The 54950-nt window shown below is 54.6% G+C and carries 64 protein-coding genes, 2 pseudogenes and 1 riboswitch (1 of these 67 cut by a window edge); of the genes and pseudogenes, 52 read left to right on the forward strand and 14 right to left on the reverse strand.

Annotated elements, in window-relative coordinates; genetic code table 11:
• Positions 1-21: 21 nt before the first annotated feature.
• On the reverse strand, positions 22-900 hold the full coding sequence (locus tag CD000_RS00065) for an IS982 family transposase (protein ID WP_011230510.1): 879 nt from the start codon (positions 898-900) through the stop codon (positions 22-24).
• 280 nt (positions 901-1180) lie between these two features.
• Between CD000_RS00065 and CD000_RS18605 the strand changes: the two genes are divergently transcribed.
• Complete coding sequence (locus CD000_RS18605) at positions 1181-1336, forward strand: hypothetical protein (protein WP_162839636.1); 156 nt, start codon at positions 1181-1183, stop codon at positions 1334-1336.
• A gap of 99 nt (positions 1337-1435) precedes the next feature.
• Positions 1436-1606 carry a hypothetical protein gene (locus CD000_RS18610; protein ID WP_198962469.1) on the forward strand — a complete coding sequence of 57 codons (171 nt, stop codon included), beginning with the start codon at positions 1436-1438 and terminating at the stop codon, positions 1604-1606.
• A 215-nt stretch (positions 1607-1821) separates the two neighbouring features.
• On the opposite strand, the gene CD000_RS00070 is transcribed toward CD000_RS18610, so the two are convergent.
• Both CD000_RS00070 and CD000_RS00075 read right to left on the reverse strand, forming a co-directional pair.
• A complete protein-coding gene (locus tag CD000_RS00070) occupies positions 1822-2157 on the reverse strand; it encodes a spore coat protein (protein WP_096224617.1) in 336 nt (111 codons plus the stop codon).
• A 15-nt stretch (positions 2158-2172) separates the two neighbouring features.
• On the reverse strand, positions 2173-2430 hold the full coding sequence (locus tag CD000_RS00075; RefSeq protein ID WP_096224618.1) for a hypothetical protein: 258 nt from the start codon (positions 2428-2430) through the stop codon (positions 2173-2175).
• A gap of 164 nt (positions 2431-2594) precedes the next feature.
• Here CD000_RS00075 and CD000_RS00080 point away from each other — a divergent pair, with 164 nt between their 5' ends.
• Positions 2595-3512, forward strand: coding sequence for a proline dehydrogenase family protein (locus CD000_RS00080; RefSeq protein ID WP_096224616.1), 918 nt, complete (start codon positions 2595-2597; stop codon positions 3510-3512).
• Between the two features lie 217 nt (positions 3513-3729).
• Here CD000_RS00080 and CD000_RS00085 read toward each other — a convergent pair whose 3' ends face one another.
• Positions 3730-3879, reverse strand: a complete 150-nt coding sequence (locus tag CD000_RS00085; RefSeq protein ID WP_011232479.1) for a YuzL family protein — start codon at positions 3877-3879, stop codon at positions 3730-3732.
• A 187-nt stretch (positions 3880-4066) separates the two neighbouring features.
• On the opposite strand from CD000_RS00085, the gene CD000_RS00090 reads away from it, so the two are divergent.
• The 18 genes and pseudogenes from CD000_RS00090 to sufB all read left to right on the forward strand — a co-directional run bounded on the left by CD000_RS00090 (position 4067) and on the right by sufB (position 20522).
• Positions 4067-6454 carry a 3-hydroxyacyl-CoA dehydrogenase/enoyl-CoA hydratase family protein gene (locus CD000_RS00090; RefSeq protein WP_033026183.1) on the forward strand — a complete coding sequence of 796 codons (2388 nt, stop codon included), beginning with the start codon at positions 4067-4069 and terminating at the stop codon, positions 6452-6454.
• A gap of 27 nt (positions 6455-6481) precedes the next feature.
• Entirely contained in the window at positions 6482-7654 is a 1173-nt protein-coding gene (locus tag CD000_RS00095) for an acetyl-CoA C-acetyltransferase (RefSeq protein WP_011232477.1), read from the forward strand.
• A gap of 137 nt (positions 7655-7791) precedes the next feature.
• The gene (locus tag CD000_RS00100) at positions 7792-9576 is read left to right on the forward strand and encodes an acyl-CoA dehydrogenase family protein (RefSeq protein ID WP_096224619.1); all 1785 of its coding nucleotides are present in this window, start codon (positions 7792-7794) and stop codon (positions 9574-9576) included.
• 77 nt (positions 9577-9653) lie between these two features.
• Positions 9654-10019 (forward strand): arsenate reductase family protein, encoded by a 366-nt coding sequence (locus CD000_RS00105; protein WP_011232475.1) that lies wholly within the window; start codon positions 9654-9656, stop codon positions 10017-10019.
• 96 nt (positions 10020-10115) lie between these two features.
• On the forward strand, positions 10116-10499 hold the full coding sequence (gcvH, locus tag CD000_RS00110) for a glycine cleavage system protein GcvH (protein WP_011232474.1): 384 nt from the start codon (positions 10116-10118) through the stop codon (positions 10497-10499).
• Between the two features lie 75 nt (positions 10500-10574).
• Positions 10575-10811, forward strand: a complete 237-nt coding sequence (locus CD000_RS00115) for a YusG family protein (protein ID WP_011232473.1) — start codon at positions 10575-10577, stop codon at positions 10809-10811.
• 98 nt (positions 10812-10909) lie between these two features.
• Positions 10910-11269 (forward strand): toprim domain-containing protein, encoded by a 360-nt coding sequence (locus CD000_RS00120; RefSeq protein WP_096224620.1) that lies wholly within the window; start codon positions 10910-10912, stop codon positions 11267-11269.
• A complete protein-coding gene (locus CD000_RS00125) occupies positions 11266-11583 on the forward strand; it encodes a thioredoxin family protein (RefSeq protein WP_011232471.1) in 318 nt (105 codons plus the stop codon). The genes CD000_RS00120 and CD000_RS00125 overlap by 4 nt, the downstream gene beginning before the upstream one ends.
• 146 nt (positions 11584-11729) lie before the next feature.
• Positions 11730-12077: a sterol-binding protein gene (locus CD000_RS00130; protein ID WP_096224621.1), complete on the forward strand. Its 348-nt coding sequence runs from the start codon at positions 11730-11732 to the stop codon at positions 12075-12077.
• A 73-nt stretch (positions 12078-12150) separates the two neighbouring features.
• Positions 12151-12260: riboswitch (SAM riboswitch) on the forward strand.
• 87 nt (positions 12261-12347) lie between these two features.
• A complete protein-coding gene (locus CD000_RS00135) occupies positions 12348-13376 on the forward strand; it encodes a methionine ABC transporter ATP-binding protein (protein ID WP_096224622.1) in 1029 nt (342 codons plus the stop codon).
• Positions 13366-14034: a methionine ABC transporter permease gene (locus CD000_RS00140; protein ID WP_011232468.1), complete on the forward strand. Its 669-nt coding sequence runs from the start codon at positions 13366-13368 to the stop codon at positions 14032-14034. The genes CD000_RS00135 and CD000_RS00140 overlap by 11 nt, the downstream gene beginning before the upstream one ends.
• A 15-nt stretch (positions 14035-14049) precedes the next feature.
• Positions 14050-14901, forward strand: a complete 852-nt coding sequence (locus tag CD000_RS00145; RefSeq protein WP_096224623.1) for a MetQ/NlpA family ABC transporter substrate-binding protein — start codon at positions 14050-14052, stop codon at positions 14899-14901.
• Positions 14902-15031: 130 nt separating this feature from the next.
• Positions 15032-15121 (forward strand): annotated as a pseudogene (locus CD000_RS00150) (carboxymuconolactone decarboxylase family protein); the annotation flags it as partial.
• 233 nt (positions 15122-15354) lie between these two features.
• Positions 15355-16134: a Fe-S cluster assembly ATPase SufC gene (gene sufC, locus CD000_RS00155; RefSeq protein WP_011232465.1), complete on the forward strand. Its 780-nt coding sequence runs from the start codon at positions 15355-15357 to the stop codon at positions 16132-16134.
• Between the two features lie 17 nt (positions 16135-16151).
• Positions 16152-17462 (forward strand): Fe-S cluster assembly protein SufD, encoded by a 1311-nt coding sequence (gene sufD / locus CD000_RS00160; RefSeq protein ID WP_011232464.1) that lies wholly within the window; start codon positions 16152-16154, stop codon positions 17460-17462.
• On the forward strand, positions 17459-18679 hold the full coding sequence (locus CD000_RS00165) for a cysteine desulfurase (protein WP_096224624.1): 1221 nt from the start codon (positions 17459-17461) through the stop codon (positions 18677-18679). The genes sufD and CD000_RS00165 overlap by 4 nt, the downstream gene beginning before the upstream one ends.
• Positions 18669-19118 (forward strand): Fe-S cluster assembly sulfur transfer protein SufU, encoded by a 450-nt coding sequence (gene sufU, locus CD000_RS00170; protein WP_013144310.1) that lies wholly within the window; start codon positions 18669-18671, stop codon positions 19116-19118. Before CD000_RS00165 ends, sufU begins: the two co-directional genes overlap by 11 nt.
• A gap of 6 nt (positions 19119-19124) precedes the next feature.
• The gene (gene sufB, locus CD000_RS00175; protein WP_011232461.1) at positions 19125-20522 is read left to right on the forward strand and encodes a Fe-S cluster assembly protein SufB; all 1398 of its coding nucleotides are present in this window, start codon (positions 19125-19127) and stop codon (positions 20520-20522) included.
• Between the two features lie 259 nt (positions 20523-20781).
• Here the strand turns inward: sufB and CD000_RS00180 are convergent, their stop codons facing one another.
• A complete protein-coding gene (locus CD000_RS00180; protein ID WP_063164842.1) occupies positions 20782-21414 on the reverse strand; it encodes a LysE family translocator in 633 nt (210 codons plus the stop codon).
• 195 nt (positions 21415-21609) lie between these two features.
• Between CD000_RS00180 and CD000_RS00185 the strand changes: the two genes are divergently transcribed.
• The 10 genes from CD000_RS00185 (at position 21610) to CD000_RS00230 (ending at position 31440) form a co-directional block, all read left to right on the forward strand.
• Positions 21610-22458: a DUF72 domain-containing protein gene (locus CD000_RS00185; protein WP_011232455.1), complete on the forward strand. Its 849-nt coding sequence runs from the start codon at positions 21610-21612 to the stop codon at positions 22456-22458.
• A 23-nt stretch (positions 22459-22481) separates the two neighbouring features.
• Positions 22482-23384, forward strand: coding sequence for a sulfite exporter TauE/SafE family protein (locus CD000_RS00190; RefSeq protein WP_014196670.1), 903 nt, complete (start codon positions 22482-22484; stop codon positions 23382-23384).
• A 17-nt stretch (positions 23385-23401) separates the two neighbouring features.
• Positions 23402-24784 (forward strand): bifunctional metallophosphatase/5'-nucleotidase, encoded by a 1383-nt coding sequence (locus tag CD000_RS00195; RefSeq protein WP_011232453.1) that lies wholly within the window; start codon positions 23402-23404, stop codon positions 24782-24784.
• Between the two features lie 61 nt (positions 24785-24845).
• Entirely contained in the window at positions 24846-25148 is a 303-nt protein-coding gene (locus CD000_RS00200; RefSeq protein WP_011232452.1) for a YunC family protein, read from the forward strand.
• 53 nt (positions 25149-25201) lie between these two features.
• Positions 25202-25948 carry a sporulation protein YunB gene (yunB, locus tag CD000_RS00205; RefSeq protein WP_096224625.1) on the forward strand — a complete coding sequence of 249 codons (747 nt, stop codon included), beginning with the start codon at positions 25202-25204 and terminating at the stop codon, positions 25946-25948.
• Positions 25949-26804: 856 nt separating this feature from the next.
• Positions 26805-28001: an ABC transporter substrate-binding protein gene (locus tag CD000_RS00210; protein WP_096226204.1), complete on the forward strand. Its 1197-nt coding sequence runs from the start codon at positions 26805-26807 to the stop codon at positions 27999-28001.
• 105 nt (positions 28002-28106) lie between these two features.
• The gene (locus tag CD000_RS00215) at positions 28107-28985 is read left to right on the forward strand and encodes a branched-chain amino acid ABC transporter permease (RefSeq protein ID WP_096224626.1); all 879 of its coding nucleotides are present in this window, start codon (positions 28107-28109) and stop codon (positions 28983-28985) included.
• Positions 28986-29001: 16 nt separating this feature from the next.
• Positions 29002-29937, forward strand: a complete 936-nt coding sequence (locus tag CD000_RS00220) for a branched-chain amino acid ABC transporter permease (RefSeq protein WP_096224627.1) — start codon at positions 29002-29004, stop codon at positions 29935-29937.
• Positions 29938-29950: 13 nt separating this feature from the next.
• Positions 29951-30730, forward strand: a complete 780-nt coding sequence (locus CD000_RS00225) for an ABC transporter ATP-binding protein (RefSeq protein ID WP_011232447.1) — start codon at positions 29951-29953, stop codon at positions 30728-30730.
• A gap of 2 nt (positions 30731-30732) precedes the next feature.
• Positions 30733-31440, forward strand: a complete 708-nt coding sequence (locus CD000_RS00230; protein WP_011232446.1) for an ABC transporter ATP-binding protein — start codon at positions 30733-30735, stop codon at positions 31438-31440.
• 248 nt (positions 31441-31688) lie between these two features.
• On the opposite strand, the gene CD000_RS00235 is transcribed toward CD000_RS00230, so the two are convergent.
• On the reverse strand, positions 31689-32678 hold the full coding sequence (locus CD000_RS00235) for a M23 family metallopeptidase (RefSeq protein ID WP_096224628.1): 990 nt from the start codon (positions 32676-32678) through the stop codon (positions 31689-31691).
• Between the two features lie 166 nt (positions 32679-32844).
• Here CD000_RS00235 and lipA point away from each other — a divergent pair, with 166 nt between their 5' ends.
• Entirely contained in the window at positions 32845-33741 is an 897-nt protein-coding gene (gene lipA, locus CD000_RS00240; protein WP_013144325.1) for a lipoyl synthase, read from the forward strand.
• 122 nt (positions 33742-33863) lie between these two features.
• Here lipA and CD000_RS00245 read toward each other — a convergent pair whose 3' ends face one another.
• Entirely contained in the window at positions 33864-34550 is a 687-nt protein-coding gene (locus CD000_RS00245; RefSeq protein WP_096224629.1) for a YhcN/YlaJ family sporulation lipoprotein, read from the reverse strand.
• Positions 34551-34662: 112 nt separating this feature from the next.
• Here CD000_RS00245 and CD000_RS00250 point away from each other — a divergent pair, with 112 nt between their 5' ends.
• Positions 34663-34938: a YutD family protein gene (locus tag CD000_RS00250; RefSeq protein WP_013144326.1), complete on the forward strand. Its 276-nt coding sequence runs from the start codon at positions 34663-34665 to the stop codon at positions 34936-34938.
• A 204-nt stretch (positions 34939-35142) separates the two neighbouring features.
• On the opposite strand, the gene CD000_RS00255 is transcribed toward CD000_RS00250, so the two are convergent.
• Positions 35143-35436, reverse strand: a complete 294-nt coding sequence (locus CD000_RS00255; protein WP_011232441.1) for a hypothetical protein — start codon at positions 35434-35436, stop codon at positions 35143-35145.
• 58 nt (positions 35437-35494) lie between these two features.
• The gene (locus tag CD000_RS00260; protein WP_011232440.1) at positions 35495-35767 is read right to left on the reverse strand and encodes a DUF3055 domain-containing protein; all 273 of its coding nucleotides are present in this window, start codon (positions 35765-35767) and stop codon (positions 35495-35497) included.
• Between the two features lie 98 nt (positions 35768-35865).
• Here CD000_RS00260 and hepT point away from each other — a divergent pair, with 98 nt between their 5' ends.
• The gene (gene hepT / locus CD000_RS00265; protein WP_011232439.1) at positions 35866-36303 is read left to right on the forward strand and encodes a type VII toxin-antitoxin system HepT family RNase toxin; all 438 of its coding nucleotides are present in this window, start codon (positions 35866-35868) and stop codon (positions 36301-36303) included.
• Positions 36304-36327: 24 nt separating this feature from the next.
• Positions 36328-37098, forward strand: a complete 771-nt coding sequence (locus CD000_RS00270) for a TIGR01457 family HAD-type hydrolase (protein WP_020753752.1) — start codon at positions 36328-36330, stop codon at positions 37096-37098.
• A gap of 83 nt (positions 37099-37181) precedes the next feature.
• Here the strand turns inward: CD000_RS00270 and CD000_RS00275 are convergent, their stop codons facing one another.
• The gene (locus CD000_RS00275) at positions 37182-37679 is read right to left on the reverse strand and encodes a phosphatidylglycerophosphatase A family protein (protein ID WP_096224630.1); all 498 of its coding nucleotides are present in this window, start codon (positions 37677-37679) and stop codon (positions 37182-37184) included.
• A gap of 289 nt (positions 37680-37968) precedes the next feature.
• Between CD000_RS00275 and yutH the strand changes: the two genes are divergently transcribed.
• The 5 genes from yutH (at position 37969) to thrB (ending at position 43454) form a co-directional block, all read left to right on the forward strand.
• Complete coding sequence (gene yutH / locus CD000_RS00280; RefSeq protein WP_096224631.1) at positions 37969-38970, forward strand: spore coat putative kinase YutH; 1002 nt, start codon at positions 37969-37971, stop codon at positions 38968-38970.
• Between the two features lie 146 nt (positions 38971-39116).
• The gene (locus tag CD000_RS00285; protein WP_011232435.1) at positions 39117-40091 is read left to right on the forward strand and encodes a 2-hydroxyacid dehydrogenase; all 975 of its coding nucleotides are present in this window, start codon (positions 39117-39119) and stop codon (positions 40089-40091) included.
• A 92-nt stretch (positions 40092-40183) separates the two neighbouring features.
• Positions 40184-41482, forward strand: a complete 1299-nt coding sequence (locus CD000_RS00290; protein ID WP_096224632.1) for a homoserine dehydrogenase — start codon at positions 40184-40186, stop codon at positions 41480-41482.
• Positions 41482-42543 carry a threonine synthase gene (gene thrC / locus CD000_RS00295; protein WP_096224633.1) on the forward strand — a complete coding sequence of 354 codons (1062 nt, stop codon included), beginning with the start codon at positions 41482-41484 and terminating at the stop codon, positions 42541-42543. Before CD000_RS00290 ends, thrC begins: the two co-directional genes overlap by 1 nt.
• Entirely contained in the window at positions 42540-43454 is a 915-nt protein-coding gene (gene thrB / locus CD000_RS00300) for a homoserine kinase (RefSeq protein WP_096224634.1), read from the forward strand. The genes thrC and thrB overlap by 4 nt, the downstream gene beginning before the upstream one ends.
• Positions 43455-43690: 236 nt before the next feature.
• On the opposite strand, the gene CD000_RS00310 is transcribed toward thrB, so the two are convergent.
• Positions 43691-43933 (reverse strand): NifU family protein, encoded by a 243-nt coding sequence (locus tag CD000_RS00310; RefSeq protein WP_011232431.1) that lies wholly within the window; start codon positions 43931-43933, stop codon positions 43691-43693.
• A 93-nt stretch (positions 43934-44026) separates the two neighbouring features.
• On the opposite strand from CD000_RS00310, the gene CD000_RS00315 reads away from it, so the two are divergent.
• Positions 44027-44380, forward strand: coding sequence for a YuzD family protein (locus CD000_RS00315; RefSeq protein WP_011232430.1), 354 nt, complete (start codon positions 44027-44029; stop codon positions 44378-44380).
• Between the two features lie 38 nt (positions 44381-44418).
• Here the strand turns inward: CD000_RS00315 and CD000_RS00320 are convergent, their stop codons facing one another.
• Positions 44419-45489, reverse strand: coding sequence for an NAD(P)/FAD-dependent oxidoreductase (locus CD000_RS00320; protein ID WP_011232429.1), 1071 nt, complete (start codon positions 45487-45489; stop codon positions 44419-44421).
• 171 nt (positions 45490-45660) lie between these two features.
• Here CD000_RS00320 and CD000_RS00325 point away from each other — a divergent pair, with 171 nt between their 5' ends.
• The 4 genes from CD000_RS00325 to CD000_RS00340 all read left to right on the forward strand — a co-directional run bounded on the left by CD000_RS00325 (position 45661) and on the right by CD000_RS00340 (position 47952).
• Positions 45661-45900, forward strand: coding sequence for a YuzB family protein (locus tag CD000_RS00325; RefSeq protein WP_011232428.1), 240 nt, complete (start codon positions 45661-45663; stop codon positions 45898-45900).
• 133 nt (positions 45901-46033) lie between these two features.
• Complete coding sequence (gene dapF / locus CD000_RS00330) at positions 46034-46912, forward strand: diaminopimelate epimerase (RefSeq protein WP_096224635.1); 879 nt, start codon at positions 46034-46036, stop codon at positions 46910-46912.
• A 151-nt stretch (positions 46913-47063) separates the two neighbouring features.
• Positions 47064-47429 carry a HesB/IscA family protein gene (locus CD000_RS00335; RefSeq protein ID WP_011232426.1) on the forward strand — a complete coding sequence of 122 codons (366 nt, stop codon included), beginning with the start codon at positions 47064-47066 and terminating at the stop codon, positions 47427-47429.
• Positions 47430-47649: 220 nt separating this feature from the next.
• On the forward strand, positions 47650-47952 hold the full coding sequence (locus CD000_RS00340) for a LapA family protein (protein WP_011232425.1): 303 nt from the start codon (positions 47650-47652) through the stop codon (positions 47950-47952).
• Between the two features lie 161 nt (positions 47953-48113).
• Here the strand turns inward: CD000_RS00340 and CD000_RS00345 are convergent, their stop codons facing one another.
• On the reverse strand, positions 48114-49112 hold the full coding sequence (locus tag CD000_RS00345) for an NAD(P)/FAD-dependent oxidoreductase (RefSeq protein WP_011232424.1): 999 nt from the start codon (positions 49110-49112) through the stop codon (positions 48114-48116).
• Positions 49113-49388: 276 nt separating this feature from the next.
• Here CD000_RS00345 and CD000_RS00350 point away from each other — a divergent pair, with 276 nt between their 5' ends.
• From CD000_RS00350 to CD000_RS00365, 5 genes are all read left to right on the forward strand, one after another.
• Positions 49389-50612, forward strand: coding sequence for an NAD(P)/FAD-dependent oxidoreductase (locus CD000_RS00350; protein ID WP_096226205.1), 1224 nt, complete (start codon positions 49389-49391; stop codon positions 50610-50612).
• A 119-nt stretch (positions 50613-50731) separates the two neighbouring features.
• Entirely contained in the window at positions 50732-51235 is a 504-nt protein-coding gene (locus CD000_RS00355; protein WP_011232422.1) for an NUDIX domain-containing protein, read from the forward strand.
• A gap of 124 nt (positions 51236-51359) precedes the next feature.
• The gene (locus tag CD000_RS18360; RefSeq protein WP_011232421.1) at positions 51360-51497 is read left to right on the forward strand and encodes a YuiA family protein; all 138 of its coding nucleotides are present in this window, start codon (positions 51360-51362) and stop codon (positions 51495-51497) included.
• Positions 51498-51623: 126 nt separating this feature from the next.
• Positions 51624-51947, forward strand: coding sequence for a YuiB family protein (locus tag CD000_RS00360; protein WP_013144344.1), 324 nt, complete (start codon positions 51624-51626; stop codon positions 51945-51947).
• 212 nt (positions 51948-52159) lie between these two features.
• Positions 52160-52798 (forward strand): 3D domain-containing protein, encoded by a 639-nt coding sequence (locus CD000_RS00365; protein WP_096224636.1) that lies wholly within the window; start codon positions 52160-52162, stop codon positions 52796-52798.
• Positions 52799-52815: 17 nt separating this feature from the next.
• On the opposite strand, the gene CD000_RS00370 is transcribed toward CD000_RS00365, so the two are convergent.
• Entirely contained in the window at positions 52816-53625 is an 810-nt protein-coding gene (locus tag CD000_RS00370; RefSeq protein WP_096224637.1) for a cobalamin-binding protein, read from the reverse strand.
• A gap of 184 nt (positions 53626-53809) precedes the next feature.
• Here CD000_RS00370 and CD000_RS19505 point away from each other — a divergent pair.
• Together CD000_RS19505 and CD000_RS00380 are read left to right on the forward strand one after the other, a co-directional pair.
• A pseudogene (locus CD000_RS19505) lies at positions 53810-54520 on the forward strand (M17 family peptidase N-terminal domain-containing protein).
• 285 nt (positions 54521-54805) lie between these two features.
• A protein-coding gene (locus CD000_RS00380; protein ID WP_011232416.1) for a DUF47 domain-containing protein crosses the window boundary here: on the forward strand, positions 54806-54950 show its start. 476 nt of this gene lie beyond the right edge of the window; only the first 145 of its 621 coding nucleotides appear in the window; it begins with the start codon at positions 54806-54808; its stop codon lies off the right edge, out of view.

Raw genomic sequence — 54950 nt, forward strand, 5'->3', positions numbered from 1 at the left:
ACCCGTGGTGCTAGTTGAGCTTTAGCGCTCAACTAGCCCAAGTGTAACCAGGGAATAAGCTAACAATATACCGTCTAGTGCCACTTCAAATCCGATAATCGAATTGGCTCGGATCCCCGTGATGCGATAGTGGTCAACCAGAACCGAGAACACCGTCTCGATCACTTTGCGTTTTTGTTGGATCCACTGCTCCCATGTCTCAGACGCACGATGTTTCTGGTTTTTTCGAGACGGAGTCCAAAGCGCCATTTGGTATTCTTCGTACAGCCTTTTTTGCAAGTCACGGCTAATGAATCCTTTGTCCCCAAAGTTATACGGGTGGGGAATTTGGGTCATCACGCTTTCGGCTGCGATTCGATCGTGGCAAGATGCTTCCGTCACCACATACCCCATTGGCAGCCCTTGATCGGTCACTTGAAGGTGCAGCTTCAACCCATAGTACCATTGCTTTTTTGAAGCGCAATACCCGATGTCTGCGATCTCTTGAAACCGTTTGACGCGATGCATTCTTGCGGTATGGCACAACGGGAGCGGCAAGCTGTCGACGACGGCATAGGCATGATGTTGGCCGCGTTTTGCCAGCTCATGGCGGATCCATTTGATAGCGAAGCCAAGCGCCCGGCAGCGGCGGTTATACCGGGAACGTTCGAGAAACGAGCCGTTTGTGAACAAATTTCCCGTGACAAAACGATGCCACGCCCGTTCAGAAGTAAAACCGAGCAGCTTTCCTAAAAGATGAATGGCGATGATGACAGCGTCCTCTTGCTTGACCAAATGGCGATTTCGACGATGAAGATGCACCTGAATGCATGAAAGTTGAGCAGAAACAAAAACGAAAATGGCGGCATATTGCTTTTGAATCTTGGCCCGATCTGTAGTAAAATGAAAGTGCTCTTGCATAGGGATCCTCCTTTTTAATGGTTGGTTGCACTTTCATTTTAAGGGGATCCTCATGCAAGGGCTATTTTTATGCTTGTTTGAGTTTATCTAGCACCACGGGTAAAAGAAAATAATTTCCTTTAATGAGAATATCTTATAGAAAGAGACCTTCCTTTGCATTCACGGATCGATGATTTGGGAGAAATCGCCGTTTTTCACCAGCCTTCTAGGTACTGGCCTAAGCAGCGGGCGTTTTTTCTGCATACAGTGGGACTAAAGCAAGCGGAAGGAGGAAAGCAAGATGAGCCATCTCCAAGCAGCGGATGAACGCATTTGGCGGCCGCACCCGTTTTTCTTCGGCGCTCCGTTTTTTGGCGGCTTTTTAGGCGGTTTGCTCGGGAGCGCATTAGTTCCGCTGTTTTTCTATCCGTTGTGGTATGTCCCCATTTGGTGGTGAGAAACCGGCAAGGGTTGGGCGGACGACCCACCCTCTTTTCTTGTTTGTTGCATATGAATACAGTGTAGCATTCTAGCTTTGGGGAAAGGAGAAGGAACGATGCCATTTCCAGGATTGTTGTTTGGCGCCCCATTTGTCGGCGGCTTCTTAGGCGGATTGCTCGGCGGCGCGTTAGCTCCGCGTCCGTTTTACCCGTACCCGCCGTATCCGCCGTATCCGCCGTATCTGCCGTATCCGCCGTATCCGCCGTATCCAGACTGGTGGGATTGATCGTCTATTCATGAAAGAATAAGCATCCCTGTGGAACAAGAAGGGGTGCTTATTCAATGATCTCGGTGTCGCGGATGCGGACGTCGGCTGTTTGCAGCATGTTCCACACGGATTCGGATGGCGCTGCCATCCCTTTCTCCCTTTTCTGCACCCGGTCTTCTTAACGGATTGAGAAAGAGGATGTCCTTTTGCTGTTCGGACATCCTCTTGCTTTGTTATTGCATGACATTCCCTTGATAAGGGAGCTGATTCGTATACCCTTGGAACTGCTGGTACATTTGCTGAAGCTTTTGCGGATCGGCGACTTCAAGTTTGTACCAGCCTTTTTTGAACATCAAGTTATACAGTTCGCGCTGGCAGTTTTGTGTTTCTGTGAAAATGTTCATCATTTCTTGATATAACGGTTGGTTGCTCGCCTCATGCAAGTACACGCTGTATGCCGACGTCATGTATTTTTCTGTTGTCAACATGTCGTTCAAAAAATCGCGTTCGTTCATTTGCGGTGTTTTCGGCACTTGCGTTTCCGGGTTTTGCACTTGTCTTGTGTTCATGCGGCTTTCCTCCTTTTACATGACCGGCGGTTGCGGCGGGTTTTGCAAATGGCGCAAAATCATGTCGTAATGGCGCTGATGCATCTGTCCAGCGCGCTCGATCGCCTGCACCACTTCAGGGTCTCGGCATTGCGCGGCGAAAAAGTGCGCCTTTTTCGCCGCGAGCAAGTTCCACGACATCATATCGGAAAAATACATGGCGTCTTTTGATGACACCATTTGCGGCGGTTCGGGCATCGCGGTCTGCGGGTTCATTTGCGGTTGTTGCTGCATCGCGTTTCGCTCCTTTCATGGTTTGTTCGCTTGTAGATTGTGCAGTGAGTGGAAAATTATTCACATATAAAAGATAAAACGTGCGGAAAAAACATATTCAATCGGGCGGAAACATGGTACAATAAGGATTATGAATGCGTTTCCGTACAAGGGGGCTTGCAACAGTGGAACAGCTGATGCGCGACTTTTTTTTGTTCTTGTCCAAAAATAAGACGTTGACCCGGTTGGCGAAGCGATACGGCCTCCGCTTCGGCGCGTCAAGGTTTGTCGCCGGCGAAACGATCGAGGAAGCGGTGCGCGTCATCCGCCAGCTGAACGAAAAAGGATTGGCGGTCACGGTCGACTATTTGGGTGAGTTTGTCGACAATGAGCAGGAAGCGAATGAGATGGCGCGCCATTGCTTGGAGGCGATTGAGGCGATCAGCCGGGAGAAATTGAACTCGCAGCTGTCGCTGAAAATGACATCGATGGGGCTTGATATTTCCGATGAGCTTGTCATGCGCAACATGCGCCGCATTTTGGATGCGGCGAAAGAGCGCGGCGTGTTCGTGACGATCGACATGGAAGACTATTCACGCTGCCAAAAGACGCTGGACATTTTTAAAACGTTGAAAAAAGAATACGACAACGTCGGCACGGTGCTGCAGGCGTATTTGTACCGGACGGAACAAGACATTGAAGACTTAAAGCCGTACCGCCCGAACTTGCGTCTCGTCAAAGGAGCGTACAAAGAACCGCCCGAAGTGGCGTTTCCGGATAAAAAAGATGTCGATGAGAACTTTAAGAAGATCATCAAAATGCATTTGCTAAACGGCAACTATACGGCGGTGGCGACGCATGACGACGCCATCATCGAATATACGAAGCAGCTCGTCAAAGAATACAACATTCCCAACAGCCAGTTTGAATTTCAAATGCTGTACGGCATCCGCCCGGAGCGCCAAGTGCAGCTGGCGCGCGAAGGATATACGATGCGCGTGTACGTTCCGTACGGCACGGACTGGTATGGCTATTTTATGCGCCGGCTCGCCGAACGGCCGGCCAACGTGGCGTTTGTTTTAAAAGGCATCCTCCGCAAGTAGGGGCGCAAAACAGAGGAAAACGCCGGCGGACGCCGAGCGTTCGGGCGCAGAAGGGGACAGGCATCCAGCGGCAACGGCCATCAAGCCTTTTTGGATTTCAGACAAACGCCGTTGCATGTCACGGGGCGTCGGGCGGTCATTTGAGGTAAACGCCGTTCAGATCGTGCGGCCTCTCTTTATTTGCAGCTATGACAGGCGGGAGCTGACGCCATGGGCGTCAGTCCCCTTGCATGTTGTGTTTTTTGTACTGCTGGTTTTGGCTTGTCCGCTTGCCGCCGCCGTCGGCTTCGACCGTCGGGCCGGCGTTTCCTTTGACGCTTGCGGCGCTGACGCCGCGTTCAGATGGATTTTTTTTCAACCGGGCCATCGGTGGTTCACCTCCTGATCGTTAGTATGAGCAACATTTCGGAGTGCGATGTCGGGAAAAATATGCACAAATATATTGCGAAAATTATCAACATACTATATATTTAGTTATAGAGAGCGGTTTCAACGATATTTTTTTCATCAAAAAATGAATGATCATTCATTCAATGGTGTGAGGGGGAACCGAAATGGTAAAACGCATTCGGCGCGCCGCGGTGCTCGGGTCCGGCGTCATGGGTTCGGGCATTGCCGCCCATTTGGCGAACGTCGGCATTCCGACGCTGCTGTTGGATATCGTGCCGCGGGAATTGACGAAAGAGGAAGAAGCAAAAGGTTGGACGCTCGAGCATAAACAAGTGCGCAACCGCCTCGCCAATCAGGCGCTCGAGCGGCTGCTCAAGCAAAAACCGGCGCCGCTCATGTCCAAAGACAACATCGCTTTGATTGAAACGGGCAACTTCGAGGATGACTTCCACCGGCTCGCGGAAGTCGATTGGATCATTGAAGCGGTCGTTGAAAAGCTGGAAGTGAAAAAAGAAGTCTTCGCTCGCGTCGACGAGGTGCGGACGCCGGGGACGATCGTCAGCTCGAACACATCCGGCATCTCGATCGCCGCAATGGCGGAGGGGCGTTCCGACGATTTCAAAAAACACTTTTTAGGCACGCATTTCTTCAACCCGCCGCGCTATTTGAAGCTGCTTGAGATCATCCCGACGGAGCATACGGATCCGGATGTGGTCGCCTATATGAAATCGTTCGGCGAAGACGTGCTCGGCAAAGGCGTCGTCATGGCGAAAGATACGCCGAACTTCATCGCCAACCGGATCGGCACGTATGGCTTGCTCGTCACCGTCCGCGAGATGATGCAAGGCGGCTACAGCGTCGGCGAGGTCGATTCGGTGACGGGGCCGCTCATCGGCCGGCCGAAAAGCGCGACGTTCCGCACGCTTGACGTCGTCGGGCTCGATACGTTCGTGCATGTCGCCAACAACGTGTATGAAAACGTCGAAGGGGAAGAAAAAGAGGCGTTCCGCGTGCCGGAGTTTATGAAAACGATGCTTGAAAACGGCTGGCTCGGCAGCAAATCCGGACAAGGCTTTTTTGTCAAGCAAGGAAAAGACATTCTCGAGCTGAACTACGTCACGATGCAATACGAGCCGCGCAAAAAGCTTGTCACCCCGGCGGTGGAGATGGCGAAGCAGGCGAAAGGAGCGGCTGCCAAGCTGCAAACGCTCGTGTATGCCGATGGCGACCGCGCGGGAACGCTCCTTTGGAACATCATCGCACCGACATTGCTGTACACTGCCCGCCTTGTCGGGGAGATCGCCGACGACATCGTAGCGATCGATCAGGCGATGAAGTGGGGGTTCGGCTGGGAGCAAGGTCCGTTTGAACTGTGGGATGCGATCGGCCTCGAGAAGTCGGTGCGTAAAATGCAGTCAGAAGGGCGCGACATCCCGTCGTGGATCACGGACATGCTCGACGACGGAGCCACATCGTTCTATAAAACGGAAAACGGCCGGCTGTTCTATTATGCGCCGGGCGGGTATAAAACAGTAGAAGAAAACGAAAAAGTCATCCACATCCGCCGGCTGAAAGAGGCGCGCGGCGTCATCAAGAAAAATGCCGGCGCCAGCCTCATTGACCTCGGCGACGACGTGGCGCTTCTGGAGTTCCATTCGCCGAACAACGCGATTGGCGCCGATATTGTCCAAATGATCAACGAGGCGCTTGAGGAAGTCAACCGCAACTACAAAGGGCTCGTCATCGGCAACCAAGGGAAAAACTTCTGCGTCGGCGCGAACTTGGCGATGATGCTCATGGAGGCGCAAGACGAAAACTTTTTTGAATTGGAACTTGCCGTTCGCCAGTTCCAGCAAGCGCTTCTCAAAATGAAATACAACCCGAAGCCGGTCGTCGTCGCGCCGTTTGCCATGACGTTAGGCGGCGGGGCGGAAGTGAGCTTGGCGGCTTCACGCATCCAAGCGGCGGCCGAGACGTACATCGGGCTCGTCGAAGTCGGCGTCGGCTTGATTCCGGGCGGCGGCGGCAACAAGGAGCTGTACATCAAACGGTTGAACAGCCTGCCGCGCGGCGTGGACGTCGACTACGTCAAAATCGCGGCCAGCGTATTTGAAACGATCGCCATGGCGAAAGTGTCGACGTCAGCGGCGGAAGCGCGCGAGCTTGGCTTCTTGAATCACCGCGACGGCATCACGATGAACGGCGACCATCTGCTGTATGAAGCGAAACAGGCGGTGCTCTCGATGTATGAGGAAGGGTACCGGCCTCCTGTAAGGAAGAAAGTGCCGGTGGCCGGCGAAAGCGGCTATGCCGCCATGCTGCTTGGGGCGCAGTCGATGTTCCATTCCGGCTACATCAGCGAGCACGATTTGAAAATCGCGAAAAAATTGGCGTATGTTCTAGCCGGCGGCAAAGTGCCGTACGGAACGGAAGTCGACGAGCAATATTTGCTCGATCTCGAGCGCGAGGCGTTTTTGAGCCTCATCGGCGAGCCGAAGACGCAAGCGCGCATGCAGCATATGCTTGTGAAAGGAAAACCGCTCCGCAACTAAAGCGGAGGAGATCAAGGGGGGATTGGCGTGAGAGAAGCGGTCATTGTCGCAGGTGCGCGCACACCGGTCGGCAAAGCGAAAAAAGGAACGCTCGCCCACGTGCGGCCGGATGATTTAGGGGCGCTCGTCGTCAAAGAAACGATCAAGCGCGCGGGGAACTATGAAGGAAACATTGACGACTTGATTATCGGGTGCGCCATGCCGGAGGCGGAGCAAGGATTGAACATCGCCCGCAACATCGGCGCGCTCGCCGGGCTGCCATATACCGTGCCGGCGATCACGATCAACCGGTATTGCTCGTCCGGTTTGCAGGCGATCGCCTATGCGGCGGAACGGGTGATGCTCGGCCATTCCGACACGGTCATCGCCGGCGGGGTCGAATCGATGAGCATGGTGCCGATGATGGGGCATGTCGTCCGCCCGAACGCCCGCTTGGCGGAAGAAGCGCCGGAATACTACATGTCGATGGGGCACACTGCCGAGCAAGTGGCGAAAAAATACGGCGTCAGCCGCGAGGACCAAGACGCATTCGCGGTGCGCAGCCACCAGCGCGCCGCCAAGGCGATTGCCGAAGGAAAATTCAATGAAGAAATCGTGCCGGTCGAGGTGACGGTGCGCAAAGTAGAAGGCAACAAACTCGTTGAGGAGAAAGTCGTCTTTACACAAGATGAAGGCGTGCGCCCGGACACGAATATGGAAACGCTCGCGAAACTCCGGCCGGCGTTTGCGGTAAACGGCACCGTCACCGCCGGCAACGCGTCGCAAATGAGCGACGGGGCGGCGGCGGTCATGGTGATGGACCGCGAAAAAGCGGAGTCGCTCGGCTTGAAGCCGCTCGGCAAGTTTCGTTCGTTCGCGGTTGCCGGCGTGCCGCCGGAAGTGATGGGGATCGGCCCGGTCGCTGCGGTGCCGAAAGCGTTGAAGCTGGCCGGCCTTGAGCTGTCCGACATCGGTTTGATCGAGCTGAACGAAGCGTTCGCCTCGCAATCGATCCAAGTCATCCGCGAACTTGGGTTGGATGAAGACATTGTCAACGTCAACGGCGGGGCGATTGCTCTAGGCCACCCGCTCGGCTGCACGGGCGCGAAGCTGACCTTGTCTTTGCTTTACGAAATGCGGCGCCGCAACGTGCAGTTCGGCATCGTCACGATGTGCATCGGCGGCGGCATGGGAGCGGCCGGCGTGTTTGAGCTGCTGTAGCGGCAGCTGACAGCGAGCGGGCTTCATCAGCTCGCGCGAGGCATGCATCCGCATTTGCCCGGCTGCATGGAACGTCTATTTCCCGGGCGGCGTTGCCGCCCGGATCATCAATCATCTTTCGGGGGAGGAAATCAACGATGGCCAAAACGATGGAAGAAGCGATCAAAGGCGGCAGCTTTTTGATTGAAGACATTCCGGCGGAGCGCGTGTTTACGCCGGAAGATTTCACCGACGAACATCATATGATTGCCAAAACGACGGAAGAGTATGTCAACAATGAAGTGCTCCCGCAGCTCGAGCATTTGGAAAACCACGAGTTTGACCGTTCCGTGAAATTGCTTCGCAAAGCGGGCGAGCTCGGCTTGTTAAGCGCTGACATTCCGGAAGAATACGGCGGTTTGGACCTAGATAAAGTCAGTTCGGCCATCATTGCGGAAAAAATGGCGCCGGCCGGCGGTTTTGCCATTTCGCACGGGGCGCACGTCGGAATTGGCTCGCTGCCGATTGTGTTGTTTGGCACGGAAGAACAAAAACAAAAATATTTGCCGTATTTAGCGACCGGCGAAAAAATCGCCGCCTACGCCTTGACGGAGCCTGGCTCGGGTTCGGACGCCCTCGGCGCGAAAACGACGGCGAGATTAAACGCGGAAGGCACGCATTACATTTTAAACGGCGAAAAACAATGGATCACCAACTCCGGTTTTGCTGATGTGTTTGTCGTCTATGCAAAAGTCGACGGCGAACATTTCACCGCGTTCATCGTGGAACGCGACTTCCCGGGCGTTTCAACTGGTCCGGAAGAAAAGAAAATGGGGATTAAAAGCTCGTCGACAAGAACGCTCATTTTGCAAGATGTGCCGGTGCCGAAAGAAAACGTGCTCGGTGAAATCGGAAAAGGCCATGTCATCGCCTTCAACATTTTGAACATCGGCCGCTACAAGCTTGGGTTAGGGGCGGTCGGCGGCGCGAAGCGGGCGCTTGAAATCACGCTCAAATACGCCAATCAGCGCCAGCAATTCAAACGGCCGATTTCGCAGTTTACGTTGACGCAGGAAAAATTCGCGACGATGGCGTCGCGCCTGTATGCCGCCGAAAGCTCGGTTTACCGCACGGTCGGCTTGTTCGATGAACGGATGAGCCTGCTTGATGCGGAAAAGGCGAAAGATGGCAAAGAAGTGGCGAAATCGATCGCCGAATATGCGATCGAATGCTCATTGAACAAGTTTTTTGCCACGGAAGTGCTCGATTACATCGTGGATGAAGGCGTGCAAATCCACGGCGGGTACGGCTTTATGCAGGAATACGAAATTGAGCGCGCCTACCGCGATTCGCGCATCAACCGCATTTTCGAGGGGACGAACGAAATCAACCGCCTTCTCGTGCCGGGCATGTATTTGAAAAAGGCGTTAAAAGGCGAGCTGCCGCTCTTCCAAAAAGCGCAGCAGCTTCAGGAAGAACTGATGATGATGGCCGCCGAAGAGCCGGGGACGGGCGCGCTGGAACAAGAGAAATACTTGGTGCGCAACGCGAAAAAAATCGCCTTGATGGTCGCCGGTTTAGCGGCGCAAAAATACGGCCAGCGCATTGAAGAAGAGCAAGAAGTGCTCGTCAACATCGCCGACATCGTCTCGAACATTTATGCGATGGAATCAGCGCTTTTGCGCACGGAAAAAGCGATTCAGGCGAGCGGTGAGGAGAAAAACAAACAAAAATTGCTGTACACGCAAATTTTCTGCCAAGAGGCGTTCAATGAAATTGAAGCCCATGCGAAAGAAACGCTCGTCGCCGTCGAACAAGGAGACACGCTGCGGATGATGCTCGCCGCTCTCCGACGGCTGACGCGCCATACGCCGATCAACGTGATCGCGAAAAAACGCGAAGCGGCCGCCGCGCTCATTGAAGCCGAACGGTATATTGTGTGATAATGGGAAGCACCAGGCGTTTGCCTGGTGCTTCTTATTTGTTTGCCACACAGCGGAAATGAAAGGGAGGAGTGAAGATGGCGCTCACGCTCTATTGGTATCCAAAATGCGGAACGTGCCGGAAGGCGAAAAAATGGTTGGATGAACACGGCATTGAGGTGCAAACGGTGCATTTGGTCGACGAGCCGCTGACGAAAGAGCAGCTCGCCCGTTTGCACCGTCAAAGCGGGCTGCCGCTCAAAAAATTTTTCAACACGAGCGGGATGAAATACCGCGAGCTTGGCTTGAAGGACAAGCTCGACCGCGCATCGGAAGACGAGATGCTCGATTGGCTCGCCTCGGACGGGATGTTGGTCAAACGGCCGATTTTGACGGACGGCGAGCGGGTCGTCGTGGGCTTTCGCGAACAAGAATACGAGGCGTTTTTCGCGGCGGGGACATAAAAAATTTTTTGCAAAATCGGGTGAATTCAGTGAGTTTTTGCGGAAAATCGGTTATGATGAAAAGGAATATACATTTTGTCGCAATGGAGGGATACGATGAACACGCCGAAAGAACTTCGCTATACAAAGGAGCATGAGTGGGTGCGCGTGGAAGGAGAGAACGTGCGCATCGGCATTACGGATTACGCCCAATCAGAGCTTGGCGACATCGTCTTTGTCGAGCTGCCGGAAGTCGGCGCAGAGGTTACGGCGAACGAGCCGTTCGGCAGCGTTGAATCGGTGAAAACGGTCTCGGAATTGTATGCGCCGATCAGCGGCACGGTCGTTGAAGTGAATGAGGCGTTAAATGACCATCCGGAGTACGTGAACGAATCGCCGTATGACAAAGCGTGGATGATCGTCGTCAAACCGAATGATTTGAGCGAAATCGACAATTTGTTGACGGCGGAACAATACGAGGCGATGATCAACGAAGGATAAACGTTCCTGCAATCTTCGCTTCGATTCGGGCACTCTATACATACCGGAATTTGATTGAAAAAAGGGGTGCTCGCGATGGCGCTGCAAACGACGCGCATAGATGTCACGGACCGGATCATCGGCAAACTGAACGGCCGCTCGCTGGAGTTGTACGAGGAAGGAGAGCTCATCGGGCGCCTTCCGCTTCCGGCGGCCGTCCCGTTGAAAAAGGGGTATACCGAACAAAACGGAAGAATTTACAAACAGGTGACCGCTACCGTTGAGCCGGACCAAAAATATGTCGATTGCGACGGGGAAGCGGGCTGGTGTTGAAAGGCAACGGTGGATGGCTGTTGCTTTTCATTTTCAACATTTGGCCGGCGCAAGACATACAATAATAGTATCCTCATTTGAAGTTAGGTGGGTCGGACATGCGACGCGTGGAAAAAGTGATCATCGTCGAAGGGCGATCAGACAAGCAAAAAGTGGCGGCGGTGCTGAACGAACCAGTCGTCATCGTCTGCACAAACGGCACGATCAGTGATGCGCGCCTTGAGGAGCTGGCCGATGAGCTGGAAGGATGCGGTGTATACGTCTTGGCCGATGCCGATGAGGCGGGAGAAAAATTGCGCCGGCAGTTTCGCCGCATGTTTCCAGAGGCGGAGCATCTTTACATTGACCGGGCGTATCGCGAAGTGGCGGCCGCTCCGCCTTGGCACTTGGCGCAAGTGCTGTTGCGCGCTCGTTTCGACGTCCGCATCGAATCGCTCATGAGGGGAAGAGGCGAGTGAAAGCGATCGACCGAAACGATGTCATGCGAGTGGTGGAAGTCGAGCCGCTTCTGGCCCTTTACTTGTATACCCCGCTGTGCGGCACGTGCCAGCTGGCGCGGCGGATGCTCACGGTGGTGGAGCAGTTGTTTCCGGCGCTGCCGTTTTACGAAACGGACATCAACTATATCCCTGAGCAGGCCGTTGCGTGGAAAATTGAAAGCGTTCCTTGCCTGCTTCTTTTTAGGGACGGAACGGTCGCAGGCAAGTGGTATGCCTTTCATTCCGTTCCGTATTTGTACGAAGTGATTCAAGCCTGCTTGCCGTCCCGATGATTCGCCTTTTTTTGACGCTGTTTGACACATTTCTTGGGAAATGACAAAAACGGCGCTCGTTCGTCAACGGGTTGTCGAGATTTTTGTAAAGGATTTCTCCTCTTCAGGTGGAAGTGAAAAAAATAAAAATGGGGGAGGGGATATCCATGGAAATGCGTGAATTAGTTGGGCAGTTCGTGGAACGGATGCAAGTGTTGCACCATTTGGTGCCGATTTTGCCGGATGAGCAGCTGTATGTTCGGTTTGAAAGCGATGACGAAACCGCCTTGCTGTTGATCGGCAAGGAATCAGCCGCTAGAGGGATGGAAAACGATGAACGGAAAACATTGACGGTGCGCGGTTCCAAAGAGGCGCTCGCGTCCCTGCTGAACGGCGAACTGAAGCTGCAGCAGCTCGTCCGGCTGCGCGAAGTGCATGTATCGGGAAGCTTTCGTCATCTGTTGCTGCTTGAGTCGCTCCTCCATTTGGCTAAGCCGTATCGGCATGTTGGGTGAAATTTTTATTGACAATGTTCGACACAAGGTGATACAATCACAGCTGTAGTCAATCGAATAGGTGATTGTTGCGCTCTTATCAAGAGAGGTGGAGGGATGTGCCCAATGAAGCCCGGCAACCGTCAGCGCATGTGCTGAAATGGTGCCAATTCACACAAAGCGGCCTGCTTTGAGAGATAAGAGACAGAATGGTGCACAATACCTTTCTGTTCTCTGCGGGCAGAAAGGTTTTCTTTTTGCGCTCCGCCGCTTGGGGAGGAAGGTGAAACGATGATTACACTCGAACAAGTGACGAAAATCTATCAAGCGGCCAACGGCTCGGTCACGGCTGTCGACAATGTGTCGCTTGAGATTCGCGAAGGGGAAATTTTCGGCATTATCGGCTACAGCGGCGCGGGGAAAAGCACGCTCATCCGCTTGCTCAATGGGCTCGAGAAGCCGACGAGCGGCAAGGTGATCGTCGCCGGCCGCGACATGGGGCGCATCAAAGGGCGGGAGCTGCGCAAGGCGCGTCAAGAAATCGGGATGATTTTCCAGCATTTCAACTTGCTTTGGTCTCGCACAGTCAGGGAAAACATTGCCTTTCCGCTTGAAATTGCCGGCGTCCCGAAAGAGGAGCGGAACAAGCGGGTGGATGAATTGATCGAGCTTGTCGGCCTTTCCGGGCGCGAGGATGCCTACCCGTCGCAGCTGAGCGGCGGGCAAAAGCAGCGGGTCGGCATCGCCCGGGCGCTCGCCAACAACCCGAAAGTCTTGCTGTGCGACGAGGCGACATCGGCGCTCGACCCGCAGACGACCGATGCGATTTTGGACTTGCTCGTTGACATCAACAAGCGGCTCGGGCTGACGATTGTGCTGATCACCCATGAAATGCACGTCATCCGCAAAATTTGCGACCGCGTTGCGGTGATGGAAAGCGGCCGAATCGTCGAGCAAGGCGAAGTGTTGCATGTGTTCCGCAACCCGCAGCAGCCGATCACGAAACGGTTCGTCAAGCAGCTGATCGAGCCCGAGGAGACGGAAGAGGCGATTTCTCATTTGTTTGGCCAATACCCGAGCGGGCTGATCGCGCAGCTGACGTTTGTCGGCGCGGCAGCCGGAAAGCCGCTCACCACCGAAGTGGTGCGTCAGTTTGCCGTCGATGTCAACATTTTGCAAGGGAAAATTTCGCAAACCCATCAAGGCGCCTATGGGGTGCTGTTCGTGCACCTCGACGGGGCGAGGGATGAAATCGACCGGGCGCTTGACTACATTCAAAGCCAGCAGGTGGCGGTGGAGGTGATTCACGATGCTCGCTAACCTCCTGCCGAACGTGCAATGGGAGACGATGTGGGCGGCGACGGTCGAGACGCTGTATATGACGGGAGTGGCGGTGGCGGCCACTTTCGTCCTCGGAATCGTTCTTGGCTTGCTTCTATTTTTGACAGCGAAGGGCAACCTATGGGAAAACCGGTTTGTCAATACAGTGATTGCGGCGTTTGTGAACATTTTCCGCTCGATTCCGTTTATTATTTTGATCATTTTGCTCATTCCGTTTACCACCTGGCTTGTCGGGACGATGCTTGGCGCCAATGCGGCGCTGCCGGCTTTGGTCATTGGGGCCGCGCCGTTTTACGCCCGCATGGTCGAAATCGCTCTTCGCGAAATTGATAAAGGCGTCATCGAAGCAGCCCAAGCGATGGGCGCCTCAACGTGGACGATCATTTGGAAAGTGCTGCTGCCGGAGTCTTTGCCGGCGCTCGTCTCCGGCATTACGGTGACGGCGGTGTCGCTCGTCAGCTATACAGCGATGGCTGGAGCCATCGGCGCCGGCGGGCTTGGGAACTTGGCGTATTTGGAAGGGTTCCAGCGCAACCATAACGATGTGACATTTGTCGCAACCGTATTGGTGTTGGTCATTGTATTTATCATTCAGCTGATCGGTGACTTTGTCACTTCGAAAATCGATAAACGATAAAGGGGGAAACAACTGATGAAGAAATGGTTGGGTGTGTTGCTCGCCGCCATTCTCGTGCTCGCTTTGGCGGCATGCGGCGGCAACAATAACGACAGCGCGGAAGGCGGCAAAGACGGCAAATTGGTGAAGTTGAAAGTCGGCGCGTCGAACGTGCCGCACGCGGAAATTTTGGAAAAAGCGAAACCGATTTTGAAGAAAAAAGGCATCGACTTGGAGATCATTACGTTCCAAGATTACATCTTGCCGAACAAAGCGTTGGCTGATAAAGACATCGACGCCAACTACTTCCAGCACATTCCGTACTTGGAATCGCAAATGAAAGAACACGGCTATGATTTCGTCAACGCCGGCGGCATTCATATCGAGCCGATCGGCCTGTATTCCAAAAAATACAAAAGCATTGAAGAACTGCCGGACGGCGCGACGATCATCATGAGCAACTCGGTCGCCGACCATGGCCGCATTTTGTCGATGCTGCAAGAAAAAGGGCTCATCAAATTGAAACCGGGCGTCGATAAAACGAAAGCGACAGTCAATGACATCATCGAAAATCCAAAGCATTTAAAATTTAAGGCCGATGTCGACGCCGGGCTTCTGCCGCAAATTTACAAAAACGGCGAAGGCGATGCGGTGCTGATCAACGCCAACTATGCGCTTGACGCCGGTTTGGACCCGGCGAAAGACCCGATCGCCGTGGAGTCGCCGAAAAACAATCCGTATGTGAACATTATTGCGGTGCGCAAAGGCGATGAAAACCGGAAAGAAATCAAAACGCTTGTCGAAGTGCTGCAATCGAAAGAAATCCAAGATTTCATTAAAGAAAAATACCACGGCGCCGTCATTCCAGCGGCGACAAACAATCAATAACGGAAGCGAATCGCTTCCGTTATTTTTTGCACAAAAAAGAGCCACCCGAAAGTTCAAAACCGTTTTGGATGGAGAGACGCCGCGGCCGGTCTGTTTTCCCGCGCTTCATCGGTTGTTCAAACGCGCCAGTACGGCGGCCGCGTTTGGCGGCGGGGCGGCGATGAGCCAGGCGGTGACGCTCGTGCAAGAATGCCTCCGCGAGCTGCGGGCGGCTCACTAGACTCCGGAAAAAACGGGGGCTTTTTTTTGCAAAAACTCGTACAAGCTTGAGGTTTTCGTGTAAAATAGTAAAAGGCGCTATTTTTTCACACGGCCATCGTGAAAAACAGAGCAGGGAAGTTGCAGGTAGTTTTCATTTGTTATAAAATTGTAATGAGAATAAAATGAGAATGAGCGATCGCTAGAAGACAAGCGAGCGAACTGACTCTCAATCGGGAATTGGAGGTATGCTGCATGGCGGTATTGACGATTCGCAATCTCCACGTCGCCGTGGAGGGAAAAGAAATTTTAAAAGGAGTGGACTTGGAAGTCAAAGGCGGGGAAATCCACGCCATCATGGGTCCGAACGGAACGGGGAAGTCGACGCTGGCATCGGCCATTATGGGCCATCCAAAATATGAAGTGACAGAAGGATCGGTGACGCTCGACGGCCAGGATGTCCTTGAGATGGAAGTCGACGAACGGGCGCGCGCCGGCCTGTTTTTGGCGATGCAATACCCAAGCGAAATCAGTGGAGTGACGAACGCCGACTTTTTGCGCGCTGCGATCAATGCCCGGCTTGGCGAGGGCAACGAAATTTCGCTCATGAAATTCATCCGCAAGCTCGATGAAAAAATGGCGTTTCTCGAAATGAACCCGGATATGGCGCACCGTTACTTGAACGAAGGATTCTCGGGCGGGGAGAAAAAGCGAAATGAAATTTTGCAGCTGATGATGCTTGAACCGAAAATCGCCATTTTGGACGAGATCGACTCCGGATTGGACATTGACGCGCTCAAAATCGTCGCCAAAGGCGTCAACGAAATGCGCAGCAGCGAATTCGGCTGTTTGATCATCACTCACTACCAACGGTTATTGAACTACATCACGCCGGATTACGTGCACGTCATGATGCAAGGGCGCATCGTCAAATCCGGCGGTCCGGAACTGGCGCAGCGGCTTGAGGCGGAAGGGTACGACTGGATCAAAAAAGAGCTTGGCATTGAAGACGAAACGGTCGGACAAGAAGCGTAAGCGTTAGGAGGAGGATTATGGCGACAGAAACGAAAATCCCATTCGATGAAACATACATCCGCACGTTCTCAAGCGGGCGCGGCGAGCCGGACTGGCTGACGGCGCGGCGCCTTGAGGCGCTTCGGCTGGCGGAGCGGCTGCCGCTTCCGAAACCGGAGAAGACGAAAATCGACAAATGGAATTTCACCGAGTTCGCCCGCCACACGGTCGACAGCGCGCCGTATGATGGTCTTGACGATTTGCCGGAAGCGGTCAAGGCGCTCATCGAGGCGGGCGAAGGAACGAAAAACTTGTATGTGCAGCGCAACCATACGCCGGCGTACGTGTCGCTGTCCGATGAATTAAAAGAAAAAGGCGTCATTTTCACCGACATCTTCACAGCAGCGCGCGAGCATGGCGACTTGCTGAAAAACTATTTGATGACGGCGGTCAAGCCGGATGAGCACCGCCTTGCCGCGCTCCATGCGGCGCTGCTCAACGGCGGCGTGTTTGTCTATGTTCCGAAAAACGTGGAGATTGAAACGCCGCTTCAGGCGGTCTATATTCAAGACGAAGATGACATCGCCTTGTTTAACCACGTGATCATTGTCGCGGAAGACAACAGCCGCGTCGTGTTTGTCGAAAACTATATATCGGCAAGCCGAGAAGGAAAAGCGGTCGTCAATGTGGCCGCCGAGGTGTTTGCCCAAGCGAACGCAAGCGTCTTTTTCGCCGCCGTCGACCATTTGGCCAAAGGCACCACGACGTATGTCAATCGGCGCGGCATCGCCGGGCGCGACGGACGGATCGAATGGGCGCTCGGGCTGATGAATGACGGCAACACGGTCTCCGAGAACATCACCCGCCTTGTCGGCGACGGCTCGTTCGGCGATACGAAAACGGTCGCGGTCAGCCGCGGCGAGCAAGTGCAAAACTTTACGACCAGCGTCGTCCATTACGGCAGGCATACGGAAGGTTACATTTTAAAACATGGCGTCGTCCGCGACAGCGCGACCTCGATTTTCAACGGCATCGGCAAAATTGAGCACGGCGCGTCGAAGTCAAACGCCGACCAGGAGTCGCGTGTCTTGATGCTGAGCGAAAAAGCGCGCGGCGATGCGAACCCGATTTTGCTCATTGATGAAGACGACGTCATGGCCGGCCACGCCGCTTCTGTCGGGCGCGTTGACCCGATCCAATTGTATTACTTAATGAGCCGCGGCATTCCGAGACGCGATGCGGAACGGCTCATCATCCACGGCTTTTTGGCGCCGGTTGTCGAGGCGATTCCCCTTGAAGGCGTGAAAAACCAATTAATTGAAGTGATTGAAAGGAAAGTTCAATCATGAATGTAAACGACATTCGCGCGTTGTTTCCGATTTTGCATCAGCAAGTGAACGGCCATCCGCTCGTCTATTTTGACAGCGCGGCGACGTCGCAAAAGCCGCTGCCGGTGATTGAGACGCTTGACCGCTATTACCGCGAGTACAACTCGAACGTCCACCGCGGCGTCCATACGCTCGGGACGAAGGCGACCGATGCGTACGAAGGCGCGCGCGAAAAAGTGCGGCGGTTTTTAAACGCCCAATCGGCGCAGGAAATCATCTTTACGCGCGGCACGACGGCATCGCTTAATTTGGTCGCTGCAAGCTACGGGCGCGCCAACGTCAAAGAAGGCGATGAGATCGTCATCACGTACATGGAGCATCACAGCAACTTGATTCCGTGGCAGCAGTTGGCGAAGCAAACGGGGGCGACGTTAAAATACATTCCAATGCAGGAAGACGGCACGATCGATTTGCGCGACGTTGAGGCGGCCATCACCAAAGCGGCGAAGATTGTCGCCATTGCTCATGTATCGAACGTGCTTGGGACGATCAACCCGGTGCGGGAGATCGCCCGCATCGCCCATGAGCGCGGCGCGGTCGTCGTCGTCGATGCGGCGCAAAGCGCTCCGCATATGAAGGTCGATGTCCAAGAACTTGATTGCGATTTTCTCGCCCTTTCCGGCCATAAAATGTGCGGGCCGACGGGAATCGGCGTATTATATGGCAAAAAGAAATGGCTTGAGCAGATGGAGCCAATCGAGTTCGGCGGCGAAATGATCGATTTTGTCGAGCTGTACGACTCGACGTGGAAAGAGCTGCCGTGGAAGTTTGAAGGCGGCACGCCGATTATCGCCGGGGCGATTGGCCTTGGTGCAGCGATCGATTTCCTTGAACAAGTCGGCTTGGACGCCATCGCCGCCCATGAGCATGAGCTGGCGCAATATGCGCTTGAACGAATGGCGGACATCGAAGGCGTCACCGTCTATGGCCCGAAAGAGCGGGCGGGGCTTGTCACGTTCAACATCGACGGGGTGCATCCGCACGATGTGGCGACTGTCCTTGACGCCGAAGGAATCGCCATCCGCGCCGGCCACCATTGCGCCCAGCCGCTCATGAAATGGCTCGGCGTGACGGCGACCGCCCGGGCGAGCTTTTACCTTTACAATACGAAAGAGGAAATCGATGCATTCATCGCCGCATTACAGAAAGCGAAGGAGTACTTCAGCCATGTCTTCTAATCATCCGTTGGACCAGCTTTACCGCCAAGTCATTATGGATCATTATAAAAACCCGCGCAACCGCGGGGTGCTTGAAGGAACGAACGTCGATGTCAACATGAACAACCCGACGTGCGGCGACCGCATCCACTTGACGATGAAAGTCGAAGACGGAAAAGTCGCCGACGTCAAATTTGAAGGGGAAGGCTGTTCGATTTCAATGTCGTCGGCGTCGATGATGACGCAGGCGATCAAAGGAAAAACGGTGGAGGAAGCGCTTCGGCTCGCCCACATTTTTTCCGACATGATCCAAGGGAAAGAGTACGACGATTCGGTCGATCTTGGCGACATCGAGGCGCTCCAAGGCGTTTCCAAATTTCCCGCCCGCATTAAATGCGCGACGTTGGCGTGGAAAGCGCTCGAAAAAGGGCTGCACAATCATGAACATGAAGGAAGGTGAACCGAGATGGCGAAAAAAGCCCCGGAAATTGGTGAATACAAGTACGGCTTCGTCGACAAGGACGTCTCCGTCTTCCGCGCCCAGCGCGGCTTGACGCGTGAAGTCGTCGAAGAAATTTCGCGGATGAAAAACGAGCCGCAATGGATGCTCGAGTTCCGCTTAAAAGCGCTCGACATCTTCTACAGCAAACCGATGCCGCAATGGGGCGGCGACTTGTCAAGCCTCGATTTCGATGAAATTACGTACTACGTCAAACCGACGGAAAAATCGGGCCGTTCGTGGGATGAGGTGCCGGCGGAGATCAAAGCGACGTTCGATAAATTAGGGATTCCAGAGGCGGAACAAAAATATTTGGCCGGCGTCTCGGCGCAATACGAATCGGAAGTCGTCTACCACAACATGAAAGAAGACCTCGAAAAACTCGGCGTCATCTTTAAAGACACCGACTCGGCGCTGAAGGAAAACGAAGACTTGTTCCGCGAGTATTTCGCCAAAGTCGTGCCGCCGACGGACAACAAATTTGCGGCGCTCAACTCGGCCGTCTGGTCGGGCGGTTCGTTCATCTACGTCCCGAAAGGCGTCAAAGTCGATACGCCGCTTCAGGCGTACTTCCGCATCAACTCGGAAAACATGGGGCAGTTTGAACGGACGCTCATCATCGTGGACGAAGGGGCGCACGTCCATTACGTCGAAGGCTGTACAGCGCCGATTTACACGACGAACTCGCTTCATAGCGCGGTTGTGGAAATCATCGTCAAAAAAGGCGCCTACTGCCGCTACACGACGATCCAAAACTGGGCGAACAACGTCTTCAACTTGGTGACGAAGCGCGCCGTCTGCGAAGAAAACGCGACGATGGAATGGATCGACGGCAACATCGGCTCGAAGCTGACGATGAAATACCCGGCCGTCATCTTAAAAGGCGAAGGGGCGCGCGGCTTGACGCTGTCGATCGCCATCGCCGGCAAAGGGCAGCATCAAGACGCCGGGGCGAAAATGATCCATTTGGCCCCGAATACGTCATCGACGATCGTCTCGAAGTCGATCTCCAAACAAGGCGGCAAGGTGACGTATCGCGGCATGGTCCATTTCGGCCGCAAAGCGTCCGGCTCGCGCTCGAACATCGAATGCGATACGCTCATTCTCGACAATCAGTCGACATCCGATACCATTCCGTACAACGAAATTTTAAACGACAACGTGTCGCTCGAACACGAAGCGAAAGTGTCGAAAGTGTCGGAAGAGCAGCTGTTCTACTTGATGAGCCGCGGCATTTCCGAGCAGGAAGCGACGGAAATGATCGTCATGGGCTTCATCGAGCCGTTTACAAGGGAGCTGCCGATGGAATACGCGGTCGAGATGAACCGCTTGATCAAATTCGAGATGGAAGGAAGCATTGGGTAAGCTTGATGAATCAAGGGTGGAGCGCTCCAGCGTGGGCGCTTGACCCACAAAACGCCCACATGATCAACGCAGGACAAAACAAGGGAGCGGCCGCCGTCCCTTATTCTTTCCGGTGATCTCCGGAAGCGTCAAGGCCGCTCCGCAGGCCATTTCCTCCCTCATGGGAGCATGTTTTTAGGGGAGCGCTCTTTTTGGGCGCTCCCCTGTCTTTCATTTCACATGCCAGGCGGCTCTGTTCAGCCGCGCCCGGTCTTCCTGTTTAGCTCTGGACTTTTTCAAGCGCCAATTTGATGCCGAACCCGATCATCACCGCGCCCGTGATGCCTTCGATCCATTTCTTCGTTTTCGGCCGCTTCATGAAATCGCTGATATAATGGATGAAGGAAATGTAAAACAAAAACCATATCGCGGTCATCGCCGTATAAGCCGCCCCCATCAGGAGAAACGGAACAAAGGAGTGCGAGCCCGGTGCTACGAATTGCGGCAAAAAGGTTAAGAAAAAGGCCGCCACTTTCGGATTTAAGAAATCGGTCAGAAACCCTTGCTTGAAGCAGGCGGTATGTTCTCCTCCTCCTCTGATGTCCGTTTCCACACTGGGGGCTTCGCCTTTTTTCATGACCCCATATAATGCCTTAACGCCTAAATACGTTAAGTACACAGCACCCACATACTTCAGGATCGAAAACAGCAAGGCCGATTGCATAATGACGGCGGAAAGCCCGAGCGACGCCGCGGCGGTGTGGAGAAACAAGGCGCAGCAAACCCCTAGTGCGGTTTTCAAGCCGCCGATCTTCCCTGCGGAAATGGTGTTTTTGGTCACCACCGCTGTGTCGGGGCCGGGCAGCACAATCAAAAATATCGATAAGAGAAGAAACGGGTACAGATGGATCATTGGACAGCCCTCCCATTGTCAGAATGTTTCGATGGGTATCATTGTATCGCAATCGTTCCTCGATTGTAAATTATGGACGTTATGAATCTATGAACTGACATTGCCCTTGATGGTGCGGCGGTCATTTTTATTTCGCGCCGCCCGCGCTTATGATATAGTGAAGATAGCTGGAAATCGAACGAATTGGTGATCGTGATGATTTACATCGGACTGACTGGTTGGGGGGATCATGACAACCTCTATCCGCCAGGTCTTGCGGCGAAAGACAAGTTGCTGGAATACGCGGCCCATTTTCCGACGGTCGAGGTCGATTCGTACTTTTACGCCATTCAGCCGCGTTCGAACGTGGAAAAGTGGATTCGCGAGACGCCGCCGTCGTTTCAGTTTATCGTGAAGGCATACCAAGGAATGACCGGGCATGAGCGCGGCCCGATTCCGTATGAAAGCAAGGAAGCGATGTTTGCCGCGTTTCTGGAATCGATCGCGCCGTTTCAGGAAGCGGGGAAATTGGCGATGGTGCTGTTTCAGTTTCCGCCGTGGTTTGACTGTCGGCGCGAGCATGTGGCGTACTTGCGCTGGACAAAAGCGCGGATGGGGGAGGTGCCGGCGGCGCTCGAATTTCGGCACCAATCATGGTTTTCGCCGCGCTTTTATGAAAAAACGCTTCACTTTATGGAAGAGGAAGGGTGGATTCACACAATTTGCGACGAGCCGCAGGCGGGGGAAGGGTCGGTGCCGACCGTTTTGCATCCGACCGACCGGGAAAAGACGCTCATCCGCCTGCACGGACGGAATGTCCACGGCTGGAACAAGGCGACGGCCGGCGAGAACTGGAGGGCGGTCCGCTATTTATACCGGTACAATGAGCGCGAGCTGCGCGAGTGGGTGCGCCATATAGAGGCATTAAAACAAAAAACGAAACAGATTTACGTGCTGTTTAACAACAACTCCGGCGGCGATGCCGCCGACAACGCCAAACAATTGATCGATTTGCTTGGCATTGAGTACACGGGCCTGGCGCCGCGGCAGCTTGGTTTGTTTTGAAGCGGGGAAGAGGGGGATGGAGGATGGCGTATGCGTTGCTTGTCTTGATCGGCTTTATCGCGGGGACGGTCGGCAGTTTGGCCGGCCTTGGCGGCGGGGTGATCATCGTGCCGTCGCTTCTGTTTTTCGGCGCGCTCGGCTGGCTGTCGGCGGTGACGCCGCAAGTGGCGGTCGGCACGTCGCTTGTCGTCATTATTTTCAATGGCTTATCGTCCACATTGTCGTATATGAAAGACAAAATGGTCGACTATCAAAGCGGCTTGCTCTTTTGCCTTGGCAGCGTTCCCGGGGCGGTCATCGGCGCTTGGGTGAACAATACGCTGAGCGCCGCTCATTTTTCATTGTATTTTGGGCTGTTTTTAATCGCCATGTCGCTCTTTTTGTCGCTGAGTCAAAAGAAAACGAAGCGTTCGGCTGACGAGACGGCGGCGGCGACGGAGAATGAACGGGAGTCATCCCGATCCGAGACGAAAGCGGAAACCCGCTTGAAACGGGCATCGTGGTGGGCGCGGAAAGTCATGCGCACGTACACGGAGCGGAACGGGGAGACGTTCGTGTACGGCTATTATCCGCTCGCCGCGATCGCCATCGCGTTTGTGGTCGGCTTTTTCGGCGGGTTGTTTGGCATTGGCGGCGGCTCGCTCATGGTGCCGGCGATGATCGTGCTGTTTCGCTTTCCGCCCCATGTGGCGGTCGCCACGTCGATGTTGATGATTTTTTTGTCCTCGCTCGTCGGTTCTCTCACCCATGTCGCGATGGGAAATGTGCAATGGTCGTTTGCCCTTGCCCTCATTCCCGGCGTATGGATCGGCGCGAAAACCGGGGCGTGGATCAATAAGCGGATGCCAAGCCGGACGCTTGTCGTCGTGCTTCGGATGGTGCTCGTTTTGCTTGGCCTTCGGCTTGTGATCGAAAGTTTTTCGTAACCAAGGAGGCTTGCGCATTGAAGCAAACCGTCTATATTTATCATACGAACGACGTGCACAGCCATTTTGAACATTGGCCGCAAATCGCCCGCTTTTTGTCAGAACGGAGAAGGGAGCATCGCGCGCGCAACGAGGCGATGCTTTTGTTTGATGTGGGCGATTTTCTCGACCGCGTGCACCCGATTACCGAGGCGACGCGTGGAAAAGCGAATGTGGACTTATTGAACGATCTTCACTATGATGCGGTGACGATCGGCAACAACGAAGGGATCACCCTTGATCATGATGAACTGGATACGTTGTACGAACAGGCTCGGTTTCCGGTCGTTGTCGCCAATTTGTTTCGCCGCGATGGCGTGCGGCCGCATTGGGCGTTGCCGTATGTCGTCATCCCGGCGACGGAGACGTTTCGCATTGGGGTGGTTGGCGCCACCGCTCCGTTTTCTCACTTTTACGAGCTGCTCGGCTGGAAGATCGTTCCGCCGTTTGACATGTTGGCAGCGGCGGTGGAGGAAGTGAGGCAAAAGGCCGATTGCGTCGTTGTGCTGTCTCATCTTGGGGTGAATGAGGATGAAAAAATCGCTGCGACGATCCCAGGCGTGGACATTATTTTAGGCGCTCACACCCACCATGTGTTTCCAGAAGGAAAAACATTGAATCAAACACTGCTTTGCGCGGCGGGGAAATACGGAAAATATGTTGGGGTGGTCAAGCTGGAGATTGACCAAAACCGGCTGTCCAGGGCATCCGCGACGGTCGTGGATGTCGAACCATTGCCCCGCTCCGAGGCGGTCGAGCGCCATCTTGTTTGTCTTGAGCAGGAAAGTTTGGCGCGGCTTGAAGCGGAACAAGTCGCCGTGCTCCATGATGACTTGCCGCTTGACTGGTTCGCCCCGTCGCCGCTTGGGAATTTGCTTGCTTCCGCTTTGCGTGAGTGGTGCCAAGCGGACATTGGCATGGTTAACGCCGGCGTGCTGCTTGCGCCGCTTGCGAAAGGGCCGGTGACGAAAAAAGATTTGCATCGCATTTGCCCGCATCCGCTCAACCCGTGCAAGGTGAAGCTGCGCGGCGCGGAGCTCAAAGAGATTATCCTTGAGGCCAACACGGAACGGATGAAGCATTGGCAGTTTAAAGGGTTTGGCTTCCGCGGCGAAGTGATGGGGGAAATGGTGTACGACGGCGTGGACATCGAGGCCGGGCTCGAGGAGGACGGTCAATGGCATATCCGCCGCATTATGATCAACGGCGAGCCGCTCGATCCCGAGCGCACGTATGAGGTGGCGACGACCGATATGTTTGCGATCGGCCACTTTTATCCGCAAATTCAGCGGGCGGCGGAAAAAACGTATTACATGCCGGAGTTTTTGCGCGATCTTCTCGCTTGGAAATTGGCCCAATAGGCAGGCACTTCTTTTTCCATGCTTCATACATTGGAGTATGGAAAGGAGAGTGACTGCGGCGATGGTCGAAGTGAAGCCGATCATCATTGACGGACATCCGTTTATTGCTGTGTCCGTCCAGCTGCCGAAAACGAATTTGTTGGCGGTGGCGGGTGAAAAAGGGTACATTATGTGCGGAGCGCTCGATGTGGCGCTGTTGAATGAGAAATTGCGTGATCGCGGCATTATCGCCGGGCGGGCGGTCGGGGTGCGTACGATTGAACAGCTGCTCGAGGCGCCGCTCGAATCGGTGACAGTCGCCGCTTTGGAGCTCGGCATTGAAGAGGGAATGAAAGGAAGAGAGGCGCTGTTGAAAATGCGGTGAAAAAATCCCTCCTTGCAAGCATACATATAGCTTGTAAAGGAGGGATTTTCATTTTGTTGCGCCCCCGATTCGTGCGGAAGGGGCCGCTCCCGTTCCGCTATGTGTTTTTATTGACGTTCGTTTTTTTTATGTTCTCGACGGCGGTAAGCCTTTGGATTGTCAATAAAGGCATTGAGCCGGTGCTCATGGAGATTGCGGAAACGGAAACGAAGCGGATTGCCAACTTGGTGATCAATAACGCCATTGAGCAGCAGTTTCAAAAAGACAACCCTGAATTTCGGCAGCTGGTCACGGTTCAAAAGGACGAAAGCGGCAAAATTGTGTCGGTCGATTTTGACACCGCGGTGATCAATCGCATCTTATCGGAGACGGATGATCATGTGATGGAAAGCTTAAAGGCGGCGACAGAAGGACGGCTTGAACGGATGATCCTTCCCGAAGTCGAGTCCGGAACTGGAAACAGCCGCGGCATCATTTATTACATTCCGCTTGGAAAAATCACGGATAATGCCCTCTTGGCCAACCTCGGCCCGCGCATTCCGGTGCAGTTTCAGATCGTTGGCAATGTCGACTCGGAAGTGACGAAAGAAATTCGAGCGTATGATATTAACAGTTTTTTTATTGAAATTGATATTCATGTATCGGTCGACATCCAAGTCGTCATTCCTTTTGCATCGAAAATTTCCAATGTGACAACAGATATTCCAGTTGTGATGCGCTTTATTCCGGGAGAAGTGCCGCAATTTTACAACAAAAACGGCGGTCAAGTCGACCCGTCCATCCAGCTTCCGAAGCGGTAGTGGGAAAGGCTGTCAATGCGCGCCTCTAAAAGGCCGGCGACTGTCATCTTCCTAAATCGATCGTTCTCGTTCGACTGTCGAAGGCAAGCCAAGGCGTGACGGAGGATCGAACAACCGCCTGCTTCACAGACCCATATATGGGTCTTTAAGCGGCGTTGTTCGGTCGCCCGACAGTCGATCAAATACTCGGGTAAAAGCTGCAAATGGCAAAGCTTCAAATTGCATCTATCCTGAAAATACCCGAACTTCAAAATGTGCAAGGTTTCAGAGTTCGACATAGCGGCATTTTCATCCCTTCGATGGTGACGAAATCTTTTTGTCATGGGAGTCTATATTAAGTTGCAATAAAGATTTTCCGATTGTTCGATTCTGTTTTCCTTCATAACAAGTCATTTTGATAGAATGCAGCGGGCGTTCTACTGGATGTAAAACAAAGTTTCAACTTATTATATATAGTTCCGTTAGGTTGACGGGTGCCCGCGTCAGCCGTTGGGAATGGTTTTGACAGAAACATGGAAATGTTATGCAAAAAAAGTGTTCTTCCCGGCGAAGGGGCTTTGGCTGTTTCTCTGGCGTTTGTCAAGAGGAAACAGCTTTTTTGTTTTTCAAATAGAAAACAACTAGACGAGTTGGTTCGAATTTTGTATTATTATATTAAATTGAAAATAGTTTTATTATTTACATAGCAGTTTGAGAGGGGGAATGAACGGCCGGCATCGGAAGGCATGCATCAGTTTGCGGCGCCATCCGGCGCGGCGCACGAGCGCACAAGGCAGACGGACTCTATCGATATAGTATGCAGAAAAAGGTGTGCGCTCTGGTGACAGAACATTTTGAACAATGGGGGGAACAAGAAATGAAGAAAAAAAGAGCAGCAGGTGTCTTTTTCTCATTGATGCTGACGGCGGGTCTTTTGGCCGGCTGCGGCGGCAACCAGCAAGGAGGCAGTTCTTCAGGCGGAAACAGCGGCGGAGGCGGGGGCGGCGATGTGATTAAAATCGGCGCCAACCTTGAGCTGTCCGGCGGGGTCGCGTCATACGGCCAGTCGATTGCGGAAGGGCTCGACTTGGCGCTTGAGGAAATCAACAAAGAAGGAATCAACGGCAAAAAGCTGGAGTTGGTGAAAGTCGACAACAAATCGGAAGCGGCCGAAGCGACGAACGGCGCGATCAAGTTGATCAGCCAGGATAAAGTCGTCGCCATCATCGGCTCGGCGACGAGCACGAACACGCTCGCTCAAGTGCAAGTCGCCAACGACAATAAAGTGCCGCTCATTACGCCGACAGGCACGAACCCGACGATCACGAACAAAGACGGCAAAGTGAACGAGTTCGTCTTCCGGACGAGCTTTATCGACCCGTTCCAAGGGACGGTGGCGGCCAAATTCGCCTTGAACGAACTGAAAGTGAAAAACGCGGCGGTGTTGATCGACAGCTCGAGCGACTATTCGAAAGGGCTGGCCGCTTCGTTTAAAGACGCGTTCACGCAAGGCGGCGGCAAAATTGTCGCTGAAGAGGCGTATGTCGCGAAAGACACCGATTTCCGTGCGACGCTGACGCGCATAAAATCAAAGAATCCAGAGTTCATTTTCCTGCCGGGCTATTATGAAGAAGTCGGCCTCATCGTCAAGCAGGCGCGCGAGCTTGGCTTGAACGTGCCGATCATGGGCGGCGACGGCTGGGATTCGCCGAAGCTGGTCGAGATCGCGGGCAAAGACGCGTTGAACAACACGTACATCACGAACCATTATTCGTCGGGCGACCCGGATCCGAAAATTCAAGAGTTTGTGAAAGCCTTTAAAGCGAAATACAACAAAGTGCCGGATGCGTTCAACGCACTTGGCTATGATACAGCCTACTTCCTGGCCGACGCCATCAAGCGGGCCGGCAGCGCCGATCCGGTGAAAATTAAAGACGCGCTGGCGCAAACGAAAGATTTGCAGCTCGTCTCCGGCACGCTGACGCTCAATGAAAACCATGACCCGATCAAATCGGCGGTCATTTTGGAATACAAAGACGGGCAGCAGCAATTCAGAACGAAAGTGAATCCGTAATGAAAGGCTGGATGGATGCATGGACGGGGGAGGCCCCTAAGGGGCGCCCTCCTGTCCGGCATTTCTTTTGGTCAACGACGAGTTTTCGTTAAGGAGCGTGCGATCATGGAACTCATTCAACAGCTGGTCAACGGCATTTCGCTAGGCAGCATTTATGCGCTCATCGCTCTTGGCTATACGATGGTGTACGGCATTGTTCGGCTCATTAACTTCGCCCATGGCGACGTCTTTATGGTCGGTTCATTCGTCGGTTTTTATGCCGTAACGATGCTTGGTGTCGGCTTTTTCCCGGCGCTTTTGCTGGCGATGGCCTCTTGCGCCGTGCTTGGGATGATCATCGAGCGGATTGCCTACAAGCCGCTGCGCAATGCGGCGCGCATCGCAGTGCTCATTACGGCGATCGGCGTATCGCTCTTGATTGAGTACGTCACGATTTATTTGCGCGGGGCCCAGCCGGAAGCGTATCCGAGCACGCTGCTGCCGGATCGGAACTTGGAGCTGTTTGGGGTTGTCATCAGCAGCCAGTCGCTGTTCATCCTCGGCACGTCCCTCGTTTTGATGATCCTTCTTCAGTTCATCGTTCACCGGACAAAAATCGGGAAAGCGATGCGCGCTGTTTCCCATGATGCGGAAGCGGCCCGGTTGATGGGAATCAACGTCGACAACACGATTTCGGCCACGTTCGCCATCGGTTCGGCGCTCGCGGGGGCGGCAGGCGTTATTTTCGGCATTTATTATACAAAAATCGAGCCATTGATGGGCATTCTTCCCGGATTAAAAGCGTTTGTCGCCGCCGTGTTGGGCGGAATCGGTATCATTCCGGGAGCGATGGTCGGGGGGCTTTTGCTTGGCGTCATCGAATCGCTCGTCAGCGGGCTCGGCTACTCGCTTTGGCGCGACGGAGTGGCGTTTGTCATTTTAATTCTCATTCTCATTTTCCGGCCGGCCGGATTGTTTGGCAAGAACGTACGAGAAAAAGTGTAAAGGATGGTAGGGGACAATGGCAACTTGGAAGCGGACTCGTGGATTTTGGGTTTCCGTCATACTGGCCTTCGCCTTTTTCGCTGTTGTCGAGTGGCTGATTGCAAGCGGGACGCTCAATGTGTTTTACGTCAACACACTCTTTTTCATGGCGATCAACGTCATGCTGGCGGCGAGCCTTCACTTGATCATCGGCATCACCGGACAGTTTTCGATTGGACATGCCGGCTTTTTCGCCGTCGGCGCTTACGCTTCAGCCGTCATGACGATGAAGCTAGAGCTGCCGTTTGCGGTCGGCGTCTTGACCGCTGGGATCGCGGCGATGCTCGCCGGCCTCGTCATCGGCGTGCCGAGCCTGCGTTTAAAAGGCGATTACTTGGCGATCGCCACGCTTGGGTTTGGCGAAATTGTCCGCATCGCGCTCTTGAACATCGATTACGTCGGTGGGGCGAGCGGCATGACGGTGACGCATATGACGACATGGCCGTGGGTGTTCGCCTGCCTGTTTGTCACGATTTTGGTGATCGCCAACTTCACGAACTCGACGCACGGACGGGCGTGCATTTCGATTCGCGAGGATGAAATCGCCGCTGATGCCATGGGGATCAATACGACGTATTACAAAGTGGCGGCGTTTGCGATCGGTTCGTTTTTCGCCGGCCTCGCCGGGGCGCTGTACGCCCATCACTTTTACATCATTCAGCCGTCGAACTTCGGCTTTTTAAAATCGTTTGACATTTTGATTTTCGTCGTGCTCGGCGGGCTCGGCAGCCTATCCGGCGCGGTGGTGGCGGCGGTGCTGCTGACGATCGTTTCGACGTTCTTGCAAAACTATCCGGAAACGCGGATGATCATTTACAGCATCGTCTTGATTTTGGTGATGCTGTACCGTCCAACCGGGCTGATGGGGACGAAAGAACTATCTTCGCTCTTCAAATGGCGGAAGGCAGCGTAGGGAGGAATGAATCATGGCGGCAAAAACACCGTTGCTTAAGGCAGAAAATGTCGGCATCCAGTTTGGCGGGCTGAAGGCGCTCTCCGGTGTGACGATGGAGCTGTATCAAGGGGAGCTTGTCGGGCTCATCGGCCCGAACGGCGCGGGGAAAACGACGCTGTTTAACTTATTGACGGGCGTGTATGTGCCGACTGACGGGCGGATTATGCTTGACGGCGAGACGTTGAACGGCCTGCCGCCGTATAAAATTACGCGCAAAGGGATCAGCCGGACGTTTCAAAACATTCGCCTGTTCGGCGAGCTGTCGGTGCTCGACAACGTGAAAGTCGCCTACCATGCGCACGCCCGCCATTCGATCGCGAGCTCCATTCTCCGCCTCCCGTCCCATTTCCGCGGTGAAAAGGAAATGGAAGAAAAGGCGATCGAGTTTTTGAACATTTTTCAGCTTGATGGCGTCATGCACGAGAAGGCGAAAAACTTGCCGTACGGCCAGCAGCGCCGGCTTGAGATCGCTCGGGCGCTGGCGGCGCAGCCAAAAGTGCTTTTGCTTGACGAGCCGGCCGCCGGCATGAACCCGCAAGAAACGAAAGAATTGATGAAGTTGATTGCGTTCATTCGCGAACGGTTTGCGTTGACGATTTTGTTGATTGAGCATGACATGTCGCTTGTGATGGGCATATGCGAGCGCATTTACGTGTTGGATCACGGCCAGCTGATCGCCGAAGGCACGCCGGAACAAGTGCGCAGCAACCCGAAAGTGATCGAGGCTTACCTTGGCGAGGAGGTGTCGTGACCATGTTGAAAGTGGATGGAATCGATGTGTTTTACGGCAACATTCATGCCTTAAAAGGCGTATCGCTTGAGGTGAACAAAGGCGAGATCGTCACGCTGATCGGGGCGAACGGCGCGGGGAAAACGACGCTTCTGAAAACCATTTCCGGGCTGCTTAGGCCGAAAAACGGCGACATCGTGTATGAGGGAGCCTCGATCGCCGGCAAGGCGGCGCAGACGATCGTCAAGCAAGGCATTTCCCACGTGCCGGAAGGGAGGCGCGTTTTCGCCAATATGACGGTCGAGGAAAACTTGGAGCTCGGCGCGTTTTTGCGCAAAGACAAAGAAGGCATTCAACAAGACTTTGCCAAAGTCTTTCAGCTGTTCCCGCGCCTTGAGGAGCGGCGCAAGCAGCTGGCCGGCACGCTTTCGGGCGGCGAGCAGCAAATGCTCGCCATCGGCCGCGCGCTCATGGCGCGCCCGAAGCTGCTCTTGCTTGACGAACCGTCAATGGGGCTCGCGCCGCTTTTGGTCAAGACGATTTTCCGCATCATTCAGGAAATCAACGAGTCGGGGACGACGATTTTGCTTGTCGAACAAAACGCCCATATGGCGCTCTCCATCGCCCATCGCGCCTATGTCCTTGAATCGGGGCGCGTCGTCTTGTCGGGAACGGCGAGCGAGCTGCAGGCGAGCGAGCAGGTGAAGCAGGCGTATTTGGGCGGGCATTGAGAAGCGATAGGCGGAAGAACGTCAGCGGAAAGCCGTTTCGGACGGTTGTGCCGCCGTGGAAAAAAGGCTGATTCCAACTTGGAGATCAGCCTTTTTCCGTCATTGCCGTTTCGGCCGGCGAACGCCGGCTGGGATGGACGGACGGGAAACATCGGCGTCCGGGACGTCTCTGCTCTTGAAAAAACATGCCGCTGATTTGGGCGGCTGGCGTTGGCGGAGAGAACCCCGTCGCGCCGGCCCCCGCGCGGCTAGCGGCGCCGTTGTTGCCGCTCGGCCCGCTCCCATGCTTTTAAGTGCGGGTACGGGTCAAACGCCCATTCGGTATAGCCGTTGTCTTTGTACATGCCGTAGTGAAGATGGGGCGGAAATTTCCCCGCCGTGCCGGGCGGACCGTAGCCAGAGCTGCCGACCGAACCGATGATCGTCCCCGGCTCGACGATTTGCCCCTCGCGAAGATCGGCGGCGAAGCCGTTCAAATGGGCAAAGTAGTGGTACGTGTTGTTGATGTCGCGGATGCCGATGCGCCAGCCGCCGTATTTGTTCCACCCTTTCAGCTCGACGATGCCGTAGCACGTCGAGCGCACCGGAACGCCGTAGCCGGCGAAAATGTCGGTTCCTTCATGAATGCGCCGCCCGCCCCAGCCGCGCGCATCCCCCCATGTATCGCGGTAGCTGTAATTGGCCCCTAGCGGAAGCGGAAACACGTGGTTGTCCAATTTCAACGTCTGATACTTTTTATAAATTCTCGCCTTTCCTAAAATCAAGTCGACGGTTTTGGCGCGTTGGTAATAGTTCCAAAGCGCGATTTTGATATGGCGGTGATCGATGCCGTACGTCTGCAAATAGCGGGCCATGGCCATGATCACATCGTCATCGTCATCCGCCCGCGCATAGCCGTCGCCGTCTCCGTCCACGCCAAGGCCGCCAAACTGGGAGATGGTGAACGGGTCTGTATCATGCGGGTTTTTGTTCAGCGGCCCGGCCCATATTTCCGGCTTCATATAAATGCCGAGAACGCCGGCTGGCTTGGGCAGGTCGCGGCGCACTTGCCGGACGTTTCGCTCATACTGGTCAATGGCCGCAAAGTAATACCACGGGATCAAGGAAACGGCTTCGGCCTTTTTGTACAGCTCCATTCGCTTTTCACACATCGCTTCTTCCTGTTCCGCCGCCGAAGCCGCGCCGGCGGCGATCCACAGCATCGCTGCCGCCGATATGGCGGTAAGCCATCGATGCACGCGTATTCCCCCTTTCCGCCCGTTTCATATGTTTAGTTTGGGGAGAAACGGGAATTTCATAAATGTTAAAAGGAGGAAAATCGTCTGATGGACGATTTTTTTGTGTTTTCCTGCGCTTTTCATTATAATGAGAAATGAACAATCATCGACAAGTGGAGTGAGAACGATGGCGACGAAAGAAGAACACGTCCGCAAGCCGGACTGGTTGAAAATCAAGTTGAACACGAACGAGAATTATATCGGTTTAAAGAAGCTGATGCGGGAAAACCGTTTACATACCGTTTGCGAGGAAGCGAAGTGCCCAAACATTCACGAATGCTGGGCCGTACGGCGGACGGCGACGTTTATGATTTTAGGCAGCGTCTGCACGCGCGCCTGCCGCTTCTGCGCCGTCAAAACCGGGCTGCCGACCGAGCTCGATTGGCAGGAGCCGGAACGCGTCGCGGAATCGGTGCGCATCATGAACTTGAAACACGTCGTCGTCACCGCCGTCGCCCGCGATGACCTCAAAGACGGCGGGGCGGCGGTATTCGCCGAAACGGTGCGCGCCATCCGCCGGAAAAACCCGTTTACGACGATCGAGGTGCTGCCGTCGGATATGGGCGGGGTGTATGAAAACTTGAAAATTTTGATGGATGCCCGCCCTGACATTTTAAACCATAACATCGAAACGGTGCGCCGCTTGACTCCAAGGGTGCGCGCCCGCGCGACGTACGAACGTTCGCTTGAGTTTTTGCGGCGCGCGAAAGAATTGCAGCCGGACATTCCGACGAAATCGAGCATCATGGTCGGCCTTGGGGAAACGAAAGAGGAAATCATTGAAGCGATGGATGACTTGCGCGCCAACCATGTCGACATTTTGACGATCGGCCAGTATTTGCAGCCGACGAAAAAGCATTTGAAGGTCGTGAAATATTACCATCCGGACGAGTTTCAAGAGCTGAAAGAAATCGCGTTGAGCAAAGGGTTCAGCCATTGTGAAGCCGGCCCGCTCGTCCGCTCGTCGTACCATGCCGATGAGCAGGTGAGCGAGGCGGCGAAAGCGCGGCAGTTGAAAGCGTAACATCCAACGAACGGCGCGAAAGCAAGCAAGCGTTGTTTCAGCGGCTGAAAGCATCATCCCGGCCGGATGAACGCGAAGAAACGGTCATGCCTTTCATAAAGAAGGCAGACCGTTTCTTTTCCCTAGCGCCCCGCTTTCGTCGCCCGCGGCGTGCCGTCGCGGAAATCGCGGTCTAATTCATCGTTTGTTTCGTTGATCATTTCGCCGTTTTCATTTTCCCCGTCGCTCAGTTTTTTCCCTTGCGGATATTTCAACATCCGCTGAATCGTCGCATCGAGAATTTGGTCGATGTTGCGCGTGTTCGAATCAAGGCGCCCGAAGCGCTCAATGTCCTTCATCAGCTGCGGATTGTCGGCGACATACACATGGTAGTAGCGGGGAACGGCGGAAAGCGCTGTTTTTTTCACTTGATCGGCCGTTTGCTGCCGGTTGTTCGTGTCCGCGTCATACACGACGAGCACTTCCTCATCCGTGACGAGCGTGGCGACGTCTTTGACGCCCGGCAGCTGGGTGCACAATTTGCTGATTAAATCAGCCGCTTTCTCGCGGTTGAAGGACGGCATGTCGTTATAGCCGTTTGCATCGCCGAGGGTCGGGCTTTTTTGATGGCGGACGTAGCCGAAGTTGTTCATCGGCGTGTCATCGCCGTTGGGCACCCCGTTTTCATTGTACAGCTCGTTGCGGTCGGTGACATTGATCGTGTTGCCGCTCCGCTTGTAAATATCGGTGTTTTCGTCCTGAGCCGTCTGCGCGCAGCCGGCTAGGGCGACGGCCGCTCCGAACGCAACGGCCAACCATGGTCGTCTCATCGTCAGCACCCCCTTCGCTTTTAGGGTGGCACACGGATGATGGTTTGATGACAGTAATTGATTGGGGGCGATGCATCGTTTATGATGGAAGTGGAAAGGCGAGGTGAGAACAGTGATTTGCATTAACAATCATTGTTACGAACTGGTGGAAAATGTGAAAAACGCCTTTAATGAAGAAGCCTTTCGCGCCCGATATGCGGACATTTTGGCGAAGTACGACTACATTGTCGGGGATTGGGGATACAACCAGCTCCGGTTGCGCGGGTTTTTTGACGACCATAACCAAAAAGCGACGTACGATACGAAAATCAGCACGTTGTCCGAATATTTGTATGAATATTGCAACTTCGGCTGCGCGTATTTTGTGCTGCGCAAGGTGAAACGATAACCGCGCCAGTGGACCGCGGCGCGGGAGAAGAGGCGGGAGCAAGAAACCGCTGTGCGGCGAAGGGCTCGCAAGGCGGGAAGACGACTCGCGGACAGACAAAAGACGGCGCGACATTCCTCATCGCTGCCGCATGGCGAGACGGCAAACGCGGCAGCCGCCATAGGCTGGGCGGCTGCTCCGTTTCTTTCGCTGTCCTGCTGAATGTCAAGGCTGCTCTTCCGTTTCATTGTACGGAAACTGTTCGCTCTGATGCGGATCGTCGTGCGGCGGGTGGGCGGCTGGGTCGCGCCTTGGAATGTTTTGGTGGAACGATTTAAACTCGTAGTTGAAGGCGCTGTAATGCCGCTGGCCTTCCTTCCAAGGCGTGCTTTTGTTTTCGACCGGCGCGTCGTCGCGGCGCGGCGAGCCGTACGGCCCTTCTGGGAACTCTTCAGCGGTCAAGAAATTGCGCTGTTTCTCGACGACGGAAAAATCGGCGTATGTTTCCCGTTCCGCCATTCGTCTCACCTTCCTTCGTTCGTGGGCTGTTTCATAAGATGCCCGAAACCGAGGAAGGTTATGAGAGATACTCCTCCAAAAAGGCGCGCAAATCGTTGGCATCTTGTTCATGAAGCTGGTAAGCGTGCTCGATATAGCCTGGCTCCTCCAAATCGTCGCGCCCGAGAATGGCAAAGCGGTTGCTTTGCAAGTCGAGCACGAGCCACTTCCCGTAAAAACGATCCGTTTCGATGAGCGCCAAATCAAACCGCTGCCGCTCGCCGACAAAGCTGACGAAGCGGACGGCCGCTTCGACGGTGTCGTCGTATAAATAAAACCGTTCACCCATCATTTGAGCCCCTCCTGTTTTTTCGTCTATGTCCATCATAGCAGACAGGCGGCGAAAACGGGAGACAGCAAATCGCACAAAGGAACGAGGAGGGATGACGGATGTATTTTGTCGATCGCAAAAAACTGGAAGAAACGCTCAGCTACATGGAACAAATGCTGGACCGTTACAAGGCCGAGGAGCGATGGGACGAGCCGCTTCGGCAATTGGCGCTCGAACGGATCGCTCATATCGTCATCGAGGCGGTGTTGGACGTCGGCAACGCCATGATCGACGGGTTTATTATGCGCGACCCGGGCAGCTATAACGACATCATCGATATTTTGGCTGACGAACAGGTGATCTCGCCGGCGGATGCTGACCGATTGAAAGCGTTCATTGCCCATCGGAAAATGCTTGTGCACGAATATGCGCGCGTCGATCACGCGAAATTGCTCGCCGATCTGAACGAACATTTGCCGGCGCTGGAGGCGTATCCGAAGGCGGTGCGCGCTTACCTTGAAAACGAGCTCGGCCCGGTGTCGGCGTTTCGCAATTGATGGCGGGAAAGGAGAGCAAATGCATTGAAACGATACAACGGCTACCTCATCGATTTGGACGGGACGATGTACCGCGGCACCGAATGCATCACTGAGGCGCGTACGTTTGTCAACGAGCTGCACCGCCGTGGCATTCCGTATTTGTTTGTCACGAACAATTCGTCGCGCACACCGGCGCAAGTGGCGGAAAAATTGCGTTCGTTCGGCGTGCCGGCCGAGGAGAAGCATGTGTTTACGACAAGCCAGGCGACGGCGAATTACATTTTTGAAAAAAAACCGGATGCTTCCGTGTATGTGATCGGTGAAGAAGGGCTCCAAACCGCCTTGGCGGACAAAGGATTCCGTTTGGCCGGCGAAGATGCGGATGTCGTCGTCATCGGGATTGACCGGCAAATTACATACGAAAAGTTCGCTGTCGCTTGTCTCGCTGTCCGAAATGGAGCGATGTTCATCTCAACCAACGGCGACATCGCCTTGCCGACGGAGCGGGGGCTGCTTCCGGGCAACGGGGCGCTGACGTCGGTCGTCGCTGTATCGACGCAGGTGAAGCCGACATTTATCGGCAAGCCGGAAAAAATCATTATGGAGCAGGCGCTCAAAGTGCTTGGCGTCCCGAAGGAGGACGTGCTGATGATCGGCGACTATTATGAAACCGACATTTTAGCCGGCATGAACGCTGGCATTGATACGCTTTTAGTCCATACGGGCGTTACGACAAAAGAAATGCTCGCCCGCTACGAACGGATGCCGACGTATACGGCTGATTCACTTTTGGAATGGCTTGACCGCTTGTAAACAACGCCGCTTTGCCAAAAAAGGCAAGGCGGCGTTTCATGTTGCTCGGCGCGGATGGAGGGCGCGCATGGGCGGAGCCGGCGTTACTCCGCATTGGCGGCCCGATGCGCCAGGCGGCTTGACGCCGCTGCGGCGATGGCGCCGACAATGTCGTCCAAAAACGTGTTGCATTTGCCGGTCGATTTATCATTTAAATATTGCAAAATGCCCGGTTTTTGCTTATCGATATATCCGTAGTTCGTAAACCCGATCGATCCGTACACATTGATGATTGACAGCGCCAAAATTTCGTCGACGCCATACAGCCCTTCATCGCGGCGGATGATCGACTGCAGCGGTTCATCGAGCCGACCGTTTTCGGCGAGTTTATCCAATTGGATGCCGGTTAGAATCGCATTTTGCACTTCGCGTTTCGAAATGACGCGGTTGACGTTTTCGATGCACTCCTCCATCGTTAAATCGGGATGATATTTTGATTGCAAGTAATAAACGAGCTCCGCAATTTTTTCCACGGTCACCCCCCGTTCCTCAAGCCAGCGCCGAGCCGTTTGTTCCAGATTGTTCATAATGAATTCGCTCATGAACTTCACCTGTTTCTTTTAGAAAGTCGTTTTCTATATATATGTATCATGTCATAAATAAGTCCGTCATATAAAGAAAAATGCTCATCGGCTTTTTTGGCGCCCGCTGTCATATATAAAAAGTAGCCCTCTTTTTCCGCGGCCATGCGTTGGCTGATCAACATAGGCGCGTGAATGGGGCCGTTTCATGCTGGAGCGGAGGCGGAATCGGCTCATTGATGGGGCGGCGATGAGATGAAGGTGTGGAACGAGCGGAATTGACTGGTTTCGGCAAAAAGGAGGCGCGGCGATGGAAGAATGGGTGCGTGAACAGTATGGCATGCGCGTCGAGAGGTTGGAGCGAAGCGGACGGCATGCGGCCTTTTGGCATCGGCAGGAGCGTTTTTTGCTCGTTCCCGCCGATGGGCAAAGCGAAGCGGAAATGGAAGAGCGCCAGCGAATGAGCCGCTATTTGCGGGCAAAAGGAGTGGACGGCGTCGGAGAACTGGTCAAAACGACGTCTGGAACGTATATCGCTTCCTATAATGGACAGCCGTTGGCGCTCGTTCGCGCTCCACTTCCGGCGGCTCGCTTTCGTTCGCTCGGAAGGGAATTGGCGGTGATGCATGAATGCGGGAGAACATGTCCATGGCCGATCGTCGCCTGCCGGCGCATCGGCCAATGGCGGGAGCTGTGGGCGAAGCGGATCGATCAAATGGAGGCGTTTTGGTCGAGCAAGCTCGCTTCCGGGCCGTCGTCGCTGTTTGATCGTCTGTTTATCGAATCGTTCCCGTATTATTTAGGCTTGGCGGAAAACGCGGTGCAATACGTGGCGGACACGGAGATTGACGAAGAACCAGGGCGCATCGATTACGCGGCATTTTGCCATGAGCGTCTCCCCGAGGCGAAGTGGGTTGGGGGGATCGAAGCGAAGCTGCCGACCGACTGGGTGTATGACCATTGCGCCCGCGATTTGGCGGAATGGGTGCGCCATTTGTACGAAAAGAGCGGACTTGGCTGTCAGCGGGCGGTGCGGCAGTTTTTTCAAGAGTATGAACATGCGGCGCCGCTGTCGCCGTTTGCTTGGAGACTCGTTTACGCCAGGTTGTTGTTTCCGCTTTCCTATTTTGAATGTGTCGAGGCATATTATATCGCTGTGGATGAGAACGAACGGACAAGGCGGGAGGGGGAGTTGCGGCGCTTGCTCGATCGATCGCATGAATATGAACGATTTTTGGCCGCGTTTGCCAAGATCGCCGGCATCTCGAACCGCATCCGCCTGCCGGCGGTCGAGTGGCTGCCGCCGGCGTAACGCAGGGAAGACAGCTTCCCGCTTTTTTTTTGGCCTAAACGAAAAAACGACCGCTTCCCTGCCGTTAAACCCTAAGGACAACTTCCCGTTTTTTTTCGGCCAAAGTTGTGATAAGATTTAGAAAAAACGATGCGGGAGGCTGCACCATGACGAAGCCGTATGTATTCATTACGCGAAAATTGCCCGAGGACGTGGTCGCGCCGCTTTTGGCCATCGCTGAAGTAGAGATGTGGCCCCATGAAGATATGGCCGTGCCACACGATGTGCTCGTGGAAAAGGCGAAAAGGGCGACGGCCATCTTGCCGATGGTGTCTGATCCGATCGATGAAGACGTCTTGTCCGCCGGTTCGGCGCTCAGAGTCGTCGCCAATATGGGCGTCGGCTACGATAACATTGATGTAGCGGCGGCGGCCCATCGAGGCATTCTCGTTTGCAATACACCTGATGTATTGACCGATACGACGGCCGATTTGACGTTTGCGCTTTTATTGGCCACCGCCCGCCGCCTTGTCGAAGCGGCTATGTTTTTGAAAGAAGGAAAATGGAAAAGCTGGAGTCCGTTTTTGCTTGCGGGCGCCGATGTCCATCATAAAACGATCGGCATCGTCGGCATGGGGAACATCGGCCAGGCAGTGGCGAAACGGGCGAAGGGGTTTGACATGAACATTCTGTATTACAACCGCTCCCGCCGTCCGGAGGCGGAAGAGAAGCTTGGCGCCGTCTATCGTCCGTTCGCCGACTTGCTTTCAGAGAGCGATTTTGTCGTCTGCTTGACGCCGCTCACCTCCGAGACGCGCCATTTGTTCAACCGCGAGGCGTTCCGGCAAATGAAGAAGTCCGCGATTTTCATTAACGCGGCGCGCGGAGCGGTCGTCGATGAACAGGCGTTGTATGAGGCGCTGGTCGGCGGGGAGATCGCCGCGGCGGGATTGGATGTATTTGAACACGAGCCGGTCGCGGCCGATCATCCGCTCGTTTCGCTTCCGAACGTCGTCGCCTTGCCGCATATCGGCAGCGCCACGTACGAAACGCGGCGCGCCATGATGACATTGGCGCGCGACAATATCATCGCCGTGCTCGAAGGACGGCCGCCGCTGACGCCTGTGAACCGGATCTCATAAAAATTTTCATTGCCAAATGGCCGATCGTCTTTTATAATGTCTACTATAAAAATACAAATGTCTACTGTACGTAAACAGAAGGGGCGGGAATCATGGAAAAACCAATTTTGGTCGGATTGTTAGGATTAGGAACGGTCGGGAGCGGCGTGGTCAAAATTATTGAAAACCATCAGGAAAAGTTGATGCATCAAGTCGGGTGCCCGGTGAAGGTGAAAAAAATCCTTGTCCGGGATGTACAGAAACCGCGTGATGTCGCCGTTGACCCGTCGCTCCTTACGACGAGTGCGGCTGAGGTGATTGACGATCCAGACATTGATGTCATCATCGAAGTGATGGGCGGCATTGAGGAGACAAAAGAGCTGCTATTGCGGGCGCTGCGCCAAGGGAAGCATGTCGTGACCGCCAATAAAGACTTAATGGCCGTCTACGGGTCGGAGCTGCTTCGGGTGGCGGTGGAATACCGCTGCGATTTGTTTTATGAAGCGAGCGTCGCCGGCGGCATTCCGATTTTGCGCAGCTTGGTTGACGGCTTGGCGTCGGACCGGATTACGAAGCTCATGGGCATTGTGAACGGGACGACGAACTACATTTTGACGAAAATGTCGCAAAACGGCGCTTCCTATGAGGACGTGCTCGCTGAAGCGCAGGCGCTCGGGTTTGCGGAAGCCGATCCGACGTCAGACGTCGAAGGGCTGGATGCGGCGCGGAAAATGGCGATTTTGGCCCGCCTTGGCTTTTCCATGGACATCGACTTGGACGATGTGCAAGTGAAAGGCATCACTCAAGTGACGGAGGAAGACTTGAACTACGGGAAGCGGCTCGGCTACACGATGAAATTGATCGGCATCGCCCAGCGCGACGGGCAGAAGGTCGAGGTGAGCGTCCAGCCGACGTTTTTGCCGGATTCGCATCCGTTGGCGTCCGTGCACAACGAATACAATGCGGTGTACGTATACGGCGAAGCGGTCGGAGAGACGATGTTTTACGGGCCGGGGGCCGGGAGCTTGCCGACGGCGACGGCGGTTGTCTCCGACTTGGTCGCGGTGATGAAAAATATGCGCCTTGGCGTCAACGGCCGCTATGCCGTCGCGCCGCAATATGAAAAGCAGTTGAAGACGCCGGCGGAAATTTTCTCGAAATACTTTTTGCGCATTCATGTCAAAGACCAGGTCGGCGCGTTTGCCAAAATTACGACGCTGTTTTCCGAGCGCGGGGTGAGCTTTGAGAAAATTTTGCAATTGCCGCTGAAAGAGGATGGCCTAGCGGAAATCGTCATCGTTACGCATGACGCCTCACAGCAAGACTACGAAGACATTTTGCAGCAGCTCGGCGATTTGGAAATCGTCGAACGGGTGCAAAGCTCGTATCGAGTGGAAGGAGAGAAACGGTAATGGCATGGAAAGGGCTGCTTGACGCCTACGGCGATTTTTTGCCGCTCTCTGCGGCGACGCCGAGGCTGTCGCTTTGCGAAGGGAATACGCCGCTCATCCCGCTGCCGCGCTTGTCGGAGGAGCTCGGCATTGCGCTCTATGTCAAGGTCGAAGGGGCGAACCCGACCGGTTCGTTTAAAGACCGCGGCATGGTGATGGCGGTGGCCAAGGCGAAAGAGGAAGGAAGCCATACGATCATCTGCGCCTCAACCGGCAATACATCGGCTTCAGCGGCCGCCTACGCGGCGCGCGCCGGCATGCGCTGCCTCGTCGTCGTTCCGAACGGCAAGATCGCCCTCGGCAAGTTGGCGCAAGCCGCCATGTACGGCGCGGAAATTTTTGCGATTGACGGCAACTTTGACGAGGCGCTGAAGATGGTGCGCCGGTTGAGCGAAACGGCGCCGATTACGCTCGTCAACTCGGTCAATCCGTACCGGATCGAAGGGCAAAAAACGGCGGCGTTTGAAGTGTGCGACCAGCTTGGGCGCGCCCCGGACGTGCTCGCCATTCCAGTCGGCAACGCTGGCAACATCACCGCCTATTGGAAAGGGTTTAAGGAGTACCATGAAGCGAAAGGAACGGGCCTGCCGCAAATGCGCGGCTTTGAAGCGGAAGGAGCGGCAGCGATCGTCCGCAACCGGGTGATTGAACAGCCGGAAACGGTGGCGACGGCGATCCGCATCGGCAATCCGGCGAGCTGGGAAAAAGCGGTCGAGGCCGCCAACGAATCGCGCGGAAAAATCGATGAGGTGAGCGACGCAGAAATTTTGGCCGCCTACAAGCGGCTCGCCCGGACGGAAGGCATTTTTGCCGAGCCGGCATCATGCGCGGCCATCGCCGGGGTGATCAAGCAGCGCGAACGGAACGAAATCGAACGCGGCAGCCTCGTCGTAGCGGTTTTGACCGGCAACGGCTTGAAAGACCCGGCCATCGCCTTGGAGACGGCGGCGATTGAGCCGGTCGTGCTGCCGAACGATGAACGAGCTGTCTTGGAGCATTTGCAAGGGGTTGTCCGCACATGAAAGAAGACGAGATGTTGAAAATCGTCGTGCCGGGCAGCACGGCGAACCTAGGGCCCGGGTTTGACTCGATCGGGCTAGCGGTCAATCGCTATTTGACGCTTGACGTCCGCTTGGCGGATGCGTGGTCGTTTGCGCCGAAAACGGCGGAAGTGAGCGGCATTCCGCGCGGGACGGACAATTTGGTGTATCAAGTGGCGGCGGAGACGGCGCACGTTTACGGCCGCCGGCTGCCGAGCTGTGCAGTCGATGTGTACAGCGACATTCCGTTTACGCGCGGGCTCGGGAGCAGCGCGGCGGCGGTCGTCGCCGGCATTGAGCTCGCCGACGCGCTGCTTGGGCTTCAGTTGCCGCGCGAACAAAAGATGGAATTGGCGACCCGATACGAAGGACATCCGGACAATGTCGGCGCCTCGTTGTACGGGGGGCTTGTCATCGGCTGCTGCCGCGAGGCGGGCGTGGATGTCGTCCGTATTCCACAATTGGATGTGGAGCTTGTCGCTATTATTCCGGAGTATGAACTAGAAACGAAAAAAGCGCGCGGGCAGCTGCCGGAACAATGGCCGCGGGCGCGCGCCGTCGAGGCAAGCGCCGTCAGCAACGTTCTCGTCGCCGCGTTGCTCACGAAAAACTGGGAGCTTGCCGGCCGGATGATGGCCGCCGATCTGTTCCATCAGCCGTATCGGAGACAGCTCGTTCCGGAACTCGAGCGGGCGGAGGCGCTCGCTCTTGAATACGGAGCGATCGGTGCGGCACTGAGCGGAGCGGGGCCGACGGTGCTCGTCTTTGCCGAACCGGGCCAAGGAGAGCGGCTCGCGCGCCGGCTGCGCCCGCATTTTCCGACGTGCGAAATCGCGCGTCTTTCCGTCGAGCCGCGCGGCAGCCGCGTCTACAAGCTGGCGCTTGAAGCTTGAACCTTCTTGGGCGCCGGCGCGAACAGAAGTCCGTTCAGCGGCCTGGCCGTTTCGCCGCCGCGCTTGGGAGCGGGCGAAAGATATGACGGTTTTCCTTGCACAATTGGAAGGAAACGAAAACGGAGAAGCGCCCGATCAGGCGGGTTGTGGCTGCCCATCACCAGCCTTCCCGTCGGCTCGCCGCCCCGCTGGCGATAAAAAAATCCGAACAGCGGCCGCTGTTCGGATTTTTCATATTAAAACACTTGTTCCACTTCGACGACGCCCGGCACTTCTTCAAACAAGGCGCGCTCAATTCCGGCTTTGAGCGTAATCGTCGAGCTCGGGCAGCTGCCGCACGCGCCGAGGAGGCGAAGTTTCACGACGCCGTCTTCGACATCGACGAGTTCGCAGTCGCCGCCGTCGCGAAGCAGGAACGGACGCAGTTTATCTAAAACTTCTTGCACTTGTTCTTTGATTTCTTGATCCGTCATTTCCATCGACTCCTTTCCTTAGTTTTTATTATAATCATAGTGACAAAAAAAATCTAATGATAAATTTTGCTTTTGCAAATTTTGCAAAGGGTGACAACGATGACATTCAAGCCGGTTGAAATTTGTGTGTACGGGGCCGACGTCATTTGCCCGGCATGCGTGCAGCTGCCGTCGTCGAAAGAAACGTACGAGTGGCTCGAGGCCGCGCTGCGCCGCAAGTATCCGGATCAGCCGTTTGTGATGACGTACGTCGACATTTTTGCGCCGCCGGCCGATGACGAGGAGAAGCGGGAGCTCGCGCAGACGATCGTCGAAGAAGATTGGGTGTATCCGGTCGTGGTGATCGAAGGAAACGTCGTCGCCGAAGGCAACCCGCGGCTCAAAGCGATTTGTGCAGAAATGGAAAAATTCGGGTATCAACCGTCGACGCCGGAAGGGAAAAAGGCGGAATGAACTCCGCCTTTTTCGCCGAATAAGGGCCAGTTGTGCTGTCAGTACCCATGGTGATGCTTGTACATCCACAAAATGCCTGATTTCAACAAACGCGGTACCCGGCCGGTGAGCGGGCGGTCGGCGAGCAAGCCGAAGCCGTGCTTTTTGCCGAGCGAGCCGAGAATGCCTTTTAATTTGATCGGCGGGAATTCGCTCGGTGGTTCTTCGCCGTTCCACCGCTTTTGCAGCACTTGGACGATTTGCTCGGCTTGCGCTTCAGCGAGCTGGGCGCTCGGGGAATGCGGCAGGCTCGCACAGTCGCCGACGACGTAGGCGTTTTCATAGCCGGGGATGTGATGGCGCTTCGTCAGCACCACGCGGCCTTGCTTGTCCTTTTCGACATTCAGTTCGCGGACGACGCGGTTGGGCTGAATGCCGGCCGTCCAGACGATGACGTCGCACTTGACCGGCTCGTCGTGGTTGTACAAGACGCCAGGTTCGACTTTCGTGACGTTGGAGTTGCGGACGATTTCCACCTTGTGTTCAACGAACCATCCTTCCACATAATCGCTCAACCGTTTCGGAAACATCGGCAAAATGCGCTCACCGCGGTCAAACAGCTTGATGTGCAAGTCCGGACGGCTCTCCGCCAGTTCGCTGGCCAGCTCGACGCCGCTCAATCCCGCGCCGACGATGCCGACCGTCGCTTTCGGCGGCAAATTGTTCAGCGCTTCATAGGCGGCGCGCGCCTTATCGATCGACTGGATGCTGTACGTATGCGCCTCGGCGCCCGGCACCCCGTGGTATTTGTCTTCGCAGCCCAATCCGATCACGACATCATCGTAGCGGACGCTGCTCCCATCCTTTAAATGGACGAGCTGCTGGTCGAGATCAATCGAGACGACTTCGCCGAATTGGTACACAAGCTGCGGATGTTCCGGAAACGGGACGCGGATGTGATGGTCGCTGACCGTTCCCGCGGCCAAGGCGTAATATTCCGTTTTTAAACAATGGTACGGAACGCGGTCGATGAGGATAATATGAATGTCGTTTGGCAATTCGTCCGGGAGGAGGCGCTGCAAAATGCGCATATTGCCGTATCCTCCGCCAAGCAATACAAGTTGTCTCATCGTGAAAAATCCCCTTTTGTCGAGTTTCTAAAGCCGACAATGCCATAGAAAAGTATAACGAAATTGTGACAAAAGAACAATCATTTTTCCGCTTCCTCGATCGAACGAGCATGTTCATTGACGCCGCGCCGGAAAACCGCTACGATGGGAAGCAGGAAGGTGAACATGCGCATGATGTTGCCAATCATCGAATTTTGCATCAGCAACTTAGCCAGCGGGTCGTACAAAGCAATGGAAATGTTGGAAAAGGATCCGAACTTGGACATCATTGAATACAGTTGCTTAAGCTATTGCACACGCTGCGCGGAAACGCTGTTTGCGCTCGTCAACGGCGAGTTTGTCAGCGGCGAAACGCCTGAGCAGCTCGTGGAAAATATTTATCGGCATCTCGAGGAAAACCCAATGTTTTAACGAAAAAAGGAGGATGTCCGCGATGCGGCATCCTCTTCAATGTATAATGAAAAAACGGGGGATATTCCCATTGTGTCCAGGAGATGCCGCCATTATACATGCGAAGCGCAAAAAATGTTCAGGAGGGAGTCATGTGCGTTCTTTTTCGTTTACGAAAATGCATGGATTGGGTAATAGCTACATATACGTTGATCTGTTCCGGGAAACATTGCCCGAGGAGGAGCTGCCGGCGATCGCCCGCAGCGTCGCCGATGTCCACACAGGCATCGGCTCCGATGGCTTGATTCTCATTTGTCCATCGGAGAAAGCGCCAGTCAAAATGCGCATTTTTAACAGCGATGGCTCGGAAGGGAAAAACTGCGGCAACGGCTTGCGCTGCGTGGCGAAATACGCGTACGAGCACGGCATCGTCAGCGACCGCGACCGCACCTTTTTGATTGAAACGCTCTCCGGGCTTGTCGAAGCCCGTGTTGCAGTAGCAGATGGCGAAGTGACAAGCGTGACGGTCGATATGGGCGAGCCGCGCCTTGAGCGGAGCGCCATTCCGATGCTTGGTCCGGAAGCGGAGCGGGTCGTCGCCGAGCCGTTTGCCATCGCTGGGGGCGAATATGAAATTACGGCGGTGTCCATGGGCAACCCGCATGTGATCTTTTACGTTGATGACATCCAAAAAGCGCCGGTGACGACGCTTGGCCCGCTCGTGGAAAAGGACCCGCGCTTTCCGGAAGGGGTGAACGTCGAGTTTGTCGAAGTGGTGAACGAGCGCGAGCTTCATTTCCGCGTCTGGGAGCGCGGCTCCGGCGTGACGCAGGCGTGCGGGACCGGAGCGTGCGCGGCGGTCGTCGCTTCCGTGTTAAACGGCAAAACGGCGCGCGGGGAGGAAACGGTCGTCCATTTGGCCGGCGGCGATTTAACGATCGTATGGGGGCACGACGGGCGCGTGCGCATGACCGGTCCGGCGGAGACCGTGTGCACCGGCGTTTATTACTACCGAGGCGGGCGGAACGGTTGAGCATCGAAAGGCAAAGACGGTATACTATGAAGTAAGATCGGAATCATTCAAGGGATTCGCCCCATCTGAGCCGTCGGGTGAAAGCGGGCGAACCTGTCGAAAAACGGCCAAGCTGTTTGGCCAGTGTCAACCGTTAAAGGAGGGATCATGGATGGCAGAGGCAGTTATTACGCTGACAGAAGCGGCAGCGTTTCAAATCAAAGATATGATGAAAGAGCAGGAAGAAGAGGGCGCGTACTTGCGCGTCGGCGTCCATGGCGGCGGCTGCAGCGGGTTGTCGTACGGCATGGGCTTTGACCATGAGCGGCGTGAGGATGACATCGAATTTGAGCAGCACGGCATCAAAATTTTGGTGGACCGCGACAGCGCGCCGATTTTGCGCGGAACGGTCATCGACTATAAACAGTCGCTGCTTGGCGGCGGGTTTACGATCAACAATCCGAACGCCATTGCGACATGCGGCTGCGGCTCCTCGTTCCGCACAGCGACCAATGCCGGCACGCCGGAGCAATGCTAAGCAGGCGGGATGACGTCCATCTGCCTGGCAGAGGAAAACGGCCTGCCTTGCCGTGACGTCGGGCTCTTGAGAAGGCCGGTTTTCGCCGCACGGCCGGTTGAAAACGCGGGCGTGTACCGACTGGCGAAATGTTGGAAGGGTGGTCTTTCCCTCACGAAATTGGGGAAAACGGCCGCACTCCAACATCGGCCTTTTCGGGAGCGCCAAAGGAGGAGAAACGATGAAAGGACAAATCAATGTCATCTTGGCGCTTGTCTTGGCGCTCATTGTGGCGCTGCTGGCGGTGGCGAATGTCGAGCAGGTGACGATCCATTATTTAGTCGGCGAAACCCGCTTGCCGCTCATTATCGTCATTTTAGGTTCGGCCGTCCTTGGCGGCCTTGTCGTCGGCATGCTCGGATGGGTGCGTTTGTTCAGCCTGCGCCGGCAGGTGAAGCTACTCGAGAGAGAGCGGGAGGAATGGACGAAAAACAAGGCTGGGAATACTGATGGCGAGTCGGTTTCGCTGGAGCGAGAGGGATGAGGCATGAGTATGGCGCCCCCAACAAAGAGGGGCGCCTTTTGCTTGAAAAACGGGTGTGGACGGGGCGGGCTATATGAATGGCTCCAATCAGTCGGGATGCGGCGTTAAGGCGAAATGCCGAGCGCCCCTTCGCTTCCGCTTGTTTTCCCGACGGAGCGCCATTAAAACAGCGATGTCGAGTGCGCCGGCTGCATCCGCGCCGTCGGGTCGATGTACGTTTTGGCGCTGCTGATGGCGATCGGCGCTTCGCCAAAGCCGCAGGCGATCAGCTTGATTTTCCCGTCGTACGTGCAAATGTCGCCCGCCGCATACACGCCGGGGATGTTCGTTTCCATCCGCGAGTTGACTTTGATCGCATTTTTTTCGATGTCAAGCCCCCAGTTTTTGATGGGGCCAAGCGAAGAAATAAAGCCGTAGTTGACAATGACGGCGTCGACATCGATCGTTTCTTTCGTTCCTTCTTTCACATGCTCGAGGATGACTTGGCGGATGGCGTGTTCATCGCCGACGAGTTCAACGGGCACAAACGGCGTTTTCACTTGCACGCTGGACTTCTTGAGTTGCTCGACGCTATGTTCATGGGCGCGGAATTTGTCGCGGCGATGCACAATCGTGACGCTTTGGGCGATCGGTTCGAGCATGAGCGACCAGTCAACAGCCGAGTCGCCGCCGCCGCAGACGAGCACGCGCTTTCCGGAAAACTGCCCCAAGTCGTTGATGAAGTAATGTAAGTTTTTTCCTTCATAGCGGGAAGCGCTTTCGATTTCGAGCCGACGCGGCTGAAAGGCGCCGTTTCCGGCGGTGATGATGACCGTTTTCGAATAATGGATTTGTTGATTGGTGACGAGTTTAAACGTTCCGTCCTCCTGCTTTTCGAGCGTGTCGACCGACTCGTTCAGGCAGACGGTCGGCGAAAATAGGTCCATCTGCTCTTTCAGCTGGTTGACAAGCTCTTGGGCGCGCACTTTCGGAAATCCGGCGACATCATATATGTATTTTTCCGGATATAACGCGGCCAGCTGCCCTCCAAGCTGCGGAAGGCTTTCGATAATTTTGACTTTCATTTGCCGCAAGCCGCCGTAAAACGCGGCAAACATCCCGGTCGGCCCGCCGCCGATAATGGTGACATCGTAGACGTTGCGATCTTCTTTCACCGACATCCCTCCCTGCGCGAAGTCATGGCATTACAAGTTTATCTTACCATAAATGGGCGTGGTTATAACGATCTTTTTTGTTGGACGAACAGAAAAAAAAAACTTGAAAAGGGAAAGAAAAAGGACTAATATGTTTTGTGGAGAGATTGTTAATTTTTTGTGACAGTTCCTCGACATTTTTTTAGCGGTTAACGTGAATTATTTCACAAACTTCGCTCAATAAAAACGGGGGCGGCCGCAAATGCTATAACAAATGAATGAGAAAAAATGAAAAAGGTGGAAGTGATCCAGGTGAGAAAACCAAACGTTGTCATTTTAGGCGCTGGCTATGGCGGGTTGATGACGACCGTTCGCCTGCAAAAGCTCATCGGCGTGAACGAAGCGAACATTACGCTCGTAAACAAGCACGATTACCATTATGAGACGACATGGCTTCATGAGGCATCGGCTGGGACGCTGCATCATGACCGCGTTCGCTATCCGATCAGCGATGTCATCGACCGGAACAAAGTGAAATTCATCCAAGATACGGTGACGAAAATCATTCCAAACGAAAAGAAAGTGCTGCTTGAAAACGGCGAGCTGACGTACGATTATCTCGTCATTGCCCTTGGGTTTGAATCAGAAACGTTCGGCATCAAAGGGTTGAAGGAATACGCATTTTCGATCGCCAATGTCGCCGCCGCGCGGCAAATCCGCGAACATATCGAGTACCAGTTTGCGACGTACAACGCAGAAGAGGAAAAGAAAGAGGAGCGATTGACAATCGTCGTCGGCGGGGCGGGATTTACCGGCATTGAATTTTTAGGCGAGCTCGCCAACCGGATGCCGGAGCTGTGCCGCGAGTATGACATCGACCCGCACAAAGTGCGCATTATTTGCGTGGAGGCGGCGCCAACGGCGTTGCCGGGCTTCGATCCGGAGCTCGTCGAGTACGCGGTCAGCCAGCTTGAGCGCAAAGGAGTCGAGTTTCGAATCGGCACGGCGATTAAGGAATGCACGCCGGATGGCATCATTGTCGCTAAAGGTGATGATGTCGAGGAAATTAAAGCCGGCACGGTCATTTGGGCGGCCGGCGTGCGCGGCAGCCGCGTCATCGAGGAATCTGGGTTTGAAGCGGCGCGGGCGCGCATTAAAGTGGACCCGTACTTGCGTGTCCCGGGGCACGAAGACATTTTCGTCGTCGGCGACTGTTCGCTCGTGATTGATGAAGAAACGAACCGCCCGTATCCGCCGACGGCGCAAATCGCCATGCAAGAAGGCCAGCTGTGCGCGAAAAACTTGGCGGTGCTCATCCGTGGACAAGGGGAGCTGGAGCCGTTTAAGCCGGATATTAAAGGGACGGTTTGCTCGCTCGGCCATGATGATGCCATCGGCGTCGTGTTCGGCAAAAAGCTGTGGGGCGCCAAAGCGAGCTTCATGAAAAAAGTGATTGACAACCGCGCCCTGTATTTGATCGGCGGTTCGTCGCTTGTGATGAAAAAAGGCAAATTTAAATTTTTCTAATCGATTCAAAAAGCTCCCGTGATGGCGGGAGCTTTTTGTATGGCAACGAAACAGGGATCCGCCGCTCGATTGTCGAAATACAAACGGTGCATAACGATAGGGAGAAAAGGATGAGGACGATGGACAACAAACGAGGAAACGTTTGGATTGCGGCGGCCGGACTGGTCATAAACGAGAATGGGGAATGGCTCGTTGTCAAGAAAAAATACAGCGGGCTAAAAGGCAAATGGTCGCTGCCGGCCGGGTTCGTCCAGCCGGGGGAAATGCTCGATGAGGCGGCGGTTCGGGAAGTGAAGGAAGAAACGGGGATCGACGCCGAACCGGTCGCGCTTCTTGGCTTGCGCACCGGCGTCATCGCTGGGGAGATCAGCGACAATATGGCGATTTTTCTGTTGCGCCCGCTCTCGCGCGACATCGTCGTGCAGACGGATGAGCTGTATGCCGCCGCGTTTTTAAGCAAAACGGCGCTTCAGAATGATCCGAACACATCAGGCTTGCTTCGCTATTTGTTGGCGCTCGAGCCGCTTGATTCCCTTTCGCTGCATGACGGACTCAATCCCGGCGATCCGTTCGGCTACACGAAATACCGCCTTTACTTTGAATCATCAAAATTGAAAGAATAGTCAATAAAATAAAAGCGATCGAAAGATGTATCCGCTTACACGAACGAAAATGGGGGAGAATCGCTGTTTGTTTTTACAGAAAATTTTGATATATTAACAAAAAAAGAAACGGAGGGGAACATCGATGACAAAAACATTGACAATGAACGACTGCCCGTACTGCGAGGGGCATGGATACGTTCAGCTGCTTTTGGGCGGATCGGAAACGTGCTACAGTTGCCAAGGAACGGGAAGCGATCACGAAGAGGATGACGATCATTGACGTTCGTCTGAAGACATGAAACATCGTTTGGAAACAATCAGGCGATCATGAAGAAGAGAACGAACATTGACGGTCATCCGCCCGATCCAGTACACTGAAAACGGGTGTACGGGAGGTGAAGGGCGGATGCAAATGAGTTTGCCGGTTGTTTTGATTTCGATGGTATTGTTTTTCGTTTTGTTTTTTGGCATTGGTTTTTTGTTGAACATGATTTTGCGCATGACGTGGATTTTGGCGGTCTGCTTTCCGTTGATTGCGGTTTTCATTATTGATGATGTGCCGTTGACGCGCTATTTCACCGCGCCGTCCGAGGCGTTCGCCGCGCTCGGCCGGAAAATCGCTTCGCTGGCGGCGGCGGATCTGTTGATTTTGTCAAGCGGATTTGCCGGCGCTCTTTGCGCCGGATGGGCGATCCGCACGCTGCGGGCGAAAGGGTATCAAATGTTTTAAAGCGTCTCTGCCTTGGGCAGGGGCGTTTTTTTTTGTGAACAGCGCTGATGAGCGCCCGAGCGGATCACAACGTCGGTTAAAACGCACAAGCTTTGCGCTCGGGTTTCACAATGAGGCTGTTCATGGACGGTTTTTTCGTTTTTTGTCTCATTCGCAATGAATATTTCGATTTTGGATGGAGATAAATAGAGGTGTGAGAGGAGTTGAGAGCATTGAATGGGTTTAGGCAGTTCGTGCGCCGAACCGCGATGACGCTGCTGTTTTTGGCGGCGCTCTTGGCGACATTCGAGTCCGTTTCCGGGGTTGACGCGAAGACGGTTCTCCATCCCTTTCCGAGCGCTTTATCGATGGATCATCAGCCCGTCTGGGGAATGAAAGAGCTCGCGAAAAACGGGGGCCGCTCCGTTTTGCGGCTTGAGGATCATTTTGACTGGTCAAAATATCCATCCGTTGAAGTGGTCGCCACCGGCTATACAGCCGGCATTGAATCGACCGGGAAAACGCCCGATCACCCTGAGTATGGCATCACGTACTCCGGCGTCCGCGTCAAGCGCGACCTTTATTCGACGATTGCTGCCGATTTATCGATCTTTCCGATCGGCACGATTTTGTTCATCCCCGGATACGGGTTCGGCGTCGTCGCCGACAAAGGCGGGGCGATCAAAGGCCATCGTCTTGATTTATATTACGAAACCGTAGAAGATGTCTATAAATATTGGGGAAAAAGGAAAGTGCAAGTTTACATTATCCAAAAAGGGGACGGCAAGCTGTCAGAAGAAGAGTTGAAGCGGCTGAACGAAGATGAAACGATGCAAGTGTTCCGGCAGCAATATTTGGAATCGAAAAGTTAAAGGAGGGCTCCCGCCCGTCAGCCGCCAAGGAGCGGATCGCTGTCGTCAGCGGGAGGAAACAGCGCCGGATGCAAAAGCGGCGCCAATTTTTTTAATCCGACCAAGAGGCGCGGAGACGGACGGCAATAGAGCGATTCTTCCAAAATATGGATGTTCCCAGTGCGGACCGCCTCGGCCTGTTGGGCATTCGGGCGCGCCGTGACGGCTTTCGGGCTCATTTTTTTTGTCTGCACGCCGACCCAAACGAGCAAGATGTGCGACGGATTGCGGGCGAGAACGTCGTCCCATTCCGTTTGAACGCTCGCTTGCGGGATGTCGGAGAAAATGTTGCGCCCGCCGGCGAGCTCACTTAGTTCGCTCAGCCAGTTGGCGCCGCCCGGTGTGAAGATCGGCCGCGGCCACCATTCCCAATAAAGGCGGGACGGTTCAGCCGATGCGGCCCGCTCGCGATGCCAATCAAGCACGTCATGATAGCGGCGGACGAGTTCGACCGCTTTTTTCGTTTCGCCAAGCGCCTCGCCAAGCCGAAGAAGGTCGTTGGCAATGTCATCGAGCGAATTCGGCGCCAGCACGAGATGCGGGAGCCCGCGCCGTTTGAGCTCCTCGACGTTGCGCTCCATGCCGGGCACGCTTAGGGATGCGACGACGAGATCCGGTTTGAGCGCCTCGACTTGATCCATATCAATGCGCAGATCCGGCCCGACTTTCGGCAGCTGCTTCACTTCCGGCGGCCAGTCGGACGAATCATCGACGGCGGCGACATCGTCAAGGCGGCCGAGATAGGCGAGCAGTTCGGTGTTGCTTGGACAAAGGGAAACGATTCTCATCAGCGTCGGTCCTTTCTAAATCGTCGTGATGATTACGGATTCGCCTTGCCCTGCGTGATTTCCTGTCCGTTTCAGCTGATTTTTTTGCATGAACGCAAGGAGAGAAAAGTTAGATAGTCGAAAGAATCGCTTTGCTTCGCTATAATGAAGGTGGGAATGAATCAACATGGAAAGGGATGAGACGATGTTTACGGTAAAACCTTTGCCGTCGGCAGAGGAACGGGATGAAGCGCTTGTCATCGGTTTGTTTGAAGGGGCGAATTCATCGAGCGGCCTTGCCGGCGAATACGATGCCCGTCTTGGCGGACGGCTGTCGGAACTGCAGAAAGAAGGCGATATTTCCGCGAAGCGGGGGCGCATCGCCACCGTTTATCCATTTTTGCCGATGGGGGCGAAGCGGCTGTATTTCGTCGGTCTCGGAAAAAAAGAAGAGTTGACGTTTGAGCGGCTGCGCGAGGTGTTCGGCAAGCTGTTTCGCACGTTGAAGCAGGCGAAGCGGACGAAAGCGGCGGTCGCGCTGGACACGTTTACGACCGAGGCCGTCGATGGAAACGAAGCGGCGCACGCCTTGGCGGAAGCCTATCATTTGGCGACGTATGAATTCCCTGGGTATAAGCAGAAAAAGTCAGAACCGGACTACCAGCTCGAATCGCTCATCGTCTACACGGCGGCCGAAGCGGCGGAAATTGAAGCGAGCTTGTTTGTCGGCTCCGGGGCGGGAAGGACACGCCATTATGGGCGGGGCGTTCATCGGCGAATTTGCGGAAGATACGCCGTGGGTGCATTTGGATATCGCCGGCACGGCCGCCACAAAGAAAGACGCGACCTCGGTCCGGCTGGGGCGACAGGCGTGATGGTGCGCACGCTCACCGCGTTTGTCGAGCGGTTTGAATAAAACGAACGCCGGCAGGCTGATCGACAGGCGCTGCCTTGGCGCAGAGGCGCCCAGTGTGAGGGCGGGGTATGCCGGCAGCGAACGAGCCGAAGCGGACGTGCATAGCTTCGGCTTTTGTTTGGCACGCTTTGGCACGCTACTATAGTACATAGCAGGAAAAGCGAACAGAATGTAAATGTAGTGTAAATTTCATGTAAAGTTTTTTTGTTGTCTTATGGTAAATGATGTGTAAATTGTTACAATAAGTAGCGGTGATTTTGATTTCGCAAATGGAGGGTGTCTGATATGATTTTTTCACCGAAAAAAGACGTTTTCTTCGACATGTTGTTTACGATTTCGGAAAATGTGAAGGAAGCGGCGCAATATTTTGTCGAGTATAAAATTCAAAGCGTAAGCGACTTGAAAGAATTTGCCCGCGTCATGAAAGAGT

This window comes from Geobacillus sp. FJAT-46040 (genome assembly GCF_002335725.1).
GTDB classification, from domain to species: domain Bacteria; phylum Bacillota; class Bacilli; order Bacillales; family Anoxybacillaceae; genus Geobacillus; species Geobacillus thermoleovorans.

Coding starts and splice junctions, on each gene's coding strand:
- CD000_RS00105 (WP_011232475.1), top strand. CDS start 9,654: ATGGCGCTCACGCTCTATTGGTATCCAAAATGCGGAACGTGCCGGAAG.
- CD000_RS00065 (WP_011230510.1), bottom strand. CDS start 900: ATGCAAGAGCACTTTCATTTTACTACAGATCGGGCCAAGATTCAAAAG.
- CD000_RS00325 (WP_011232428.1), top strand. CDS start 45,661: ATGATGTTGCCAATCATCGAATTTTGCATCAGCAACTTAGCCAGCGGG.
- CD000_RS00140 (WP_011232468.1), top strand. CDS start 13,366: ATGCTCGCTAACCTCCTGCCGAACGTGCAATGGGAGACGATGTGGGCG.
- CD000_RS00200 (WP_011232452.1), top strand. CDS start 24,846: ATGGTCGAAGTGAAGCCGATCATCATTGACGGACATCCGTTTATTGCT.
- CD000_RS00215 (WP_096224626.1), top strand. CDS start 28,107: ATGGAACTCATTCAACAGCTGGTCAACGGCATTTCGCTAGGCAGCATT.
- CD000_RS00360 (WP_013144344.1), top strand. CDS start 51,624: ATGCAAATGAGTTTGCCGGTTGTTTTGATTTCGATGGTATTGTTTTTC.
- CD000_RS00145 (WP_096224623.1), top strand. CDS start 14,050: ATGAAGAAATGGTTGGGTGTGTTGCTCGCCGCCATTCTCGTGCTCGCT.
- CD000_RS00070 (WP_096224617.1), bottom strand. CDS start 2,157: ATGAACACAAGACAAGTGCAAAACCCGGAAACGCAAGTGCCGAAAACA.
- CD000_RS00255 (WP_011232441.1), bottom strand. CDS start 35,436: ATGGCGGAACGGGAAACATACGCCGATTTTTCCGTCGTCGAGAAACAG.
- CD000_RS00310 (WP_011232431.1), bottom strand. CDS start 43,933: ATGGAAATGACGGATCAAGAAATCAAAGAACAAGTGCAAGAAGTTTTA.
- CD000_RS00370 (WP_096224637.1), bottom strand. CDS start 53,625: ATGAGAATCGTTTCCCTTTGTCCAAGCAACACCGAACTGCTCGCCTAT.
- CD000_RS00185 (WP_011232455.1), top strand. CDS start 21,610: ATGATTTACATCGGACTGACTGGTTGGGGGGATCATGACAACCTCTAT.
- CD000_RS00120 (WP_096224620.1), top strand. CDS start 10,910: ATGCGACGCGTGGAAAAAGTGATCATCGTCGAAGGGCGATCAGACAAG.
- CD000_RS00220 (WP_096224627.1), top strand. CDS start 29,002: ATGGCAACTTGGAAGCGGACTCGTGGATTTTGGGTTTCCGTCATACTG.
- CD000_RS18360 (WP_011232421.1), top strand. CDS start 51,360: ATGACAAAAACATTGACAATGAACGACTGCCCGTACTGCGAGGGGCAT.
- CD000_RS00100 (WP_096224619.1), top strand. CDS start 7,792: ATGGCCAAAACGATGGAAGAAGCGATCAAAGGCGGCAGCTTTTTGATT.
- CD000_RS18610 (WP_198962469.1), top strand. CDS start 1,436: ATGCCATTTCCAGGATTGTTGTTTGGCGCCCCATTTGTCGGCGGCTTC.
- CD000_RS00130 (WP_096224621.1), top strand. CDS start 11,730: ATGGAAATGCGTGAATTAGTTGGGCAGTTCGTGGAACGGATGCAAGTG.
- CD000_RS00335 (WP_011232426.1), top strand. CDS start 47,064: ATGGCAGAGGCAGTTATTACGCTGACAGAAGCGGCAGCGTTTCAAATC.
- CD000_RS00210 (WP_096226204.1), top strand. CDS start 26,805: ATGAAGAAAAAAAGAGCAGCAGGTGTCTTTTTCTCATTGATGCTGACG.
- CD000_RS00180 (WP_063164842.1), bottom strand. CDS start 21,414: ATGATCCATCTGTACCCGTTTCTTCTCTTATCGATATTTTTGATTGTG.
- CD000_RS00315 (WP_011232430.1), top strand. CDS start 44,027: ATGACATTCAAGCCGGTTGAAATTTGTGTGTACGGGGCCGACGTCATT.
- CD000_RS00090 (WP_033026183.1), top strand. CDS start 4,067: ATGGTAAAACGCATTCGGCGCGCCGCGGTGCTCGGGTCCGGCGTCATG.
- sufD (WP_011232464.1), top strand. CDS start 16,152: ATGGCGACAGAAACGAAAATCCCATTCGATGAAACATACATCCGCACG.
- CD000_RS00225 (WP_011232447.1), top strand. CDS start 29,951: ATGGCGGCAAAAACACCGTTGCTTAAGGCAGAAAATGTCGGCATCCAG.
- gcvH (WP_011232474.1), top strand. CDS start 10,116: ATGAACACGCCGAAAGAACTTCGCTATACAAAGGAGCATGAGTGGGTG.
- sufB (WP_011232461.1), top strand. CDS start 19,125: ATGGCGAAAAAAGCCCCGGAAATTGGTGAATACAAGTACGGCTTCGTC.
- thrC (WP_096224633.1), top strand. CDS start 41,482: ATGGCATGGAAAGGGCTGCTTGACGCCTACGGCGATTTTTTGCCGCTC.
- lipA (WP_013144325.1), top strand. CDS start 32,845: ATGGCGACGAAAGAAGAACACGTCCGCAAGCCGGACTGGTTGAAAATC.
- CD000_RS00290 (WP_096224632.1), top strand. CDS start 40,184: ATGGAAAAACCAATTTTGGTCGGATTGTTAGGATTAGGAACGGTCGGG.
- sufU (WP_013144310.1), top strand. CDS start 18,669: ATGTCTTCTAATCATCCGTTGGACCAGCTTTACCGCCAAGTCATTATG.
- CD000_RS00085 (WP_011232479.1), bottom strand. CDS start 3,879: ATGGCCCGGTTGAAAAAAAATCCATCTGAACGCGGCGTCAGCGCCGCA.
- sufC (WP_011232465.1), top strand. CDS start 15,355: ATGGCGGTATTGACGATTCGCAATCTCCACGTCGCCGTGGAGGGAAAA.
- hepT (WP_011232439.1), top strand. CDS start 35,866: ATGTATTTTGTCGATCGCAAAAAACTGGAAGAAACGCTCAGCTACATG.
- CD000_RS00075 (WP_096224618.1), bottom strand. CDS start 2,430: ATGCAGCAACAACCGCAAATGAACCCGCAGACCGCGATGCCCGAACCG.
- CD000_RS00165 (WP_096224624.1), top strand. CDS start 17,459: ATGAATGTAAACGACATTCGCGCGTTGTTTCCGATTTTGCATCAGCAA.
- CD000_RS00190 (WP_014196670.1), top strand. CDS start 22,482: ATGGCGTATGCGTTGCTTGTCTTGATCGGCTTTATCGCGGGGACGGTC.
- thrB (WP_096224634.1), top strand. CDS start 42,540: ATGAAAGAAGACGAGATGTTGAAAATCGTCGTGCCGGGCAGCACGGCG.
- CD000_RS00115 (WP_011232473.1), top strand. CDS start 10,575: ATGGCGCTGCAAACGACGCGCATAGATGTCACGGACCGGATCATCGGC.
- CD000_RS18605 (WP_162839636.1), top strand. CDS start 1,181: ATGAGCCATCTCCAAGCAGCGGATGAACGCATTTGGCGGCCGCACCCG.
- CD000_RS00340 (WP_011232425.1), top strand. CDS start 47,650: ATGAAAGGACAAATCAATGTCATCTTGGCGCTTGTCTTGGCGCTCATT.
- CD000_RS00355 (WP_011232422.1), top strand. CDS start 50,732: ATGGACAACAAACGAGGAAACGTTTGGATTGCGGCGGCCGGACTGGTC.
- CD000_RS00275 (WP_096224630.1), bottom strand. CDS start 37,679: ATGAGCGAATTCATTATGAACAATCTGGAACAAACGGCTCGGCGCTGG.
- CD000_RS00260 (WP_011232440.1), bottom strand. CDS start 35,767: ATGATGGGTGAACGGTTTTATTTATACGACGACACCGTCGAAGCGGCC.
- yutH (WP_096224631.1), top strand. CDS start 37,969: ATGGAAGAATGGGTGCGTGAACAGTATGGCATGCGCGTCGAGAGGTTG.
- CD000_RS00320 (WP_011232429.1), bottom strand. CDS start 45,489: ATGAGACAACTTGTATTGCTTGGCGGAGGATACGGCAATATGCGCATT.
- CD000_RS00135 (WP_096224622.1), top strand. CDS start 12,348: ATGATTACACTCGAACAAGTGACGAAAATCTATCAAGCGGCCAACGGC.
- CD000_RS00345 (WP_011232424.1), bottom strand. CDS start 49,112: ATGTCGGTGAAAGAAGATCGCAACGTCTACGATGTCACCATTATCGGC.
- CD000_RS00285 (WP_011232435.1), top strand. CDS start 39,117: ATGACGAAGCCGTATGTATTCATTACGCGAAAATTGCCCGAGGACGTG.
- CD000_RS00245 (WP_096224629.1), bottom strand. CDS start 34,550: ATGAGACGACCATGGTTGGCCGTTGCGTTCGGAGCGGCCGTCGCCCTA.
- CD000_RS00230 (WP_011232446.1), top strand. CDS start 30,733: ATGTTGAAAGTGGATGGAATCGATGTGTTTTACGGCAACATTCATGCC.